This is a genomic window from Arthrobacter globiformis (genome assembly GCF_003261175.1).
GTDB lineage: Bacteria > Actinomycetota > Actinomycetes > Actinomycetales > Micrococcaceae > Arthrobacter > Arthrobacter globiformis_A.
The window spans coordinates 113469-168507 of record NZ_QLNP01000064.1; the positions used below are offsets into that span (position 1 = coordinate 113469).

Annotated in this window: 54 protein-coding genes (2 of these 54 only partly in view); 35 read left to right on the forward strand and 19 right to left on the reverse strand. The window is 66.6% G+C overall.

Annotated elements, in window-relative coordinates; genetic code table 11:
* From DBZ45_RS07475 to DBZ45_RS07500, 6 genes are all read left to right on the forward strand, one after another.
* Nucleotides 1–462, forward strand: partial view of a four-carbon acid sugar kinase family protein gene (locus DBZ45_RS07475; protein ID WP_111903285.1) — the 3' portion only. It extends 1014 nt beyond the left edge of the window; the window shows 462 of its 1476 coding nt (coding positions 1015–1476); the start codon falls outside the window, past its left edge; the stop codon is at nt 460–462.
* Nucleotides 463–484: 22 nt separating this feature from the next.
* On the forward strand, nt 485–1393 hold the full coding sequence (locus DBZ45_RS07480) for an NAD(P)-dependent oxidoreductase (RefSeq protein WP_111903286.1): 909 nt from the start codon (nt 485–487) through the stop codon (nt 1391–1393).
* The gene (locus DBZ45_RS07485) at nt 1393–2262 is read left to right on the forward strand and encodes a class II fructose-bisphosphate aldolase (protein ID WP_111903287.1); all 870 of its coding nucleotides are present in this window, start codon (nt 1393–1395) and stop codon (nt 2260–2262) included. Before DBZ45_RS07480 ends, DBZ45_RS07485 begins: the two co-directional genes overlap by 1 nt.
* A 144-nt stretch (nt 2263–2406) precedes the next feature.
* Nucleotides 2407–3720 (forward strand): acyltransferase family protein, encoded by a 1314-nt coding sequence (locus DBZ45_RS07490; RefSeq protein ID WP_111903288.1) that lies wholly within the window; start codon nt 2407–2409, stop codon nt 3718–3720.
* A complete protein-coding gene (locus tag DBZ45_RS07495) occupies nt 3717–4070 on the forward strand; it encodes a GNAT family N-acetyltransferase (RefSeq protein WP_111903289.1) in 354 nt (117 codons plus the stop codon). The genes DBZ45_RS07490 and DBZ45_RS07495 overlap by 4 nt, the downstream gene beginning before the upstream one ends.
* A gap of 180 nt (nt 4071–4250) precedes the next feature.
* Nucleotides 4251–4562, forward strand: coding sequence for a hypothetical protein (locus tag DBZ45_RS07500; protein WP_111903290.1), 312 nt, complete (start codon nt 4251–4253; stop codon nt 4560–4562).
* Between the two features lie 38 nt (nt 4563–4600).
* Here the strand turns inward: DBZ45_RS07500 and DBZ45_RS07505 are convergent, their stop codons facing one another.
* Nucleotides 4601–5083, reverse strand: coding sequence for a hypothetical protein (locus tag DBZ45_RS07505; protein WP_111903291.1), 483 nt, complete (start codon nt 5081–5083; stop codon nt 4601–4603).
* Nucleotides 5084–5372: 289 nt separating this feature from the next.
* Between DBZ45_RS07505 and DBZ45_RS07510 the strand changes: the two genes are divergently transcribed.
* The 5 genes from DBZ45_RS07510 to DBZ45_RS07530 all read left to right on the forward strand — a co-directional run bounded on the left by DBZ45_RS07510 (nt 5373) and on the right by DBZ45_RS07530 (nt 11682).
* Nucleotides 5373–7040: a pyridoxal phosphate-dependent decarboxylase family protein gene (locus tag DBZ45_RS07510; RefSeq protein WP_190243052.1), complete on the forward strand. Its 1668-nt coding sequence runs from the start codon at nt 5373–5375 to the stop codon at nt 7038–7040.
* Nucleotides 7037–8398, forward strand: a complete 1362-nt coding sequence (locus DBZ45_RS07515; RefSeq protein ID WP_111903292.1) for a lysine N(6)-hydroxylase/L-ornithine N(5)-oxygenase family protein — start codon at nt 7037–7039, stop codon at nt 8396–8398. The genes DBZ45_RS07510 and DBZ45_RS07515 overlap by 4 nt, the downstream gene beginning before the upstream one ends.
* Nucleotides 8395–8958 carry a GNAT family N-acetyltransferase gene (locus DBZ45_RS07520; protein ID WP_111903293.1) on the forward strand — a complete coding sequence of 188 codons (564 nt, stop codon included), beginning with the start codon at nt 8395–8397 and terminating at the stop codon, nt 8956–8958. Before DBZ45_RS07515 ends, DBZ45_RS07520 begins: the two co-directional genes overlap by 4 nt.
* Complete coding sequence (locus tag DBZ45_RS07525; RefSeq protein WP_111903294.1) at nt 8955–10802, forward strand: IucA/IucC family protein; 1848 nt, start codon at nt 8955–8957, stop codon at nt 10800–10802. The genes DBZ45_RS07520 and DBZ45_RS07525 overlap by 4 nt, the downstream gene beginning before the upstream one ends.
* A 76-nt stretch (nt 10803–10878) precedes the next feature.
* Nucleotides 10879–11682 (forward strand): SDR family NAD(P)-dependent oxidoreductase, encoded by an 804-nt coding sequence (locus tag DBZ45_RS07530; protein WP_111903295.1) that lies wholly within the window; start codon nt 10879–10881, stop codon nt 11680–11682.
* Here the strand turns inward: DBZ45_RS07530 and DBZ45_RS07535 are convergent.
* On the reverse strand, nt 11621–12706 hold the full coding sequence (locus tag DBZ45_RS07535) for an FUSC family protein (RefSeq protein WP_111903296.1): 1086 nt from the start codon (nt 12704–12706) through the stop codon (nt 11621–11623). The genes DBZ45_RS07530 and DBZ45_RS07535 overlap by 62 nt on opposite strands.
* Nucleotides 12707–12929: 223 nt before the next feature.
* A complete protein-coding gene (locus DBZ45_RS07540) occupies nt 12930–14558 on the reverse strand; it encodes an MFS transporter (RefSeq protein WP_111903297.1) in 1629 nt (542 codons plus the stop codon).
* A gap of 462 nt (nt 14559–15020) precedes the next feature.
* Here DBZ45_RS07540 and DBZ45_RS07545 point away from each other — a divergent pair, with 462 nt between their 5' ends.
* Both DBZ45_RS07545 and DBZ45_RS07550 read left to right on the forward strand, forming a co-directional pair.
* The gene (locus DBZ45_RS07545; protein WP_111903298.1) at nt 15021–15527 is read left to right on the forward strand and encodes a DUF2231 domain-containing protein; all 507 of its coding nucleotides are present in this window, start codon (nt 15021–15023) and stop codon (nt 15525–15527) included.
* A 239-nt stretch (nt 15528–15766) separates the two neighbouring features.
* Nucleotides 15767–16027, forward strand: coding sequence for a hypothetical protein (locus DBZ45_RS07550; RefSeq protein WP_111903299.1), 261 nt, complete (start codon nt 15767–15769; stop codon nt 16025–16027).
* Nucleotides 16028–16084: 57 nt separating this feature from the next.
* Here DBZ45_RS07550 and DBZ45_RS07555 read toward each other — a convergent pair whose 3' ends face one another.
* Nucleotides 16085–18694: an ATP-dependent DNA ligase gene (locus DBZ45_RS07555; RefSeq protein ID WP_111903300.1), complete on the reverse strand. Its 2610-nt coding sequence runs from the start codon at nt 18692–18694 to the stop codon at nt 16085–16087.
* A gap of 40 nt (nt 18695–18734) precedes the next feature.
* Between DBZ45_RS07555 and ku the strand changes: the two genes are divergently transcribed.
* Entirely contained in the window at nt 18735–19868 is a 1134-nt protein-coding gene (gene ku / locus DBZ45_RS07560; protein ID WP_111903301.1) for a non-homologous end joining protein Ku, read from the forward strand.
* Between the two features lie 138 nt (nt 19869–20006).
* Here the strand turns inward: ku and DBZ45_RS07565 are convergent, their stop codons facing one another.
* The 6 genes from DBZ45_RS07565 to DBZ45_RS07590 all read right to left on the reverse strand — a co-directional run bounded on the left by DBZ45_RS07565 (nt 20007) and on the right by DBZ45_RS07590 (nt 25425).
* Nucleotides 20007–20540 carry an SRPBCC family protein gene (locus DBZ45_RS07565; protein WP_223256971.1) on the reverse strand — a complete coding sequence of 178 codons (534 nt, stop codon included), beginning with the start codon at nt 20538–20540 and terminating at the stop codon, nt 20007–20009.
* A 202-nt stretch (nt 20541–20742) separates the two neighbouring features.
* Nucleotides 20743–21021: an HPr family phosphocarrier protein gene (locus tag DBZ45_RS07570; protein ID WP_102972873.1), complete on the reverse strand. Its 279-nt coding sequence runs from the start codon at nt 21019–21021 to the stop codon at nt 20743–20745.
* Between the two features lie 52 nt (nt 21022–21073).
* Entirely contained in the window at nt 21074–23107 is a 2034-nt protein-coding gene (locus DBZ45_RS07575; protein WP_111903302.1) for a PTS fructose transporter subunit IIABC, read from the reverse strand.
* 2 nt (nt 23108–23109) lie between these two features.
* On the reverse strand, nt 23110–24120 hold the full coding sequence (locus tag DBZ45_RS07580; protein WP_111903303.1) for a 1-phosphofructokinase family hexose kinase: 1011 nt from the start codon (nt 24118–24120) through the stop codon (nt 23110–23112).
* Complete coding sequence (locus DBZ45_RS07585; protein WP_111903304.1) at nt 24117–24923, reverse strand: DeoR/GlpR family DNA-binding transcription regulator; 807 nt, start codon at nt 24921–24923, stop codon at nt 24117–24119. Before DBZ45_RS07585 ends, DBZ45_RS07580 begins: the two co-directional genes overlap by 4 nt.
* A gap of 244 nt (nt 24924–25167) precedes the next feature.
* The gene (locus DBZ45_RS07590; RefSeq protein WP_111903305.1) at nt 25168–25425 is read right to left on the reverse strand and encodes a DUF6458 family protein; all 258 of its coding nucleotides are present in this window, start codon (nt 25423–25425) and stop codon (nt 25168–25170) included.
* Nucleotides 25426–25597: 172 nt separating this feature from the next.
* Here DBZ45_RS07590 and DBZ45_RS07595 point away from each other — a divergent pair, with 172 nt between their 5' ends.
* From DBZ45_RS07595 to DBZ45_RS07605, 3 genes are all read left to right on the forward strand, one after another.
* A complete protein-coding gene (locus DBZ45_RS07595) occupies nt 25598–26215 on the forward strand; it encodes an alpha/beta hydrolase (protein ID WP_111903306.1) in 618 nt (205 codons plus the stop codon).
* A gap of 624 nt (nt 26216–26839) precedes the next feature.
* On the forward strand, nt 26840–27586 hold the full coding sequence (locus tag DBZ45_RS07600; RefSeq protein WP_111903307.1) for an HAD family hydrolase: 747 nt from the start codon (nt 26840–26842) through the stop codon (nt 27584–27586).
* Nucleotides 27587–27672: 86 nt separating this feature from the next.
* Nucleotides 27673–30042, forward strand: a complete 2370-nt coding sequence (locus DBZ45_RS07605) for a glycoside hydrolase family 65 protein (RefSeq protein WP_111903308.1) — start codon at nt 27673–27675, stop codon at nt 30040–30042.
* A gap of 52 nt (nt 30043–30094) precedes the next feature.
* On the opposite strand, the gene DBZ45_RS07610 is transcribed toward DBZ45_RS07605, so the two are convergent.
* Nucleotides 30095–31426, reverse strand: coding sequence for an MFS transporter (locus DBZ45_RS07610; RefSeq protein ID WP_111903309.1), 1332 nt, complete (start codon nt 31424–31426; stop codon nt 30095–30097).
* 61 nt (nt 31427–31487) lie between these two features.
* On the opposite strand from DBZ45_RS07610, the gene DBZ45_RS07615 reads away from it, so the two are divergent.
* The 3 genes from DBZ45_RS07615 (at nt 31488) to DBZ45_RS07625 (ending at nt 33760) form a co-directional block, all read left to right on the forward strand.
* The gene (locus tag DBZ45_RS07615) at nt 31488–32078 is read left to right on the forward strand and encodes a hypothetical protein (RefSeq protein WP_111903310.1); all 591 of its coding nucleotides are present in this window, start codon (nt 31488–31490) and stop codon (nt 32076–32078) included.
* Nucleotides 32079–32190: 112 nt separating this feature from the next.
* Entirely contained in the window at nt 32191–33027 is an 837-nt protein-coding gene (locus DBZ45_RS07620; RefSeq protein ID WP_111903364.1) for a hypothetical protein, read from the forward strand.
* Nucleotides 33011–33760 carry a LamB/YcsF family protein gene (locus DBZ45_RS07625; protein ID WP_111903363.1) on the forward strand — a complete coding sequence of 250 codons (750 nt, stop codon included), beginning with the start codon at nt 33011–33013 and terminating at the stop codon, nt 33758–33760. The genes DBZ45_RS07620 and DBZ45_RS07625 overlap by 17 nt, the downstream gene beginning before the upstream one ends.
* A 51-nt stretch (nt 33761–33811) precedes the next feature.
* Here DBZ45_RS07625 and DBZ45_RS07630 read toward each other — a convergent pair whose 3' ends face one another.
* A complete protein-coding gene (locus DBZ45_RS07630; RefSeq protein ID WP_111903311.1) occupies nt 33812–35176 on the reverse strand; it encodes a DUF445 domain-containing protein in 1365 nt (454 codons plus the stop codon).
* Between the two features lie 50 nt (nt 35177–35226).
* Here DBZ45_RS07630 and DBZ45_RS07635 point away from each other — a divergent pair, with 50 nt between their 5' ends.
* The 4 genes from DBZ45_RS07635 (at nt 35227) to DBZ45_RS07650 (ending at nt 38044) form a co-directional block, all read left to right on the forward strand.
* A complete protein-coding gene (locus DBZ45_RS07635; protein ID WP_111903365.1) occupies nt 35227–36156 on the forward strand; it encodes a glycerophosphodiester phosphodiesterase in 930 nt (309 codons plus the stop codon).
* Between the two features lie 12 nt (nt 36157–36168).
* A complete protein-coding gene (locus DBZ45_RS07640) occupies nt 36169–36972 on the forward strand; it encodes an AzlC family ABC transporter permease (RefSeq protein ID WP_111903312.1) in 804 nt (267 codons plus the stop codon).
* On the forward strand, nt 36969–37280 hold the full coding sequence (locus tag DBZ45_RS07645) for an AzlD domain-containing protein (RefSeq protein WP_111903313.1): 312 nt from the start codon (nt 36969–36971) through the stop codon (nt 37278–37280). The genes DBZ45_RS07640 and DBZ45_RS07645 overlap by 4 nt, the downstream gene beginning before the upstream one ends.
* Before the next feature lie 95 nt (nt 37281–37375).
* Complete coding sequence (locus tag DBZ45_RS07650) at nt 37376–38044, forward strand: SIS domain-containing protein (RefSeq protein WP_190243054.1); 669 nt, start codon at nt 37376–37378, stop codon at nt 38042–38044.
* Between the two features lie 58 nt (nt 38045–38102).
* On the opposite strand, the gene DBZ45_RS07655 is transcribed toward DBZ45_RS07650, so the two are convergent.
* Entirely contained in the window at nt 38103–38300 is a 198-nt protein-coding gene (locus DBZ45_RS07655; RefSeq protein WP_223256972.1) for a hypothetical protein, read from the reverse strand.
* Between the two features lie 186 nt (nt 38301–38486).
* Entirely contained in the window at nt 38487–39107 is a 621-nt protein-coding gene (locus tag DBZ45_RS07660) for a TetR/AcrR family transcriptional regulator (protein ID WP_111903315.1), read from the reverse strand.
* Nucleotides 39108–39219: 112 nt separating this feature from the next.
* Here DBZ45_RS07660 and DBZ45_RS07665 point away from each other — a divergent pair, with 112 nt between their 5' ends.
* Complete coding sequence (locus tag DBZ45_RS07665) at nt 39220–39555, forward strand: thiamine-binding protein (protein ID WP_111903316.1); 336 nt, start codon at nt 39220–39222, stop codon at nt 39553–39555.
* A 62-nt stretch (nt 39556–39617) separates the two neighbouring features.
* Nucleotides 39618–40295, forward strand: a complete 678-nt coding sequence (locus DBZ45_RS07670; RefSeq protein WP_111903317.1) for an O-methyltransferase — start codon at nt 39618–39620, stop codon at nt 40293–40295.
* Nucleotides 40296–40423: 128 nt separating this feature from the next.
* Here DBZ45_RS07670 and DBZ45_RS07675 read toward each other — a convergent pair whose 3' ends face one another.
* Entirely contained in the window at nt 40424–42568 is a 2145-nt protein-coding gene (locus tag DBZ45_RS07675; RefSeq protein ID WP_111903318.1) for a VCBS repeat-containing protein, read from the reverse strand.
* Nucleotides 42569–42924: 356 nt separating this feature from the next.
* Between DBZ45_RS07675 and DBZ45_RS07680 the strand changes: the two genes are divergently transcribed.
* The 6 genes from DBZ45_RS07680 (at nt 42925) to DBZ45_RS07705 (ending at nt 49180) form a co-directional block, all read left to right on the forward strand.
* Nucleotides 42925–44529, forward strand: coding sequence for a multicopper oxidase family protein (locus DBZ45_RS07680; RefSeq protein ID WP_111903319.1), 1605 nt, complete (start codon nt 42925–42927; stop codon nt 44527–44529).
* Nucleotides 44517–45092 (forward strand): signal peptidase I, encoded by a 576-nt coding sequence (gene lepB, locus DBZ45_RS07685; protein WP_223256973.1) that lies wholly within the window; start codon nt 44517–44519, stop codon nt 45090–45092. Before DBZ45_RS07680 ends, lepB begins: the two co-directional genes overlap by 13 nt.
* 118 nt (nt 45093–45210) lie before the next feature.
* Nucleotides 45211–45690 (forward strand): Dps family protein, encoded by a 480-nt coding sequence (locus DBZ45_RS07690; protein WP_111903367.1) that lies wholly within the window; start codon nt 45211–45213, stop codon nt 45688–45690.
* Nucleotides 45691–45730: 40 nt separating this feature from the next.
* Nucleotides 45731–47029, forward strand: a complete 1299-nt coding sequence (locus DBZ45_RS07695) for an acyl-CoA dehydrogenase family protein (protein WP_111903321.1) — start codon at nt 45731–45733, stop codon at nt 47027–47029.
* Nucleotides 47023–48432: a bifunctional PIG-L family deacetylase/class I SAM-dependent methyltransferase gene (locus DBZ45_RS07700; RefSeq protein ID WP_111903322.1), complete on the forward strand. Its 1410-nt coding sequence runs from the start codon at nt 47023–47025 to the stop codon at nt 48430–48432. The genes DBZ45_RS07695 and DBZ45_RS07700 overlap by 7 nt, the downstream gene beginning before the upstream one ends.
* Nucleotides 48419–49180 (forward strand): glycosyltransferase, encoded by a 762-nt coding sequence (locus tag DBZ45_RS07705; protein ID WP_190243055.1) that lies wholly within the window; start codon nt 48419–48421, stop codon nt 49178–49180. Before DBZ45_RS07700 ends, DBZ45_RS07705 begins: the two co-directional genes overlap by 14 nt.
* A gap of 67 nt (nt 49181–49247) precedes the next feature.
* On the opposite strand, the gene DBZ45_RS07710 is transcribed toward DBZ45_RS07705, so the two are convergent.
* Nucleotides 49248–50444, reverse strand: coding sequence for a YihY/virulence factor BrkB family protein (locus tag DBZ45_RS07710; RefSeq protein WP_111903323.1), 1197 nt, complete (start codon nt 50442–50444; stop codon nt 49248–49250).
* Nucleotides 50445–50562: 118 nt separating this feature from the next.
* A complete protein-coding gene (locus tag DBZ45_RS07715) occupies nt 50563–50835 on the reverse strand; it encodes a hypothetical protein (RefSeq protein WP_111903324.1) in 273 nt (90 codons plus the stop codon).
* A 200-nt stretch (nt 50836–51035) separates the two neighbouring features.
* On the opposite strand from DBZ45_RS07715, the gene DBZ45_RS07720 reads away from it, so the two are divergent.
* Nucleotides 51036–51599, forward strand: a complete 564-nt coding sequence (locus DBZ45_RS07720; RefSeq protein WP_111903325.1) for a hypothetical protein — start codon at nt 51036–51038, stop codon at nt 51597–51599.
* A 96-nt stretch (nt 51600–51695) separates the two neighbouring features.
* Here the strand turns inward: DBZ45_RS07720 and DBZ45_RS07725 are convergent, their stop codons facing one another.
* Nucleotides 51696–52760 (reverse strand): NAD-dependent epimerase/dehydratase family protein, encoded by a 1065-nt coding sequence (locus DBZ45_RS07725; RefSeq protein WP_111903326.1) that lies wholly within the window; start codon nt 52758–52760, stop codon nt 51696–51698.
* A 184-nt stretch (nt 52761–52944) separates the two neighbouring features.
* Between DBZ45_RS07725 and DBZ45_RS07730 the strand changes: the two genes are divergently transcribed.
* Nucleotides 52945–53910, forward strand: a complete 966-nt coding sequence (locus DBZ45_RS07730) for a sigma-70 family RNA polymerase sigma factor (RefSeq protein ID WP_111903327.1) — start codon at nt 52945–52947, stop codon at nt 53908–53910.
* Here DBZ45_RS07730 and DBZ45_RS07735 read toward each other — a convergent pair.
* Nucleotides 53805–54770 (reverse strand): glycosyltransferase family 9 protein, encoded by a 966-nt coding sequence (locus tag DBZ45_RS07735; RefSeq protein ID WP_111903328.1) that lies wholly within the window; start codon nt 54768–54770, stop codon nt 53805–53807. The genes DBZ45_RS07730 and DBZ45_RS07735 overlap by 106 nt on opposite strands.
* A gap of 94 nt (nt 54771–54864) precedes the next feature.
* Between DBZ45_RS07735 and DBZ45_RS07740 the strand changes: the two genes are divergently transcribed.
* Nucleotides 54865–55039, forward strand: the 5' end (the start) of a protein-coding gene (locus DBZ45_RS07740; RefSeq protein ID WP_111903329.1) for a D-glycero-alpha-D-manno-heptose-1,7-bisphosphate 7-phosphatase. The gene runs 362 nt beyond the window's last position; 175 of the gene's 537 nt are visible here — the first part of the coding sequence; the start codon lies at nt 54865–54867; the stop codon falls past the right edge of the window.

Below are 55039 nucleotides of genomic sequence, written 5' to 3' on the forward strand. Positions count from 1 at the left end.
AGCAGCGCGCGCATTGTGGAGATCGACGTTGAAAAGCTCCTTAGCGAGGAGGCAGCCGCGTACCTCGACCAGACGGTGGACACGGTCGTGGAGGCCCTGCGCGGCGGTGACGTCATTGTCCACACCAGCCGCCTGCTCATCAAGACCGATGACCCGGCCGAAAGCCTGCGGATCGCGCGCACCGTGTCCGCCGCCGTCGTCGCCGTGGTGAACCGGACGCTGAAGACCTTCCCGCCGCGGTTTGTCATCGCCAAGGGCGGCATCACATCGTCGGATGTTGCCGCGCACGGGCTGGAGATCCGGCATGCGATCGTCCGCGGGCCTATGCTGCCCGGCATCGTGAGCCTGTGGGAGCCGGTTGACGGCCCTGCCAAGGGGATCCCGTACATCGTTTTTGCCGGCAACGTCGGCGATGACGAGTCACTCGCCCAGGTCACCAGCAAGCTCAGCAACACTTTCTAATCCCACTTTCCTGGAGAACACCATGACCTCGAATTACACAGTCACCGTCCTCGGACTGGGCGCCATGGGACTGCCCATGGCTACCCGCCTCGCCAGCCAGCTGACCGTCCACGGCTTCGACATCGCCGAACCGCGCCTGCGCCTCGCCGAGGAATCCGGCGTGAAGACCTTCGCTTCCGCCCGGGATGCGGCCCAGGATACCGACGCCCTGCTGCTCGCCGTGCGCAACAGCGAACAACTCGACGACGTCCTGTTCGGCGGGAACGGCGTGGCCTCGGTGCTGAAGCCGGGTGCCGTCGTCATCCTGACCAGCACCGTGGGCACGGAGGCCATCCCGTCCACCGTCGCCCGCCTGGCCGAGTTCGGCGTCGGGCTCGTGGACGCCCCGCTGTCCGGCGGCCCCAAGCGCGCCGGCGAGGGCGACCTGCTGATCGTCGTCGGAGCCGAACCCGCTGCGCGGGAATCGGCGCGGCCGGTCTTGGAGCTGCTCGCCTCCACCCTGACTGTGGTCGGCGACAAGCCCGGTGACGGGCAGGCGCTGAAGACCGTCAACCAGCTGCTGTGCGGCATCCACATCGCGGCGGCCGCGGAGGCCATGGCGCTGGCCGACGCGCTGGGCCTGGACCAGGCGAAGACCCTCGCCGCCCTTGAGGCCGGGGCCGCCGGCTCCTTCATGCTCTCCAACCGCGGCCCGCGCATCCTGGAGGCCTACACCGAGGAAGGCGCCGAGGTGCTAAGCCGCCTGGACATCTTCGTCAAGGACATGGGCATCGTGGGCAAGGCCACGCGCAGTGCTGGCCTGGCGACGCCCGTCGCCGCCGCCGCCGAGCAGCTGTACCTGTTGGGCCAGGCCCACGGGCTGGCCGCTGCCGATGACTCCGCCGTCATCAAGGTGGTTGCCCCCACCAAGCGCACCTCCGGGGAAGGCTGATGCGGGCACAGCTCGACGATCTGGTGGTCTCCGCCCTCAAACGGGGGTCGGCCGTGCCGGCGTTCACCTGCTACGACTTCACCACGGCCCTGGCCGTGGTGAGCGCCGCGGAGGAAGCAAGGCGCGGTGTCATCCTGCTGGTTGCACCCAAGACCGCCGCCACAGGCAACGGGCTAAGGCTGATCTCGGCGCTCCGGGGCCTGGCGGACGCCGCGTCCGTGCCGGTTGCCGTGCAGCTCGACCACGCCGCAGACCTCGATGTCATCACTGCCGCCGTCGCCGCGGGCGCGGACTCTGTCCTGGCCGACGGCTCAGCCCTGCCGTACGAAGAGAACATCGGGTTGGTGTGTGCAGTGCGGTCCGCGCTCGAGGCCCAGGGTCATGCCGGCGTGGTCCTGGAAGCTGAACTGGGCGGCCTGGCCGGTGACGAGGACAAGGCGTTCGGCGCGGAAGGCGACGGGGCGGGCAACGAGGTTGCCGGGCTCACCGACTCCGCCCAGGTGGAGGACTTCGTGGCACGGACAGGCGCGCAGCTGCTCGCCGTGGCCGTGGGCAACGTCCACGGAAAGTACAGGGGCGAGCCGCGCCTGCGCTGGGATGTCCTGCAGGACATCGCCGTGCGGACGCACATCCCGCTGGTGCTCCATGGTGCCTCGGGCATTCCGGCGGATGAACTGGCCAAAGCCCCGGCCATGAATGTGGGCAAGGTCAACTTCAACACTGAACTCCGCACCGGCGTCCTCGCCACGCTCGAGGAGCAGATTCCCGCGCACCGGGCCGACGGCGAGAACCTGCAGGGGCTACTCACCCGCTGGAACGCCGCCGCGAAGGACTTTGGCGCGAGCACACTGGCGATCCTTAGCCGCTGACGGGAGTTCTTGTCCGCGTATCGCGACTTCGGGAGCCCTTTGGCGGCCAATATGTGGACAAAAACTCCAGACCTCACATAAAGGGCAAGTTGGCGCACAATGGAAACTACAACGACGTAAGCGAGTTCCAGTGGTGGGGGCGCCATGAAGAATTCCACGGAACCTGCAGCGGGAACGGATAGTGCCCGGCCCGCCCGGGACCTGGCCATCGATTTCGCGCGCCTGGTCTGCCTCGCCCTGGTGGTGGTGGGGCACTGCATGATGACCAGCCCGGTGCTGCACCCCGACGGTACTGTCACCACGGAAAACACCCTGGCCGAGCAGGACTGGTTCGAGCCGGTCATCTGGGTCTTCATGGTGATGCCGCTGTTCTTCGTGGTCGGAGGCATCACCGGGGCACGGTCCTGGCTCCGCATGCAGGCGCGCGGCGGCAGCGGCTTTGAGTTTATCCAGTCCCGGCTGCTGCGACTGGTCCGTCCGGCGGCAGCGCTGCTGGCGGTCATGTTCGTCGGGCTCTGGGGCGCGCTGCTGGCCGGCGTGGATCCGCAGGTGGTGCAGCTGCTGGCCAGCGGGGCCGGCATGCCGCTGTGGTTCCTCGCGGCCTATCTGGCGGCCCAGCTGAACATTCCGCTTCTGGTGGGGCTGCACCGGCGTGCCCCGTGGCTGACGCTGCTGGGCCTGGTGGCCCTCGTGGTGACGGTTGACTGCTTCCGCGGGGCTTTCCCCACGCTCGCGAACATCAACATGGTGTTCGTGTGGTGCGCCGCGCAGCAACTCGGGTTCTTTATGGCGGACGGTTGGCTGGACCGGTGGAGCAGGTCGCAGCTGGCAGGGCTGATCGCGGCGAGCAACCTGCTGATGCTCGTTCTGGTGGTGCTCGGCCTGTACCGGGACAACATGCTGGTAAACCTGAATCCACCCAACCTTAGCCTGTTCCTGCTGGGTATCTCGCAGGCGGCGGTGCTGCAGCTGTCCCGGCCACTGCTGAACGCACTGGCCAACGTGCGCTGGATCCGTGCCGTGATGGTCGTCGTCGGCCGGCATGCGATGACGGTCTACCTTTGGCACCTGCCGCTGCTGGCCGCCATGACCGGACTGCTCCTGCTGACCAATTTCCCCCAACCCGCCTCGGGCAGCGCGGAATGGTGGTGGTCACGCCCGCTCGTTTTCATCGGAGTGGTCCTCCTCCTGCTGCCGGCGGTCCTCCTGTTCGGGCGGCTTGAGGATCGGCCGACGCCGGCCATGCACTCGCGCGGCCGGGCGCCGGGCGCTGTGGTGACCGCCGTCGTCGTCGTTTTTGTCCCGGTGGCAGACGCCGCCGTCAACGGCCTGACGCTGGGACTTCTGGGCGGCGGGGCCGCCTGCTTCGTCCTGGCCGTGCTGTTGCTGGGGCGCGTTCCCGCGCGCGGAATTCGACCATTGCCAGCACAGCCATTAAGTGCCAATGTCGAACCATGACCGAGAACACGACAGCCGCCGAGGACCAATTCACCCCGGACGTCACCACCTTCCGGAATGACGCGCTCCACCGCTACGAATTGCACGTGGGCGGGCAGCTGGCGGTGGAGGTCAGGTTCGAAGACAAGCCTGGGCACGTGGACTTCATCCACACCCAGACATCCGAGCAGTTCCAGGGCCACGGTCTGGCCAAGGTGCTGATCCACTTCGCCCTCGACGATGTTGTGGCGGCGGGGAAGCGGATCATCCCGCACTGCCCGTTCACGGCCCGCTACCTCCGCAAACACGAGGTGTACACGCAGTGCATCGACTGGCCGGAGGCGGCCGCGCCCAAGCTTCTGGGCACCTGAAGCACCCCACGCCGCAGGGTCCCCACAAGCCGTGAACCGCGGTACTTGTGACCGCGGGGACATTTCCGTACGATCGGGCGAGGGCTATGCAGTTGGCCTTCGGACTCTCTATTTTGGGGATCTCTTTGAACAACTGCGTGTGCCGGGGCGATGACTGACGACCCGATGAACGAAGAAGCTATGCCCGAAGACGTAGCCGCCGGTCCCGTGACGGACGAAGAGCTGCGCCGTCTTCTGGACGGATGCCTGAACGAGGCCGTGGACCCGGCTGCAATCCTCGCGGCGATGCCGGATGCCGAGTTGGGCCGTCTTGCCGATGGGCTGTACCGGCACTTGGACACTCCCAGCCCTGCTTTCGGTGCGCGGTTCTGGTATGTCCAGGTCAGCGAGGAGCTCCGTCTGCGACACCTTGGCTCGTACCAGTCGGCCGCCATTGTTCCGGGCGCCATCGCTGCGGCGGGCCCGGTGGCGAGCGAGGTCCCGGCCGGGTAGGTACGGGCGCTTAAGTGTCAGTTCGCGCTAGGTGGGGATTAGGGCGGCGGGGACTGCTTTGCCCCGTTCCGTTGCCAATTCTTCCGTTGCCATTGCGCCGCGTGCCAGAAAAGCAGGCCAAGGGCTCCGACGAGCCCGGCGAAAAGGATCTGCGGCGCGAACGTGATCCACATGTAGCTGACGGGCATGACCTGCGGCTCGGTGCCTGAATTCAGTGATTCCTGCGCGAGCGTGAAGACTCCGAAGGGCGACACCAGCAGGATCGCCACGAGAACCCACAACGCCGCGATGAATGGGTTCACGGTGAGGCGGCTCCGCTGCCCGAAGTCCGCCGCCTCGTAGGGTCCAGCGCCCGGTTGTACCGGCCCGAAGCCCGGCTTCGCAAATTCTTGCCTGCCCTCGCCCGCCATTGAAGGGCCCAGGCGGCCGTCCCCGGCAGGCCTCATGCGCCCGTATCCGGTGGGATTTCCCTGCGGATCGACTTCCCGAAAATTGATCGGATCATGCTCACTGCCGGACATGTCCCCCTGCTTCCTGCTGCAGTCGACGCCTAGTGCCAGAAACTCTACTCCGCCCGCCCCGCCCTGTCCCCGCAGTGGCGCCCGCCCTGTCCCGGGTTGGGCATTATGTGCCGTTCGGCCGCGCCGGGAAAGTCAATGACCCCGGATAACAAAGAAAATTACCCGGATCTGCGCGGCTCTTGGAATTACATCATGGAAGTTTGACTAAAAGGTTTACCTAAGTAAGGCTGTGCTTGCTTGGTGCTGTTGCTGGTGCCGGCTGCATATCCCACCGAAAAAAGGATGAACTATGACGCTGCTGCCCGACGTGGACGAGCCACGCACGGACTTCGAGGCCGAAACCGGAGTTGAGGCCCAAAACCCGTACGCCCAACACGCCGGCCCGGCTGCTTCCAGCCTGGACTTCGGGGCCGGCATCGAACTCGCCCTCGCCGCCAGCAACCAGCTGTTCAATGCCCGGAATGCCCCGCGCTACGTGGCCCAGGTGCTGCAGGGTGTCAACGCTGTGGCCACCAAACTCGAACGGACCTCGCAGCCGTTCACCGGCGTCGGCCCGGCCGAGATGAAGCGCCGCGTGGCGGCCGTGGACCTGGAGCGGCCGCTGCCGGATACCGCGGCAGCCCTCGAGGAGCTGCAGGACACCTACCTGCGGGACGCCGTGTACTTCCATGATGCGAAGTACGCCGCACACCTGAACTGCCCGGTCGTCATTCCCGCCCTGGTGGGCGAGGCCGTGCTCTCGGCCGTGAACTCGTCCATGGACACCTGGGACCAGAGCGCAGGCGCCACCATGATCGAGCGCCGCCTCATCGACTGGACGGCAGAGCGGCTCGGACTGGGACACGCGGCCGACGGCGTGTTCACGTCAGGCGGCAGCCAGTCCAACCTGCAGGCACTGCTTATTGCCCGCAACCACGCGGTGGCCAGGCTGCGGCAGGAGCGGGCGAACGAGGGGCTGCGCCTGCCGCTGCTGCTGGAGAAGCTGCGGATCTTCACCTCGGCGGACAGCCATTTCAGCATCCAAAAGTCGGCCTCCATGCTCGGGCTGGGGTTCGACGCCGTCGTGTCCGTCGCCTGCGCGGCGGACCACCGGATGGATCCGGCCGCTTTGGCCAGTGCGTTGGCTACGGCCCACGACGGCGGCCTGATTCCCATGGCGGTTGTGGGTACCGCGGGGACCACTGACTTCGGCGCCGTGGATCCGCTGACCGACCTCGCCGCCCTGGCCGGAGCCTACGGTGCCTGGTTCCACGTTGACGCCGCGTACGGCGGCGGGCTCATGGTCTCCAACCGCCACCGACATCTCCTGGACGGCATCCGGCTGGCGGACTCCGTCACGGTGGACTTCCACAAGACCTTCTTCCAGCCGGTCAGCTCCAGCGCGCTGCTGGTCCGCGAGGGTGCAATGCTGCGCCACGTCACCTACTACGCCGACTACCTGAACCCGGAAACCGCTGCCCGCGCCGAGATCCCCAACCAGGTGGACAAGAGCATCCAGACCACGCGCCGGTTCGACGCCCTCAAGTTGTGGCTCACGCTCCGGATCATGGGCGCCGCTGCCGTTGGCGCGCTGCTCGACGAGGCGATCGACCTGGCGGCCCGGGTGGGCTCGGTACTCGCTGCCGACAATGACTTCGAGCTGGCGGCCGAACCCCAGCTGAGCACGCTGGTTTTCCGGTACCGTCCTGTCCTGGCAGACGGAACAAGGCTGTCTGAGGACGCGGCCGACGAGCTGAATCCGGCCATCCGCGCGGCCGTGTTCGCGTCCGGCCAGGCTGTCGTGGCGGGCACTAAGGTTGCCGGACGGCACTACCTGAAGTTCACGCTGCTCAACGCCGAGGCAACTCTCGAGGACATCGGCGAGATCATCGGCCTGCTTCGAGGCTCCGGCGAAAGCCTGCTCGGAGCCGGTCTCCGGGGTGCCGGCTCCGCCGCGCGGACGGCGGCCCAGGCATGAGCACGGCATCATCCAGCACCCCTGCATGGAGCACCCCAGGCAAGGGCCGCGTTTACGACTTCGCCGGGATCGGCGCCGGGCCCTTCAACCTGGGGCTCGCCGCGCTAAGCGAACCGGTTGAAGGCCTGGACGGCGTATTCCTCGAGCGCCGCGAATCCTTCGACTGGCATCCCGGCATGATGCTGGAGCCTGCCCACCTGCAGGTGCCGTTCATGGCGGACCTCGTGACGCTGGCGGATCCCACCTCACCGTACTCGTTCCTGAACTTCCTCAAGCAGACCGGGCGGCTCTACCGCTTCTACATCCGCGAAAACTTCTACCCGTTGCGGGCCGAGTACAACCAGTACTGCCAGTGGGTTGCGGGCCAACTACGTTCGGTCCGGTTCGGCGCGGACGTCACCGAGGTGACTTACGACGACGGCGTGTACACGCTTGCGGTGGACGGCCCGGCCGGGCCGGAGGTGCTTCGTACGCGCCGGCTGGTGCTCGGCACCGGAACATCGCCCTACATCCCGGAATCATGCCGCGGGATCCTGGAGTTCGGGGGAACGGTCCTCCACAACGCGGACTACCTGGCGCGGAAGAGCGAACTCCAGCAGCGGCGCAGCATCACCATCGTCGGCAGCGGGCAGAGTGCGGCAGAGATCTACTACGAACTGCTTCAGGACATCGACGTGCATGGGTATCAGCTCAACTGGGTCACGCGCTCAGGCAGGTTCTTCCCGCTGGAGTACACCAAGCTCACCCTGGAGATGACCTCGCCGGAGTACGTCGACTATTTCCACGGGCTCCCGCAGGACCGGCGCGACGCCCTCATCCGGAGCCAGAAGAACCTCTACAAGGGCATCAACTCCGAGCTCATCGATTCGATCTACGACCTCCTGTACACCAAGAGCCTCTCCGGCATGGTGGACACCCGGCTGCTCACGCATTCGACCGTGACTGGTGCCGCCTGGAACGCCTCCACCGCGTCCCACACGCTGGAGCTGTCCCACGGGGAGCAGGGCTCGGACTACTCGCTGGAGACGGAGGCGGTGGTTCTGGCCACCGGATACGCGTACCATGAGCCGTCGTTCCTGGCCGGCGTGCAGGAGCGCATTGCCCGTGACGGCGCTGGAAGGTTCGCCGTGCAGCGCAACTACAGCACCGGCGTCGAACCCGGCGAAATCTTCGTGCAGAACGCGGAACTCCACACCCACGGTTTCGTCACGCCGGACCTCGGCATGGCCGCCTACCGGAACTCGTGCATCCTCCGGGAAATCCTGGGTAGTGAGGTCTATCCGGTGGAGCGCAGCATCGCTTTCCAGGAGTTCGGCGCGCCCTCTGCAGTATCTACGAGCATAGAGGTGACCGCATGAGTTTCACGTTCCGGTGCGTCGACGCCGTCGCCGACGCGCCACTCATCCACAGCTGGGTCACCCGCCCGTACGCCTCCTTCTGGGGGATGCTGAGCGCGACGCTTGAGGACGTCGTGGAGGAGTATTCCAAAGTCCAGTCCAGCGGCCATCACCACGCGCTGCTGGGGATCGACGACGGCGTCCCCGCCTTCCTGATGGAGGAGTACCTGCCGGAGTCGTCGCCGCTCTCGGCCGTCTACGCCGTCCAGCCCGGCGACATCGGCATGCACCTGCTGGTCGCACCGCCGCAGGGAACGCCCCGACCTGGGTTCACGGCCGGCGTCATGGAGTCCGTCCTGGACCGGCTCTTCCAAAAGCCCGGCGTGGAGCGCGTGGTGGTGGAGCCCGACGCCCGAAACACCAAGATCCACGTCCTCAACACGCGGCTGGGCTTCGAGCCCGCCGGCGAGGTGACCCTTCCGGACAAGCAGGCCCTCCTGAGTTTCTGCACGCGCGAGTCGTTCCACTCGGCCCGCACCGCCCGTTCCTCTACCCCGAATAACCAGGGAGCATCACTGTGACCACCCTTGAACTTGAAACTGCCCTGACCGCAGGCAACGCGGCACCCCACCTCACTCCCGAACGCTGGGCTGCTGCCAACAGGCACCTGGTCCGCAAGGCGCTCGCCGAGTTCTCGCACGAGCGGATCCTGGTTCCGGAAGCGGTGGGTCACCATGACAGGAACAGCGACGGCGGGTACCGGGTCCGCAGCGATGACGGCACCGTTGAATACCGCTTCTCCGCCCGGATCCTGCAGCTGGACCACTGGTCCGTCGACGCGGCTTCCATTACCTGCAGCCGCGACGGCCAGGACGCCCCGCTGGACGCGCTGTGCTTCATCACCGAACTTTCCGGCACCCTCGGCATCCGCCAGGAGATGCTCCCCGTCTACCTTGAGGAGATCAGCAGCACGCTCTCCAGCCATGCGTTCAAGCAATGGGTGGGCCAGCCGTCGTCGGCCGAACTGGCGGCCGGCGTGACCCGCGGAGCGGACGCAGCCACGGACTTCCAGGCGATTGAACGCAGCATGATCGAGGGGCATCCGTGCTTTGTGGCCAACAACGGCCGGCTGGGCTTCGGAATCGGTGACTACCGCGCCTTCGCCCCCGAGACCGGAGCCCCGGTGCAGCTGGTGTGGATCGCGGTGCACCGCAGCAAGGCTGTCTTCACCTCCAGCGCAGGCCTGGACTATGCCGCCCATCTCGAAGCCGAACTGGGGACTGGCGCACTGGCGTTCTTCGACGCCGAGCTCGGTGCCCATGGCCTCGACCCGGCGGAGTACTTCCTGATGCCGGTGCATCCATGGCAGTGGGAGAACAAGCTGACGGTCACGTTCGCGGCCGAGATCGCGCAACGGCACATCGTCCACCTCGGGATCGGGGCCGACAGCTACCAGGCGCAGCAGTCCATCCGCACGTTTTTCAACACCACGGCGCCGGACAAGACATACGTGAAGACAGCCATGTCGGTCTTGAACATGGGGTTCATGCGCGGGCTGTCGCCGCAGTACATGAAGGCAACGCCGGCGATCAATGACTGGCTCCAGGATCTGATCGCCGGTGACGAGGCGCTCCAGGGCAGGGGGCTCGCCATGATCCGCGAAGTGGCGGCCATTGGCTATCACAACGGCTATTACGAGGCAGCCGCCGTGAAGGGCTCACCGTACCGCAAGATGCTGTCCGCGCTGTGGCGGGAGAACCCGCTGCCGCTGCTCAGGGACGGGCAGCAGTTGGCCACCATGGCCTCGCTCCTGCACGTCGACGCCGCGGGCAAGCCCATGGTGTCGGCGCTGATTGAGCAATCGGGGCTGGAGCCTGGCGCGTGGCTGCGGCAGTACTTCGAGACGTACCTCGTGCCGCTGGTGCACTGCCTGTGCCGCTACGAGCTCGCGTTCATGCCGCACGGCGAGAACGTGATCCTGGTCCTCGAGAACGGCGTGCCCGTCCGCGCCGTCATGAAGGACATCGCCGAGGAGATTGTGGTGATGGGGGACAGGCTTGACCTGCCCGAAGCGGTGGCCAGGATCAAGGCGGACATACCCGACGGCGACAAGGTCCTGTCCATCTTCACGGATGTGTTCGACTGCATCTTCCGTTTCCTTGCCGCCCTTTTGGAGGAAGACGGCGTGCTCAGCGGCGAGGAGTTCTGGCGCACGGCGGCGGCAGCGGTTCGTGACTATCAGAGTGAGCACCCGGAACTGGCGGACCAGTTTGCCCGCCACGACCTGTTCGCCGCCGACTTCGAGCTGTCCTGCCTGAACCGGCTGCAGCTGCGCAACAACCAGCAGATGCTCGATCTGGCAGACCCGTCCGGCGGGCTGCAGAAGGCGGGCAGGCTCGCGAATCCCCTGGCCAACTTCGCCTGAGCTGCGCCACCGGGAGGGGCTGATCCCTGCGGCACCGCGGGGCTGTTTCTGCGTGCCGCGGGCTTAGGCTGTTGCCATGACGCCCAACACCGCCAGACCCACAGCCCTCGTCACCGGCGCCACCGCAGGACTGGGCGCAGAATTCGCCCGCCAGCTCGCCGAACAGGGGAACAACCTCGTGCTCGTGGCCCGCGACACGGCACGGCTGCAGGCCACAGCAGACGAGCTGCAGCGGCGGTACGGAACCACGGCTGAGGTGCTGACCGCGGACCTGACCGACGACGGCGGCGTGGCCGCCGTCGTCGGACGCCTTTCCGACCCCTCACGGCCGGTGGACATGCTGGTGAACAACGCCGGGATCGGGCTGCTGCACAACTTCGACGAGAACCCGATCGAGGATGAGAAGAAGCATCTGAGGCTGCACGTGCAGACTGCCATGGAGCTCAGCCACGCCGCCCTCCAGGGCATGCTGGCCCGCGGTTCCGGCCGGATCATCAACGTTGCCAGCGTGGCGGCTTTCCTGCCCCGCGGTTCCTACTCGGCGGCGAAGGCGTGGCTGCTCAGCTTCAGCCGCTGGGCGAACCTCGCCTACTCCCCCCGCGGCGTGAAGGTGACCGCCGTCTGCCCCGGCTTTGTCCACACCGAGTTCCATGACCGGATGGGGATGGACAAGTCCGTGGCCCCGGGCTGGACGTGGCTGCGGCCGGGCCGAGTGGTCCGCGAAGCACTGGCGGACAATGAGCGCGGGAAGGCTGTTTCCATCCCGACCAAGCGCTACAAGGTGCTGGCCGCCGCCGCCCGCGTGGTGCCGGACAGGTTTACGGCAGGGCCGCCGCGCCGGCCGCAGGAGCCGGGCGTCGGTTCCGGCGCGAGCGGATAAGCACCACCACGAGGATTCCGGTGCCGGCACCGACCACGGTTTCGACGGCGCGTTCGGTGATGAGCACTTGCGGGTCTGCCGGGGCCGCCAGCTGGGTCATTAGCAGGATGACCGGAGTGAACCAGACCATGGCCAGCCCGTAGTGCCGGGTCATGAACAGCTCTGTGCCGAACTGGAAGACGATCACCAGCAGCGCCAGCACCGCGGCCTCCGCTCCCGGGAAAAAATGCAGCGGAGCCCAAGGCCCCGGAAAAAGTACGACGGCGACCAGCACCAGCCCGAGGAACGTCCCCATCATCCTGTGGATGCCGCGGTGGACGCTGCTGGGCAGGTCCGCGCCGGCGAGCGGAACCGCGGCGGCGGCCATCGCCCAGTGCGGGTGGCCGCTTCCGGTCAGGAGGCCAATGGTGCCGGCGGCCCCGACGGCCAGCACATAGCGGGCCGCGTGTGTTGCCGCGTGGCGCCGGAAAGTTCCGTTGAGGCGGACTGCCGGACGGACCGCGCCGGGCTGCCAGGCCCTGCCGCGGACCCAGCCGCCGAATCCCACCAGCAAGGAGAACGCCGCGGCGCCGCCGGCGATAAGCAGGGCAACATACCAGGGCACGGGGGTGGGAACGGATGCGCAGGCGCCCAGGGCGAGGATCCCGAAGAAAGGGCCGTTGGGCCGGAGCCGCACCTTATCAGAATAGACAGACCCCACGCCCGCCAGCAGGGCTTCGATGCCAACGAGCCACCAGGAGTGCAGGCCGTTGACCGACAGGACCACGCCCACGGTCACGCCGGACAGCAGGACCATTGCCGCCTGGAGCTGATGGGTGAGCCGGAGCTGGTGCGGCTCGGAACGGCCGTACATGCCGGTGAGCGCGCCGAACACGGCATAGATGGTGAGCTCCGGCCGGCCGAGGAGCAGCAGGACGAGGGAGGGGACGGCCACGCTGATGGCCACACGCCATGCCGAGAGATGGTCATTGTTGGCGGGGCCAAAGCTGTGCAGTTGCCGCAGGTGGTGCACTACAGACTGCACCGGCCCGACCCCTTTCATCCTACGAAATTAGCATTACGGCAAAGATCTCACCGCGTGCTGCGTCACAAAGTGAGACAGGCAACAGGACGGCCTCGACTGGGCAACCCTGGCGGCGGGGGAGGCGTGGCAGCGCGAAGGCCCGCCGGGCGTGCCCCGTGGAAAGGGACATGCCGGACGGGCCTTCAGCCGCGCCAGCCTTCGCCTCCATCAGCCGATAGCGGCATCAGGTGCGGGCGGGCACCTTGTTCGGTTCGTCGTCGAGTTCCTTGTCCAGATCACTTTCCTTTTCCGGACCAGTGTTCGGTTCATCGACGGTCTCGAACGGCAGTTCGTCGAGGTCGATCAGCGGGTTCTCGTCCTGGGTGGCCACCAGTTCACGGGCCTCGGCCTGGGTGTCCACGCTGGGCATGGAGCCGGGCAGCGGGCGCTGGGCGGATTCCTTGAGGAAGTAGATGGCCGCGGCACCAACGGCCGAGGTGGCCATCAGGTAGTAGGCAGGCATCATGTCGTTGCCGGTGGCGCTGATGAGGGCGGCCACGATGAACGGCGTTGTACCGCCGAAGATTGCCACGGAGAAGTTGTAGGCAATGCCCATGGCGCCGTACCGGCTGGCCGTGGGGAACTGCGCGGGCAGCGCGGAGGCGAGGTTCGCAACGTAGAAGGTCACGGGGAAGGCGATCAGCGACAGGCCGGCCAGGGTTGACCAGACGCTGCCGATGCCGATCAGCATGAACGCCGGGGCAGCGAGGACCACGGTGCTGACGGCGCCGATCCAGAGAACCGGGCGGCGGCCGATGCGGTCCGAGAGCTTGCCGGTCAGCGGAATGCAAAGGCTCATGACCACGAGTACCGGGATGGTGAGCAGCGTGCCGTGGACAGGGTCGTAACCCTTGGACTCTGTGAGGTAGGTCGGCATGTAGGACGTCAGTGCGTAGCCGGCGGTGTTGGCCGCCGCCACGAGGATCATGGCCACGATAATGGAGCGCCAGTAGGCCTTGACGATGCCCACCGGGCCCTTTGCTGTGGCCTCATCACCGGCGGCAGCGTCCTTGGCGAGTTCCTCCTGCGCGTCCAGGGTGGCCTGGAACTGCGGGGACTCCTCAATCTTGCTTCGGAAGTACACGGCGATCAGGCCCAGGGGACCGGCGATCAGGAACGGCAGGCGCCAGCCCCAGTCCTCCATGGCGGCCTGGCCCAGCGTCAGCTGCAGCACGGACACCAGCGCGGCACCCAGGGCGAAGCCGAGGTAGCTGCCCATATCCAGGAAGCTGGCGAAGAAGCCGCGGCGTTTGTCCGGCGAGTACTCGCTCACAAACGTGGTGGCACCGGCGTACTCGCCGCCGGTGGAGAAACCCTGCACGAGTTTGAGCACCACCAGGAGGGCGGCTGCCCACATGCCGATCTGCGCGTAGCCGGGCAGCAGGCCGACGGCGAAGGTGCTTGCCGCCATCAGCATCAGCGTGGCCGCGAGGACCTTCTGGCGGCCGATCTTGTCGCCGAGCCAGCCGAACACGACGCCACCCAGCGGGCGGGCGATGAAGGTGGCAGCGAACGTGCCCAGGAGAAACAGCGTCTGCACGCTCTTGTCGGCCTCCGGCAGGAACACCGGACCCATGGTGGTGATGAGGTAGCCGAATACGCCGACGTCGTACCACTCCATGGTGTTGCCCACGATCGTGCCGCCGAGGGCCTTCTTGAGCATGGGCTGGTCGACGACGTTAACGTCGGATACCTTGAGCCGGCGCCGCGCGAGCAGCTTGGGTTTCTTCGCACTGTGGGGTGCGGCCTGGTCAGTTCCGCTGGCGTTCCTGGCGCCTGCTGAAGAGTCGGTCGTGCTTCGGTCTGTGGGCATTTGGGCAACTCCTGTGGAGGTCATTTGCTTGCGACTTATAGCTGCCCCGCTCCGGGCAGGCCTTCAATTTTACGTGATTTCCATGGATTTCGAGAGTTCGGTGCCGTATGATCACCCGGTTTAGGGGGCAAAACGGCGCTGAAGCCAGATTTGTTTTGGCCGATCTGGCCCCGCCATCCTGCGGATTTTCCGCGGCAGGGGCGATCGTTATCAAACCTTTTTCTGGAACAGGGCTCTTCCGCCCCGATTCCGCGCCGAATCCGTCCTTTCGGGCGCCCCGAGTCCGGTCCCGCCGGGCGGGGCGTGCACGGCGGCGGACGGGCGGTAATTGAACCGAACAGCGTCGCTACTCGTCTGATTGGTTAGGTCCAGGTTCAGGACCCGGGATGGTGGACCGGGAGGCCGGGACTGAGCGTTCATAACTTGCAGACGGTTTTACTTCTTCCAGACAGGGTGTTCGCCATGGACTACGAGATCAGCGGTTTGCCGATGCATGTGTTGCTCGTCCACGCCACGGTGGTCTTCGTTCCGCTGGCGGCCCTTTGCACGCTGCTCAGCCTTCTCTGGCCCGCCGCCCGACGGCGTTTGGGGATCGTCACGCCGCTGGTCGCCCTGCTGGCCCTGATCCTGGTGCCGGTTACGGCAGCGGCCGGCGCCTGGCTCTTGGACCGTGTTGATGTGACGCCGCGGATCAATGCCCACATGCAGCTCGCCGGGATGCTCCTGCCATGGGTGGTGGGCGTGTTCCTCGTGGCCCTGGCCCAGTGGCTGTGGTTCCGCTATGGCACCTCGCAGGCAGAAGTGATGAGGCGGCGAATGGGCACCGCCGGGTCCCGTATCGCGGGGATTGTCGCCGTCGTGGTCGCCCTGGTGCTCTGCGGTGGTGCCGTAGCCTCCGTGGCGATTGTCGGGGAAGCGGGATCCCGTGCGGTGTGGGAAGGATCCTTCCGGACCGGGGCCGACGACTAAGTACTCAGTCTCTTCCAGGACGACGTGATTCTGCCTAAGGTGGACCCATGGGAACACTGATCTTCGAGTAATGGACGTGCCATGGCGCGGCATTCGCCGCCGCAACTAACTCCGCCTTTCAGGTTTCTGGCTTCGCAATGCTTCTTCACTGGAGCAGGCTTCTTTGCCATCCGGTGACGGCGGATTCTCTGATCTAAATATGGGGAACAACTTCATTTCATCGCGGAAAGGAAGAACAAATGGCCGACTCCTACAACGGAAGCAGCATCAAGCCGGATGTCGCTGCGCATCTGGCCGAATCGATGGAAAGGCCGGCGCTGCCCACTCCCGAGACCCTGGCCGTGACTGCGGCCATGGGCGGGGCAAAGCAGTGGCCGGATGGCAGCGGCAAACGGCGCCACCCCAAGGAACACGGTGCAAGTCCCGGACGCGCGGGACAGGGCGCTGCCGTGACGGCGATCCACCGGACCGGCCGCCCGCAGATGCCGCACTCGTCCTGACCAGCTGAAAATACGGACAGCCTGGCTACGCCCAGTATCGGGTGTCGCCAGGCTGTTTCATGCTTCCCTCACCACCTCCGCCGGTTCCTTGTCCAGCCGCCAGCCGCGCCATACCGGGTGGCGAAGCTTGCCGCTCCCTGTCCACTCGCCGAAGGCCACCTCACCCACCAGGGCGGGGTCCACCCAGCGCGCGTCTGCCGCATCCGCTGACGGAACATCATCGAACGGCGACGTCTTCTGCGCCAGTCCCTCCATCTTTTTCCGCAGCTCCTCCAGTTCACGCATGCTGAAGCCGCTTCCCACGCGGCCCACATACCGCAGCGTCTTGCCCTCCGGAATGCCCACCAGCAGGGACCCCACGGTGTTGGACCGGTCGCCCTTACCAGGACGCCAACCCCCCACCACCACTTCCTGCGTCTGTTCGATCTTGAGCTTGATCCACGTGTGGGTCCGTTGCCCGCTTACGTAGCGGCTGTCCGCGCGCTTGGCCATCACGCCTTCCAGGCCCAGCTCGCGGGCGCTTTCCAGGATGTGCTCCACCTTCTCGTCGAGGGTCTCCGACAGTTCCACCGGGCACCCGCCAGGTTCGAAGAAGTCCGCGAGACGTTCCCGCCGCTTCCTCAGGGGCAGCCTGCGCAGGTCGTCGCCGTCGTCGGCGAGCAGGTCAAAGAGCATCATCCGCACCGGGATGGTGGCACGGGCCCGTTTCACGTCGCCCGGCCTCGTCAGCTTCATCCTTCCCTGCAGGAGCCCGAAGTCGGGCCGCCCGGAAGGCCCGACGGCGAAGATCTCACCGTCCGCGATGAAGTCCTGCGGGGGCCAGCAGCTCCTGTCCGTGAATTCGGGATAGCTGGCCGACATGTCGTTGCCGTTCCGGCTCAGGAGCCTGATTTGATCGCCGTCCGCCACCACGAGCGCACGGATCCCGTCCCACTTCAGTTCGAAGAGCCATTCGCTGCCATGCAGATCCGCCAGCGTGCCGGCCGAGGCGAGCATGGGGGCCGGGTCCTCCCGGAGGGTGTCCTTTCGGGGTGCTGCCGGCCTCGAAGCGGCCGTGCGGGCCGGGCTCTCTGGTTCTTTGGCAGCAGCCGGCTCCTTGGAGCTCGCGGCTCCTTTGGTGCCGCCCAGCTTTTTCCGCGTTCCCGGGACCCGGTCCATCAGATGGATGAGCCACTGCGACTCCTCGCCGTGGCCTTTCCCGGTATGGATCAGGGCGAACCTCCTGGTGCCGCCAAGGCCGCCGCCCTCACGGCCCGTCAGTGTGGCAATGACTTCTTTGCCGTTGACCCATTTTTCGAGCTCATAGACACCTTTGTCCCAGATGCTGACGCTGCCGGCCCCGTACTCGCCTTTGGGGATGTCGCCCTCAAAATCGGCATAGTCCATGGGGTGGTCTTCGGTCTGCACCGCCAGGTGGTTCTTGTCCCCTGACTCCGGCACGCCCTTCGGCAGCGCCCAGGAGACAAGCACACCCTCGTGCTCCAGCCGGAAGTCGTAATGGAGCCGGCTGGCATGGTGCTCCTGGATGACGAAGATCTCCTTGCCCGCCTGCGCCGCAACGCCGTTAGCCTTTGCCGCGTGGTGCTCTTCCGCGGTGAACGGCTCCGGTGTTTTGCCCTGGTCGCGCAGGGAGCGGTACTTATTCAGCCGGGAATCCGCGTGCCCACCGCCGCGCAGTCCTGCGGTTCCCGTGGGTGCGTGGTCCAGGTGGGCTGCGTTTGCGCTGCCGGCGCCGTCAGGGCGGCCGGTGCCGGCTTGGCCTGCGACAAGGTGCCCGGTGGCCGAACTGACCGGGGCGAAGGGATCCTTGCCGGCCGCCACCCGGCGCATGACCTCCTGATAGTCCAGGTGTTTCAGCGACGGCGAACTCAACTCCCGCCAGGTACGCGGAGCCGCCACAGTGGGGTGCAGGCGGCCGCGGAGCGAATACGGAACGATGGTGGTCTTCGCAGCGTTGTTCTGGCTCCAATCCACCAGGACCTTTCCCGTCCTGAGGGACTTCTTCATGTCACTGACCGCGAGGTCCGGATGGTCGGCCTCCAGGGCACGGGCCAATTCACGGGCGAAGGCGGAGACCTCATCGGACGTCTGTGTACCGTCCAGGACGGCGTACAGATGGATCCCCTTGCTGCCGCTGGTGACCGGAAGGGGATCAAGCCCCACGTCCTGCAGGATGGTCCGCGCCAGCTTGGCCACCTCTACGCATTCGGGCAGTCCCGCCCCTTCCCCGGGATCGAGGTCCAGGACCAGCCGGTCAGGAGGCAGGGCACTGCCGTGGGAGTCCACCGTCCACTGCGGCACGTGGATTTCCAGCGAGGCGATCTGCGCCAGCCAGGTGAGCGTGGCCGGATCGTTGACCAGCGGATAGTAGTTGGTGTTGGTCTTGTGCGTGATGGCGGCGCGGGGCACCCAGCCCGGCGCTGAGTCGTCCAGGTTCTTCTGGAAAAACATCTCGCCGGGCTGGGCCTCGGTTCCTACCCCGTGCACCCACCTCTTGCGGGTTGCCGGGCGGTTCCTGGCAGCCGGGATCAGCACCGGGGCCACAGCGGCGTAATAGGCGATGACGTCCGCCTTGGTGGTGCCGGTGGCGGGGTACATCACCTTGTCGAGGTTTGTCAGGGTCAGTTCGCGGCCGCCGACCCGCACGCGTTCCTTACCGCCGGCCATGGGGCTTCACCTCAGGGCCTGCGTGCGGTTGACTTGTCCCATGAGAGCCATCTGGAAAGGCGCCATCGCGTTCGGGCTGGTCAACGTCCCGGTGAAGGTCTACAGCGCCACCGAAGACCACGACATCAGCCTCCATCAGGTGCACAACGCCGACGGCGGCCGGATCCGCTACCAGCGCCGCTGTGAGGTATGCAGCGAGGTGGTTGACTACTCCGACATCGAGAAGGCGTACGAGGACGACGGCCGGACAGTGATCCTCACCAAAGAGGAGCTCAAGGCCATTCCCGCGGAGAACAGCCACGAGATCGAAGTGGTGCAGTTTGTGCCCTCGGACCAGCTTGACCCGATTATGTTCGAGAAGAGCTACTATCTGGAGCCGGACTCCAAGTCGCCCAAGGCCTACATGCTGCTGCGCCGGGCACTGGAGGATACCGAGCGCGTAGCCGTGGTGCAGTTCGCACTGCGGGACAAGACCCGGCTGGGTGCCTTGCGCATCCGCGACGACGTCCTGATGCTCCAGGCCCTGCTGTGGGCGGACGAAGTCCGCGAAGCAGCGTTTCCGGCCCTGGACACGTCCATCCGCATCTCCGCGCAGGAACGTGAGATGTCCGCCGCGCTGGTGGAGTCCATGGCCTCCGACTTCGAGCCCGAGCAGTTCACCGACGACTACCAGGCACAGCTTCGCCAGCTCATCGAGGCGAAGCTGGAAAAGGGCGATGCGCTGGACACGGAAGAGACGTTCGGTGCCGAGGCCGAGGGCGGCAACGGCGAAGTCATCGACCTGATGGAAGCCCTGAAGCGCAGCCTCGACAAGAAGCGCGGGGGAGGGGCGGCCGCACAAGAGTCGAGTGAGGACGAGTCGGCGGAAGACGAGCCGGCCAAACCGGCCAAGCGCAGCAGCCGGAGCAGCGCCGCCAAAAAGGACACCGAGGATTCCAACGCCGGAACAGCCAAGAGCGGTCCTGCCAAGAAGGCGACTGCAACCGCCCGGAACAAGACCGCCGGCGCTGCCAAGACGAGTGCTGCTTCCAAACCCGGCACCGCGTCCAAAACCGGTACTGCGTCGAAGACGGGCACTGCCTCCAAGACAAGCGCGGCTTCGAAAACCGGCGCTGCTGCCAAGTCCACCACGAAGACCGCGTCCACGGCGAAGACCGCGCGGAAGGGCGCCTGAAAGAGCGGGCCCCCCGCCGCGCGGCTGCACGTGCACCCGCCTAGGAATTGGGATTCTTCTTCTCTGGCATGGCTACCTCCATGAGGGATCGATCGGTCGCAAGGAACGATCGCAGGATCTGGTCAGTGCGGGATCAGGTCAGTGGGCTCCCGGACTGTCCACTTCGCCCCGGGCCACAGCGGCACGCCAGGCGCCCGTCTCGATCCCGCGGGTTTCGATGAACTCCTTGAACCGCTCCAGGTCGGAGGACACCTGCTGCTCATCAACGTGGGCTGCGGCTCCGGCCCTCTCAAGCAGGCTCTCCGGCTCCCATTCGAGTTCCACGTTCACTCGGCAGAGGTCCTCACCCAGGCTCTCGAAGGTCACCCGGCCGGCGTTGCGCGGCTTGTCCTTGCTGACCCAGGCAATGCACCGGTCCGGCGTCTGTTCCAGGATCTGCGCGTCGTATTCGCGCTTGACGCCGGCCACGCTGGTGCGGAAATGGAGGGAGGTTTCGTCGATCTGCTCGACGGACTCGACCCCCTTCATGAAGCGGGGGAACGACTCGAACTGCGTCCACTGGTTGTAGGCGGTGCTGACTGGTACCTCGACGTCCACGCTTTCCTGCAAGGTTTCCACGCTGTCTTCCTCCTTCAGCCCGGCAGTTTCGCCGGTCATTCCATGGCTGGCCACAGTTCCAAGCTAGTAGGGCGCAGAATCAAAAACAAGAAACTACTAAGTTTGCTTACTTGTATGGAATGGCGTGCTGATCAGGCGCGATGTCCCCTCGGTCGCTCACAGCAGCAAAATCCATCCGGAAACGGCTAAGGCCGGCCTCCGCCGGCCGCCCTCTGAGGGGACTGCGACGGAAACCGGCCGTAAAGCGCGCGGTGCCCTATTCGGCGTCGTGGTCCGTTTCCAGGATCTGGACCAGGCGCTCGAGGGCTGCGTCGGCGCCGTCACCCTCGGCCCGGAGCACCACAACATCGCCGTGCGATGCGCCAAGGCTCATGAGGGAAAGGATGCTGGCGGCGTCCATAGCCTCGTCGGCGGGCTCCCCTTCGCGGGCGATGGTGATGTCGAGGTCAAACTCGCCCGCGGCCTCGGCGAAGATGGCGGCGGGGCGGGCGTGCAGGCCTACGCGGCTGGCGACGGTTGCGTTACGTTCGGACATTTCTGCTCCTTGCAATTGCAGTGCGGGTTGGAATGCTGAAGGACAGCTGGGGTCAGACAGTTACAGGGACGGACTCCACCGTATCAACGGCCTTGCGGGCAGCCCAGCGTTTGAGGGCGACCACGATGACCGCCGTGATTACGGTTCCGGCCAGGATGGACACGATGAACATCAGCACGTTGCCGATGGCGAAGAACACGAAGATGCCGCCGTGGGGTGCCTGGGACGTGACGCCGAAGGCCATGGTGAGGGCACCTGTGACAGCCCCGCCGACCATGCTGGCGGGAATGACGCGGAGGGGGTCTGCAGCTGCGAACGGAATGGCACCCTCAGAGATGAAGGAGGCGCCCAGCAGCCAGGCCGCCTTGCCGTTTTCGCGCTCGGCCAGGCTGAAGACCTTCTTGTCCAGCACGGTGGCCAAGGCCATCGCCAGCGGCGGCACCATGCCTGCGGCCATCACGGTGGCCATGATCTGCCAGGGGGCCTGGTTGGTGGCGCTGCCGGCGCTCAGGCCAGCGACCGCGAAGGCGTAGGCCACTTTGTTAACCGGGCCGCCGAGGTCAAAGCACATCATGAGGCCGAGGATGATTCCGAGGACAACGGCGGAGGCGCCGGTCATGCCTGAGAGCCAGGCGTTGAGTCCGGCGGTGAGGCCAGCGATCGGGCCGCCCAGCACCATGAACATGAGGCCGGAAGCGACAATGGATGCCAGAAGGGGAATGATGACGACGGGCATCAGGCCACGCAGCCAGCGCGGCACTGCCCATGTTCCGATCAGGTGGGCGATGTAACCGGCGAGGAGGCCGCCGACGATGCCGCCGAGGAAGCCCGCACCCATGAATCCGGCCACGGCACCGGAAACGAAGCCCGGCGCGATGCCCGGGCGGTCAGCTATCGCGTAGGCGATGTAACCCGCAAGTGCCGGTACCAGGAAGCCCATGGACAGGGCTCCGATCTTGAACATCACGGCGCCCAGGTAGATGGCGAGGCCGCCTTCGGGCAGGTTGCCGAAGTTGTTCTCAACAACAACCTTGTCAGCGACTCCGGTGATGTCGTACCCGCCGAGCAGGAAGCCCAGCGCGATCAGCAGGCCGCCGCCGGCCACGAACGGGATCATGTAGCTGACGCCGGTGAGCAGAGCCCTCTTCAGCTTCTGGCCGATGTGCTCGCCCTTTTCGGCGGCTTCCTTTTCGGCCTGCTCCTCGGCGCCAAAATGCGGAACGCGGCGGGCGTGCGGGTTGTCCGCAGCGTCCAGTGCTTCCTGGACCATCTTGGCGGGCTCGTCGATGCCGCGCTTGACCGGTGCATTGATGACCGGCTTGCCGGCGAAGCGCTCCTTGCCGCGAACGTCCACGTCGACGGCGAAGATCACGGCGTCGGCGGCGGCGATGACCGCGGGGTCCAGGGGCTTGGCACCCGAGGAGCCCTGCGTTTCGACCTGCAGGTCCACGCCCACTTCCTTGGCTGCTGCCACGAGGGAGTCAGCGGCCATGTAGGTGTGCGCGATGCCGGTGGGGCAGGCGGTTACGGCGACGAGGCGCCGCGGTCCGCCGGATACGGCGCCGCCGGCAACAGCGCCGGCTGCCGCGGAAGTGGAAGCCGTAGCCGTTTCCGGTGCGGCAGCCGCAGCAGGCTTGTCTGCCAGCGCGTTGTCCACGAGCTCCACGATTTCTTCCCGGGAGGTGGCCGCGCGCAGCGAGCCGGTGAAGTCCTTCTTGATCAGCGAGCGGGCGAGCTTGGACAGCAGCTTAAGGTGCTCCTGGTCGGCGCCGGCCGGTGCAGCGATGAAGAAGATGAGGTCGGCGGGGCCGTCCTTGGCGCCGAAGTCGACGGGCTCGGACAGGCGTGCCATGGCGAGGGTGGGTTCGGTTACGGCGGCCGAGCGGCAGTGCGGGATGGCGATGCCGCCGGGCACGCCGGTGGCCGTCTTCTGCTCGCGGGCGAAGGCATCGGTGAAGAGGCCTTCAACTTCGCTCGCACGTCCGTTGGCGGCAACACGGCCGGCCAGGTGCCGGATCACGTCCTCGGGCGAATTGCCCAGGTTCTGGTCAAGCTCGACCAGGTCCGCGGTGATGAGCTGAGTCACTGTCAATCCTTCCGGAGGGCCGTGATGGTTACGGCGTCGGGGGTTGTTTGGTGGACTGCCGGAACGGTGGAGCCCGGCAGGGAAGCGGCGGCGGCGCCATGCGCCACAGCCTGGCGGAGGCAGTCAGCCGGGGCGGCACCCAGGCTGGCGGCCAGCAGGTAGCCGGCCAGCGACGAGTCACCCGCGCCGACCGTACTGACTGCGGTGACCGGCGGGTGCGTGGCCAGCCACGCGCCGTCGGCCGTCACGAGGACAGCGCCCTTGGAACCGAGCGTTGCCAACACGGCCCCCACACCGGAACGCACGACGGCGGCAGCTGCCGCAGCGGCAGCGTACGGATCCGCTTCGAGTTCCTCAGCCGTGCTTGCCGAGGAAAAACCTGCTGCTGCGGCCAGTTCCGCCAGCTCCTCGGCGTTGGGTTTGAGCAGGTCCGGTTTTCCGGAAACTGTGGCTGTGGCTGTTGCCGGTGCGTCGCCGGCGACCGCCGCTGCCAGGGGAGCGCCGGAGGAGTCGAGCGCAATTTTCGGAACGCCCGCTCCGGCGTCGGCGTTGCGCAGCCGGCGGGTGACCGTGGAGTAGAAATCAGCGGGGACACCGGGCGGAAGCGAACCCGCCAGAACAACCCAGCTGGCTCCGCGCGAACGTTCCAGGAGCAGGCTGATCAACGCCTCCTGGGCGTCCTCGCCGAGGACCGGGCCGGGCTCGTTGATCTTGGTGGTCACACCGCCCGGCTCCGTAAGGGCCACGTTGGTGCGCAGCGCTTCATGGATGGCGAGCGACGCGAAGGGCACGCCCTCTTCCCGCAGGCCAGCCAGCACGGGATCGGATTCCGCCCCGGGCAACACTGCAAGTGTTTCGAGGCCGGAGGTCACGAGGGCGCGGGAAACATTGACTCCCTTGCCGCCGGACTCCTGGCGGACGGAAACTGCGCGCTGGACTTCGCCCCGCTCGAGCGGGCCGGGCAGCGCCACCGTCCGGTCCAGGCTGGGGTTGGCTGTGAGAGTGACAATCATGCGACTACCACCTCCACGCCGGCCTCGGCGAGGGCCGCAGCTAGTTCGGAGCCGGGTTTGCGGTCAGTGATCACGGTATCCAGATCTTTCAACGAGGCGAACTGGACGAGCGTTTCCGCTTCCAGCTTGGACGAATCGGCCAGGACCACAATGCGGCGTGCCGAATGGACGAAGGCAGCCTTGACTGCGGCTTCTTCAGAATCTGGGGTGCTAAGGCCAAAGCTGGCGTGGATGCCGTTGGTCCCCACAAAAGCGATGTCCGGCCGCAGCTTGCCGGCCGCTTCCACAGTGCCTTGGCCTACCGCGGCCTGCGTAAGTCCGCGGACCCGGCCGCCCAGAAGCTGCAGGGCGATGCCGGGCGTGCTGGCAAGCTTGGCGGCGATGGGAACGGCGTGGGTGATGACAAGGAGCTCCTGGGCGGGATCGTCATGCTTGGCAGGACTTGACGCGCCGCGGCGGGCGAGGAGGTCAGCGAGGACTTCGGTGGTCGAACCGGCGTCCAGAAGAATGCTGCTGGAGGGCCCCTTCGGGAGGAAACCGAGCGCGGCCTCGGCGATACGCAGCTTCTGCGCCTGCCGCTGAATGGTCCGCTCGAGGATGCTCTCCTCCGTGGTGCTGAAGCGGTCTGCGGAGACGGCGCCGCCGTGGACGCGGCGCACCGTGCCGGCGGATTCCAGGGCAGCCAGGTCCCGGCGGACGGTTTCGGTGGTGATGCGGAAGCGCTCGGCCAGGTCGGTCACGCTGGCGCGGCCGCTGGCTGCCACAAGCCCGGCGATCTGCTGCTGACGCTCCTCGGCAAACACATACCCTCCATTGCGTACTGACTGCCCTGCGTCTCCCGCAGTGCGTCTTTCCTGCATCTGTTGATTGCTTGGACCCGTTCCACCGTGACCGTTGTCACAGATCTGCAAGTACTTGACTTTATCTTCGTTCATGTTGGTTTGTCAACGAAAAACCACAGAAAACCAAAAGCGCCGGACCGGACCCGAAGGTCCGGTCCGGCGCTGCCCGGTGCGTTCACTACGGCCCGTTCGTTTCGGCGCCGCGCTAAAGGCCGCCGTCGCGGCTTTCGTTCCGGGTGATTCTCTCGCCCGTGTTGGGATCCACGACCGAGCGTGTCTCGCTGACGCGGCGGCTCCTGCCCGGGGAAGCAATGACCAGCGAGGCGATGAGACCAATGACGCCGACGGCCATCAGGATGTAGCCGATCAGCGTCAAATCCACGTTGGGGATAAGGCCCGGCGTGATGGCCCAGGCGAGGATGGCGCCGAGGGCAATAAGGAAGATGGAGGAACCTATTCTCATGACTTGCTCCTTTGCGTTCGCGGACTTCTTGCAACCTTGGTTCGTGCGGTTGACGGGCCTCATTTGCTAAGCATGCTGTCAAGCGTCAGGCTACATCCCGATACCTCCGGTTTCAATCAAATCCGCAGGTCAGCGGGGGGCAGGCTTTCCGGGGAGTCGCTAGGCTGATCGGATGGAGACGGTTGTATGGTCCAAGCCGGAAGAGGAGCGTGCCCGCACCCCGCTGCTGGTAATGATGCACGGCTACGGCACCGACGAATCCAGGATGGTCAATCTCTTTGATTATCTGCCCGAGGAATTCACGTGCGCCGCGCTGCGGGCACCCATGCCAATCGCGAACGGCTACGGCTGGTTCCTGCTGGACTATTTCCTGACCAACGACTTTGCCGACGTTATCGCGGCCGCCAATTCCGTGTTCTCCTGGATCGACTCAGCCAGGCCGCTCCACACCAGCGTGAGCCTGCTGGGCTATTCCCAGGGTATGGCCATGGCGAGCACGCTCCTGCGCCTGCGGCCGCAGGATTTCCCAGCGGTGGTGGGGCTTTCCGGGTTCGTCCTGGACAATGACTTGCTGGCGCTCAGCGAGTCCCTTGATGAGCGGCCCCCGTTCTTCTGGGGGAGGGATAAGGCGGACCTTGTAATCAACGGAGACGCAACGGCCTTCACAGAGGAATGGCTGAACACGCACACCCGGCTCACGGCGCGCACTTATCCCGGCATGGGCCACGCCATGTCCAAAGCCGAGATGGTGGACGTCAGTGCGTTCCTGCGGCATTACGTCCTGCGCTGAGTCCGGGCTCCGGCTAGGGAGGCGCCCCACGGAATCAGCAGCGGAAATAAAAACAGTTGCAGGTTAAACCTGCAAGCGCTTACACTCTTGTTCGGCCGGGATCCGGCCCATCAGTCGTCCGCCCGGCGGTGGGCGGCTGGCAGTGCACGACCAAAGAGTGTTCGAAAGGGCAGGACCGCGCCATGCATCCTTGCGCAACCCATCCCGCAGGGATGTTCCGCTGGTTTGCCCTGAACCGCCCGCGCCCTCATCATGGACGTAGGCAAAAAAACGTGCACCCGCGCATGGAAGCGCTCGGCCTGGCCCGCAACGCCGCGGTGCATGCGGCGGAACCGTGCGAATTCACGCGCCGGACATAGTCCGGCCGGTACCTAATCCGGCCGCGCAAAGCAATGGGACGTCGCCGTTTGCGGCAAGGGCAACGCAGCCCGGTCCGCGCGAAACGCCGGCCATTGTCCTTCAAACTGCAGAATCACCCCCACCGGAACTTTCCGGGCCGGCGGCGCCCTGGAAGGGTTCCGAGCGGCAGGTCCTGCAGGCACATCCCTTTTGGTCACTGGCGACCACGTTCCTGGTAATCCCCAACATATTGCTGTCCGACCCCGAAAGGACACGGAACTAAGCATGACCGAAACCCTGAATACCAGCGCTGGCAGCCGGCCGAACAGCTGGACCGGCGCCGCCGCCATCCTCTTCGACTTGGACGGCGTGCTCACGCCCACGGCCGTGGTCCACGAGCGCGCCTGGCGGGAGCTGTTCGACGGGTACCTCGAAACCGTCCCCGAAAAGGACCCGTACCGGGAGAGCGACTACTTCGACCACATCGACGGCAAGCCAAGGTTCGACGGCGTCCGGGACTTCCTGACGTCCCGCGGCATCACCCTGCCCGAGGGCCCCGCCGATGACGATCCGGACAACATCACGGTCCAGGGCCTCGGCAACCGGAAGAACCGGATCTTTAACGACATTGTCAGCGCCGGGGTGGAGCCCTATGCGGGATCGGTGCGTTTCCTGGAAGCTGCACTCGACCGCGGACTGAAGGTCGCCGTCGTCTCTTCCTCAAGGAACGCCCCTTCGGTGCTGCGTTCGGCCGGGCTGGCGGACCGGTTCCCGGTGGTCGTGGACGGCGTCGTGGCCGCTGAGGAAGGGCTGCCCGGCAAGCCGGACCCCGCAACCTACGAGTATGCCGCCCGGCTCCTGGAGCTGCCCAGCGAGCAGTGCGTCGTCGTCGAGGACGCCGTATCCGGCGTGCAGGCGGGCAGCGCCGGCAGTTTCCATTCGGTAATCGGCGTGGACCGCGGTGCCGGGCGGCAGACGCTGCTCGACGCCGGAGCCACACTTGTGGTCAGCGACCTCGAGGAACTTCTCTAGCCCCGCAGCCCCAGGGCCGCAACCGGGGTACGGCCAGCCCCGGCAGAACTTCCAGCACCATTTCGACCGTCTAAGGAACGCCACTCATGGCACTCATCAACGCTGACCGCGTCCGCTTCCCCAATGATCCCTGGAAGCTCGTGGAAACGAGCCACGTACCCGGCGACGCCGGGACGCTCGAAACGCTTTTTGCGCTCGGCAACGGCCACCTCGGCGTCCGGGGTGCCCACTGGGCCGCCGCGGATGCCGCGCTGCCCGGCAGCTTCATCAACGGGTTCCACGAGATCTGGGACATCAAGCACGCCGAGAATGCCTTTGGTTTCGCGCGCACGGGCCAGCGCATCCTCTACATTCCGGATGCCAACAACTTCACCGTGGTCATCGACGGTGAAATGCTCAGCCTTTCCGAATCCACTGTCCTGGACTACCGCAGGTCCGTGGACTTCGCCACCGGCATCTACGAGTGCTCCATCGTGTGGCAGTGCCGTTCCGGCGCCACGGTGACTACAGTGGAGCGCCGGGCCGTGGGCTTCGAAGCGCGAGGCAGCCTGGGCATCTCCCTGGAGGTTTCGGCCGACCGGGCAGTCTCAGCGGACGTCACCTCGTCCGTCATCAACCGGCAGGACCAGCCCGTGGAGGACCACTCCACCCATGACCCGCGCCGCGCGGGCCGGCACGCAGGCCGGGTCCTGCTGCCACTCAGGATGGAGGGCGGGGACGGTTCGCTGCGCCTGTCGTGGGAGGCCGCGGAGTCAAAGCAGCGCGTGGGGATCGCCGTCGACCACTGGACGTCCGCCGGCCACCAGCCGTTCGACACCCTCGTGGACCAGGATGACAGCAGCGTCCGTTATGTGTTGGCGATTGCCGCCGAGGAGCCCTTCCGGCTCGAAAAGAGCGTTAGCTACGCCGTGGCCCGAGGTACCCGGACGGGCCTGCCCGGTGCCGCCGACGCGGAAGCGGGGGAGGACCCGGCGGACGCGGCTGAAGCAGGGCTGAAGCCCGTCGGAGACGTCTTCGCCGAAAGCGAGGCGCATTACCGCAGCTACTGGGCCGACGCCGACATCCAGGTGGGCGGGCAGCCGGAACTCCAGCAGGCCATCCGCTGGAACCTCTTCCAGCTTGCGCAGGCCACCGCAAGGGCCGGCGTGGCCGGCATCCCGGCCAAGGGGGTCACCGGCTCCGGCTACGACGGGCACTACTTCTGGGACCAGGAGGTTTACCTCCTGCCGTACCTGACGTATTCAAACCCCGACGGCGCGCGCCAGGTTCTGGAGTTCCGTCACGAAATGCTCCCGGACGCCAAGATCCGCGCCAAGGAGCTGAGCGTGGACGGCGCGCTTTTCCCCTGGCGCACCATCAACGGCCTGGAAGCGAGCGCATACTACGCTGCCGGCACTGCGCAGTTCCACATCGCCGCAGCCGTTGCCTTCGCCACCAACAGGTACGTCTGGGCCAGCGGTGATTCCGAGTTCCGCGCCGGAATGGGCGCCGACCTGCTGATCGAAACCGCCCGCATGTGGGTTTCGCTGGGCTTCTTCGGCAAGGACGGCGCGTTCCACATCCACGGAGTGACGGGGCCGGACGAGTACACCGCGGTGGTGAACGACAACCTCTACACGAACGTCATGGCCCGGTTTAACCTGCGGGCCGCCGCAGCGCTGGACCACCCGGCAGTGGACGACGCCGAACGGGAGCTGTGGGAGGCGGCTGCGGAGCGGATCCAGTTGCCCTTCGATGAGCACTTCCAGGTGTACTCGCAGGACAACGACTTCATGACCCTTGAGCCGTGGGACTGGACGACGCCGCGCTCCAAGTACCCGCTGCTGCTGAACTTCCATCCGCTGGTCATCTACCGCCACCAGGTGCTGAAGCAGGCGGACACGGTCCTTGCCATGTTCCTGCAGTGGCAGGAGTTCACCGCCGAGGAAAAGCGCCGGGCCTTCGATTTCTACGATCCCATCACCACGGGGGACTCCACGCTCTCGGCGTGCGTCCAGGGGATCATGGCCGCCGAGGTGGGTTACCGCAAGGCTGCCCTGGAGCACTTCACGAATGCCGCGTTCATCGACCTGGACAATACCCACGGGAATACGATCGACGGCGTCCACATCGCCTCCACCGGCGGAGTGTGGAGCTCACTCGTGTGCGGCTTCGCAGGGCTCCGGGACCAGGGGCCCATGCCGTTCTTTGATCCGCGGCTGCCCGGGGAATGGGACACCCTGCGCTTCCAGCTGAGGCTGCAGGGCCGCCCGCTCCTGGTGGAACTCGATCAGGACGCCATCACTCTGGCGGTCCTCGAGGGCGAAGCGCTGGACGTCGACGTTCGCGGGGTCCGGTTCGCGGTGGCTTCCCAGCCAGTGCGTGTGCCCCTGGATCCTGTGCACGTCCCCGAGCCCTCGGTGTTCCCGAGCGGGCCACCGACGGCGAGCCTCCCGGTGGTGCGCGCACGCGAGTGACGGCCCAGGCCTGGTGAAGGGGCAGGCCGAGTGACCGTCAGGTGCGTCGGCGCTAGGTAGTGGCGTCCGCGTCCGCGGGCAGGGGGTCCTGGCGGTCCAGCGGGTGGGCGATTTCGTCCGCGGACATCCGTGCCACCAGCAGGGCCACCACCGCCATCACCGGGCAGACGCCTCCCGCGACCAGGAAGATCAGCCAGATCGGAAGCACGGAGGCGGCCGGACCGGCGAGCGCCATCGACACCGGCATCAGTGCCAGGGACACAAAGAAGTCCAGGCTGGAAACCCGTCCCAGCAGGTGCGGGGGGACGCGGCGCTGCAGCAGGGTTCCCCAGATGACCATGCCCACGCTGCCGGTGGCCCCGAAAATAAAAACCGCCAGGGCGAGTAGCCAGAAGTTGTCCATGAGCCCCACCGCGGCCAGTGGCAGCGTGCCAGCTCCCCAGCACACCATCATGACAGTCAGGTACCGCCTCGGCAGCCGGACGGATGCCGTGACCAGTGAGGCCGCGGCGCTGCCCACTCCCATGACGGCCAGCAGGAAACCGAACATGCGGCTGTCGCCGCCCAACTGGTCCCGGATCACGAAGGGCAGGAGCACTTCAATGGGCCCGATCAGGAACAGCACCGAAATGCAGGCCCAGAGCAGGGTCCAGAGGAGCCACGGCGTCCGGACCGTGTAGCTGACACCCTCGCGGAGCTCGGAGAAGAAAGAGGTCTTGGCTGGTGTCCTGGCAGCGCCGTCCCCGGGAGGCCCTGTGTCCGCGCGCTCCGAACCGTTCCCGGGGGCCTGCAGGGCGTGCTGGCCGAGGAAGTTCAGGATGACGAACGCCAGCAGGTGGCACACGGCCACGCCGGTCACGGCGTGCGACGGCGACAGTGCGGCCACGACGACGCCTGCCACAGCAGGACCCGCCGCCTGCTGAAGCGTGGGACGCAGCGTTCCTTCCATGCCGTTGGCCGCCAGCAGGTCCTCCGGGGGCAGGATCCGCGGCAGAATCGCGGAGTAGGCCGGGAAGAAAAACGCCGCCCCCACGCCAAGGATGAAGGCGCCGGCCACCAGGTGCCAGAGCTGAAGCCAGCCTGCCATGGCTAGCCCGCTGACGGCTGCGATCACGGCAAGGTTGGTTCCCTCGACGGCGATGATCAGCAGCCGCTGCGGAACCCGGTCCGCTGCTATCCCGCCGGCAAGAACGAACGCCACGAGCCCCACGCCGCCGGCAGCGGCCACGAGGGACAGTTCAAGCGGACCGCCGCCGATGTGGATGACCTGGTAGACCATGGCCACGGCCCACATGCCCGAGCCAAAGATGGATACGGCCAAGGCGCCGATCAGCACGCGGTATTCGCGGTGGGAAAAGGGTCGGAGCGCGCGGGGGAGGGGCACACGGCAATCTTAGGCCGAGCCTCTGCCGGGTGGAACGTGCCCCGCGGGATAGGCTCTAGCCATGGGGAACACACCGGCCAGGCCGGGGCGGCGCAATGTGGCGCTGATCGGCGCAAACTTTGGCCTTGCCCTGCATCCGGTGGACCGGACCGGCATTCATATTCCCGGCGAGCCCGCCAGCTGCTTTGCTTCGTTCTGGGTGGCTGACTGGTCCCGGTGGGGAAGCGGAACAGTCCTCATGGTGGCCACGCTCCAGGGCTGGCGCAGCTACGGCTCCAACGAATTCTTCGCCTCATCCCTCGCCGCCGAACTGACGCGCTTCTTTCCGGAGGCAGCGCGCTTTCCGCTTGCCGGCGTCAGCCACACCCAGGACGAGTTCGACGTCGAACTGGATCTTGAACGCGGGTTCCGGGCGACCGGGCGGCGGGCCGCCCTCGAAATCTCCGGAGTGCTGGACCGGCGCCAGTTCTCCGCACCCGACTTCCAGCTGGGGCCCGCCAGCGCCTCGATGAGCAACATCTACCATCCGTGCAGCACGGGAAAACTCTCCGAGTTCGGTGTCGAATGGCCCGGCGCCCCGACTGTCTACCCCGGCCCGCGCGGGCCCTCCTCCTCCGCGTACATGGCGGTGGCCGAGTCCTGGGCCATGTGACGGCCCGGTTCAGCGGGCAGGGTGATCAGCATGCTTGGTATGTTGGTGTGTGGCCTAGTGTTAAGGCTAGACGGCGGCACCCGCTGCCGGTTGTTCAGAGGTAGAGGTGATGATGGCCACGCGACGTAACCCCGCGATGAAAATCGCGCAGGAAACAGCCCACAACGCCGTGTTCGACGCTCACGGCAATCCCAAGCCCGGGGTGCACAACGTGCTGCTGCGGGCCGTGGAGATCCAGGGCCCGCTGGTGGTCGCGTATATCCGCCGGCTCCAGCGCCGCAATCCGAGGGCATCTGCCGCCCAGCTCGCGGACATCCTTGAGCGCGACTATCTCCGGGCCGTGACCGGCGGGGGAGCGCTGGTGGGAGCCACCGCCGTCGTTCCCGGAGTCGGTACTGTGGCGTCGCTGGGCCTCTCCGCCGCCGCCACCGTTGGCTTCCTTGAGGCGACAGCCCTCTACGCCACCTCGCTGGCCGAACTTCACGGGATCCGGATGATCGACCCGGAGAAGGCCAGCACCCTGGTGATGGCCGTGATGCTCGGCGAGGAGGGGACCGCTCTGCTTGGTTCGCTCAGCGGCCAGGCCATGGGCCGGGGCAAGGGTGCCAGCCAGGCCTGGGGAAACGTGCTGGCGGGCAGGATGTCGCAGTCCGGGGCCGGTTTCATCCGCGAGCGGATCCAGAAGGCCTTCCTGCGGAACCTGCTCAGGAGGCAGGGAACGGCCCTGTTCGGACGCGCGCTGCCGTTCGGCATCGGAGCGGTGGTGGGGGGCGCGGGAAACCTCATGATGGGCCGCACGGTCGTGGCGAACGCAAAAGAGGCCTTTGGGCCGATGCCGGACACGGTGCCGGGGGATCTCAAGCCTGCGGAACCGGCAGGCCCCTCGTTGGAATCCGGCAAAACGGAAGCTGGCACAACGGAAGGTGGTCCCGGTGGATTTGAACGCTGACCTCGGGGAGTCCTTCGGCTCCTGGACCATGGGTGATGACGCGGCCATGTTCGAGCTCATCACCAGCGCCAACGTGGCCTGCGGCTTTCATGCCGGGGACCCCGTGACGATGCTGGACAGCTGCCGCGCCGCCTATGAACTGGACGTCACCGTCGGCGCCCACGTCGGGTACCGGGACCTCGCCGGCTTTGGACGCCGCTCCCTGGACATGTCCTTCGACGAGCTGTTCGGCGACGTCCTGTACCAGCTCGGTGCACTGGACGGGGTTGCGCACGCGGTGGGCGCCACGGTGGACTACGTCAAACCGCACGGCGCCCTTTACAACCGGGCCTTCCACGACGCCGACCAGGCTGCCGCGCTGGTGGCAGCCATCCAGGCCTACGATCCCGGCCTGCCCATATTGGGGCTTCCGGGGTCCGAGCTGCTGAAGCAGGCCCAAGACGCGGGGCATCCTGTTTTCCGGGAGGCGTTTGTGGACCGCGCCTACCTGCCGGACGGCACACTGGTGCCGCGCTCACAGGACGGTGCCGTGCTGCACGACGTCGGGCCGATCGTTGAGCGGGCAGTCCGCCTGGCGCTCAAGGGCGAGGTAGTGGCGGTGGACGGGACCGTGGTCCGGGTCGACCCCGACTCGCTGTGCATCCATGGAGACACCCCCGGCGCCGTGGAAATGGCGGCCGCCGTCCGGGCAGGTCTTGAGGAAAACGGGGTTGAACTGGCGCCGTTCGCCTGAGGGCGCGCCCTTGATCTGCCGCGCTTCCCGGCGTGCTTCGGGCGCAGCCCGTCAGCCGAACGTCAGGTGGGCCACCGTGAAGATGGCGAGCCCTGCGAGCGAGCCCACCACCGTGCCGTTGATCCGGATGAACTGCAGGTCCTTGCCCACTTGGAGTTCGATCTTCTGCGACGTTTCCTCGGCGTCCCAGCGGGCCACCGTATCCGTGATCACCCCGGCAATGTCCGACCGATAGGTGCGGACCAGATAGCCGGCCGCATCGCCGATCCAGGCGTTGACCTTGCCTGCCAGCTCTTCGTCGCTGACCAGCCGGGTGCCGAAATCGCGGACGGCCGCCTTGAATTTCACCGTCAGTTCGCTGTCCGGATCGTCGACGGCGGAGAGCAGCGCGCCCTTGATGGTCGCCCAGGTCCGGGACGCCAGTTCCCGGACCTCCGGGTCGCCAAGCACCTGCGCCTTGATGCCCTCTGCTCGGGCGATCATGGCCGGATCGTGCTGCAGATCCTGGGCCAGGTCGGTCAGGTACTTGTCGATGGACAGCCGGACCTGGTGCTGCTGGTCGTCCTGGACCGCGCGGGTGAACTTCAGCAACTCGATGTAGACCTTGTCCCCCACGAGGCCATCCACGAAGCTGGGCACCCACTGTGGGGAGCGCTCCGTGACGAGCCGGCTGACCATCTGGTGGTTGGCTGCCACCCAGTCCGCTGCCCGGTCCACGAGGAGGTCCACCAGCTTGTGGTGGTGCCCGTCGGCGAAGATCCGCTCAGCCATGCGTCCCACGGGCGGTCCCCACGGGGGAGTCAGGAGGTGCTTGCGGACCATTCCCTCGATAACTGCCTGGACGTCGTCGTCGTTCAGTACTTTGAACGTTCCCCGGATGACAGCGGCGCCCTCCTTGGCAACGCGCTCGGCGCCGCCCGGCCCTGACAGCCAGCTGCCCACCTTGCCGGAGATGTTGATGCTGGCCAGCTTGTCCTGGACCACCTGTTCGGAGAGGAAGTTGGTCTCCACGAACTCGCCCAGGGACGCACCGATTTGGTCCTTGCGGCGCGGAATGATGGCGGTATGCGGGATTTTCAGTCCCATGGGATAGCGGAACAGGGCCGTGACTGCGAACCAGTCGGCCAAGGCGCCCACCATGCCGCCTTCCGCCGCGGCCCGGACGTACTGCAACCACGGGTACTGCTTTTGCAGCGCGAACGCGACGACGAACACCACTGCCATGGCAATCAGGAGGCACAACGCCACCAGTTTCATCTTCCGGAGTGCCGCCGCCTTTTCGGCGTCGCCCGCTGTGAGCTGCCGTACGACGGCGGAACGCGGGCCCGGGGCGCGCCCGTCCTCTCCCGGACGGTCACGGGTGGCCTCGCCCGGGGGAGACGCCAGCTGGGTGGTTGGCTCAGAGTTCACCTGCATGTGCCAAGCCTAGCCCCGCTTCGGCGGCCGTGGTCGGCTAACGTGTGACCATGACAGCCGACGAGTCAGCCCCAACCCGTCCCCTGGTCTACGCCCACCGGGGTTCCAGCGCGGATTTCGCCGAGCACACCAGGGCGGCGTATCTCCGGGCGCTCGCCGACGGCGCGGACGGTGTGGAGTGCGATGTGCACCTCACCCGCGACCAGCACGTTGTCCTGCTGCATGATTCGAATCTGGACCGCACCTCGGACGGCACCGGTCCTGTGGCCGAACGGACCGTGGACCAGCTGCGGCTGCTGGATTTTTCGGCCTGGAAGGGTGTGCGGATCCCTGAGGCCTACGGGCCCAGGTCGGAACAGTTCCTCACCCTGCCGGATCTGCTGGACCTGCTCCGGGCCGCCGGGCGGGACGTCGGCCTGGCCATCGAGCTGAAGCATCCCAGCCCCTACCAGCTGAAGCTGGAGGACAGGGTGCTGCAGGTGCTGCGGGCAGAGGGATGGGACGTGGGGACATCCATGCTGGACAACATCCGCGTCACCTTCATGAGCTTCAGTCCCGACTCGGTCAGGCACCTGCGCAAGGCCGTCCCCGCGGAGTTCATCTGCCAGCTTGTGGACGACGTGAACGTCACCGGGATCCGTGAGGAACTTGGCCTGGGGCCCTTCACGGGCAGCGCCGTCGCCAACGTGATGAAGGCCGCTCAGCTGGAGGGGGAACGGATCCTCGACGGCGGCGAAGCGGGGATGGCCGGGCCGGGCATTGACTACGTGCGCCGGCATCCCGAGACCGTCCGGCGCTGGCGGGATGCGGGCCGCCGTTTCCGGGTCTGGACGGTGGACGCCGAGGCTGACGTGGCGCTGTGCCGGGGGCTGGGCATCCAGGAAATCACCACCAACCGGCCGGCGCAGGTGCTGGCCCAGCTCCAGCAGCCAGCCCTGGCAGCAAGCTCCGGCGCGACTCAATCACAGCCACCGCTGTGATTGAGTGGTGGCATGCCCATCATCTGGCCCCCAAAACTCCTGCGTTCTCCTGCTGTCCGTGTTGGCCTGTCCATCAGCATTGCCACTGGCCTGTACGGAGTGTCCTTCGGTGCGCTCTCCGTGACCTCGGGCCTGGACTTCTGGCAGACCATGGCACTGAGTTTCCTGCTTTTTAGCGGCGGCTCCCAGTTTGCGTTCATCGGAGTGGTCGCCGGCGGCGGCTCGGGGCTGGCGGCTATGGGAGCAGCAACCCTGCTGGGAATGCGCAACGGCATCTACGGCATGCAGCTAAACGTGCTGCTCCGGCCCCGGGGGTGGCACCGGTATGCGGCCGCCCAGCTGACCATCGACGAGTCCACGGCCACAAGCACCGGGCAGACGGATCCTGCCGAGCAGCAAAGGGGCTTCTGGGCCGCGGGCATCGGGATCTTCGTACTTTGGAACCTCTTCACCGCGGTGGGTGCCCTGGCCGGAAGCGCGCTGGGCGATCCGAAGCAGTGGGGGCTCGACGGTGCAGCCGTCGCGGCATTCCTCGGCCTGCTGTGGCCGAGACTGAAGGGCCGGGAGCCGGTGGCGATCGCCGTCGTCTGTGCCTTGGCAACCGTGCTCGCTGTCCCGTTCGTCCCGGCGGGCGTCCCCATCCTGATTGCCGCGGTGGTGGCCGCCGTTATCGGCTGGCTCAGCCACGGCCGCAAGGACGAAGGGCTTGAACCGGACATTGACCCCTACACGGAGCGCCATCCCGGCCATCACACTGGCAAGGGCACCAACGCCGGCGACGGCATCAATGGCACCAACGCCGGAGGTGCCAAATGAGTCTGTGGGTGTGGTTGCTGCTGGCCTGCCTCTTCGCCTACGCATGGAAGCTGGTGGGCTACCTTCTGCCGGCCAGCCTGCTGCAGGATCCCAAAATCTCCCGGATCGCAGGAACGATGACCATCGGGTTGCTGGCGTCCCTGACGATCGTCAACACCCTGGCTACCGGCCAGGCCTTGGTGCTCGATGCCCGCCTGGGCGCCCTGGCCGCCGCCGCTGCTGCCCTGTTCCTCCAGGCGCCCTTCCTGGTTGTTGTGCTGGCGGGGGCCGGAGCCGCTGCATTGCTCCGGCTGGCCGGCTGGAACTGACTCGTCGGGCGAGCGACTCCCTGCAGGCAGCCGAACGGTTCTGAGTGATGTGCATCGCAGCCGTTGTATGCTCTAAAGGTAGAGGAGTTGTGAATATGAAGGCCGTCAGCAGACTGTCCCGCACTCGTGCCACGGACGCGCCGTTCGAAATGAAAGCGCCGGTGGACGTCGTCCTCGAGCACCTGCGGCAGGTGGGGCCCGCAGTGGCCTGCCTGCGGAACGAGTCCTCGCGTCTGGCCGGCTGGGGCGAGGAACTTGCCCGCCGCCTGGTCTCCGGGAATCGTCTGGTCACGGCCGGAAGTGCCGGTTCGGCGGCCGAGGTGCAGCAATTTACCGCGGAACTGTTGGGGCGCCATGCCAGTGAACGCCAGCCGTTTTCAGTGATCGCCCTGCGCCCGGCTGCGGCAGCAGCAGGGGCCGCATCTGTCAGTACCGTCGAGATCGCACAAGGGCACGCGGAAGAGGTCGCCAACCAGGTGCGGGCACACATCCGTTCCGACGACGTTCTCCTGGCGGTCTCGGCCAGCGGGCACCGGCATGCACTGCTGGAGGCGACAGCGGCGGCGCGGGCAGCCGGAGCCACCGTTTGGGCTGTCACGGGCGCGGCCCCGAACCCGCTGGCCCAGGCCGCCGATGAAGCAATTTGCATCAACGCCCCCAAGCCCCAGGTGCGGGAAGCGCAACTGATCGCGCTGCAGGCGATGAGCGAATGCCTGGCGGCCGCCCTGCACGCGTTGTCGGTCCGGCCTGAGCCGCGCCGGTGACCCCTAAGTCCGGGTGAGGCCCCTCTAGCAGGGGTGGGCTCAGGTAACCGGATTGGGCTTAGGCGACTCCGCGGGCGTCCGGGGCAGCAGGCACGGATCGCCTGGCGAGCTCTTCGGTGGCGAGGTCATACCAGTCCTGCGCGCCGTACACAGGAGTCGGCGTATCGAGGTTGCGGTAGAGCGCATCAACGAGGATGCCGAGTTCCTCGGTGGTGGCAGCGATCAAAGTTGTTTCCGGATCCGTTGAGTGCCTCATGAAATGCGAGAGCTGTGAGCGGTTCATGATGACACGGCCGGACTGAGTTGAACACATGCAAGGAATGACATGGCGTGCTCCGTATATGGAAATGCCCGAGGCTGACTTCCTAACCCACCGGTGTGCATAGCTTACTGTGCTGGCAGGGTGTACGGAATATGCCGGTCCCTCGCCCGGCGCCTGCGGCTACTCGAACTGTGACGGCGGGAGCGGCACCTGCGGGGGCAGCGGCCTGGGGGGCCGTTCCGCGCGGATGGCGTCCTCGACAAGGGCGGCTGGCCGGCGCCAGGCGTCGGATCCGGGTTCCATGGTGTCGACCACTCCGATCAGCATTGCCAGCAGCCGCACCATGTCTGTCAGTGAAATGTCCACCCGCAGCGTGCCCTGGTCCTGGCCGCGGTCCAGGAGCACGCCAACGGACTCAATCAGGCTTCCGGTAATGCCGGTGAGTAGATCCCGCCGCCCGGCGACGGCGCCGAGCAGGTTGGCGTTGTCACTGGCCGCGGTCATCACGGCGTCGATGACGCGGAACAGGCCCTCGGTCGCATCGGCGCCCGCAAGGGCGACGTCGATAACCGGGTCCACGTTGAGCCTCAGCTGGCGGTTGAGGGCCGCCAAAACCAGCTGCTCCTTGTCGGAGAAATTCCGGAACAGCGTCGCCGGACCCACTCCCGCGGTGGCGGCGATGGTCTGCAGCGGAACATCGGGGCCGTACTGCCGGAAACACTCGCGGGCGGCATTAATGATCTTGTCCACATTGCGTGCAGCGTCAGCACGAAGGGGCTTGCGCTCTACTGCGAGGTTCATGAAATCAAGGTTAGCAACGCAGTGTCAGCCTGACTCCGTTACCCGTTGGTAGCGCCGAATATGACACAGCACACGCTCCGGGCGGCAGATTCCGCCATGACAGACTGGAATCATGTTGCTTGCATTTTCAGTCGCCCCTTCCGGAATTCCTTCTGATCCCGCCTACGCCGCGGCGGGTGCCGCGGACGCCTCAGTGCACGACGCCGTGGCTGCCGCCGTCAAGGTTGTTCGGGAATCCGGACTGCCCAACAAGACGGACTCCATGTTCACCACTGTGGAGGGTGAGTGGGATGAGGTGTTCGACGTGGTCAGGCGCGCTACCGAGGCTGTGGGGAAATTCGGCAGCAGGGTGTCCCTGGTAATCAAGGCCGACATCCGGCCCGGCTACTCCGGTGAGCTCACCGCGAAGGTCGAGCGCCTGGAGGGGGCCCTGATCCAGGCCAACTGACGGCCAGGACGATTCGCCGCGGCAGCCTAGCCCGGCCGCGCGCTTGCTGGAAGACTGTGCCCATGTTTGAGCACAAGCCGCGGCCGGAGTGGGCGGCCGTAGAAGAGTACCTGTCAGACGTCGTCGTCCACCCCGACGATGCCGTCCAGCGCGCGGTCAGGTCCGCCGAAGAGGCCGGGATGCCGCCGATCGAGGTGACGCCGAACGCCGGAAAGCTGTTGAAGCTGCTGGTGATGGCGTCCGGTGCCCGCCGGGTGCTGGAGATCGGCACCCTGGCTGGCTTCAGCACCATCTGGATGGCCCAAGGCATGCCCGACGACGGCCGGCTGGTGACGTGCGAATACCTCCCCAAGCACGCCGAAGTGGCCCGCGCCAACGTGGACGCGGCCGGCGTGGGTCACAAGGTGGAGATCCGGAGAGGCGCGGCGCTGGACACTCTCGCGGCCCTCAAAGACGAAGGAGCCGAGCCGTTCGACTTCGTCTTCATCGATGCGGACAAGGAAAACAACCCGCAGTACCTGGAGTGGGCAGTGCGGCTGGGCAGGGCCGGAACCACCATCGTGATGGACAACGTCGTGTGGGAGGGGGTGGCGCTGGACCCGTCCCTGGACGAAGTCAACGCCCCCGGCATCATCGGCGCGCTGAAGATGATGGGGGAGGACAGCCGGCTGGACGCCACTGTCATCCAGACCGTGGGGTCCAAGGGCTGGGACGGCTTCGCGCTGGCAATAATCCGCTAACTGCGCCGTGCGCTAGCAACACGGGCGCAGCAACTAGCAACATGGGACGCTAGCAGATTACCCGCACAACGAAGCACCGCCCGCGTACTGGGTGTACGCGGGCGGTGCTTCGTTGCGCTGTGCTTCGACTAGGAAATAGAGGTCATGACGTTCCAGCTGGCGCCGATCTGCAAGCGTCCCAGGACGCCTCCGGCTCCATTGCCAGCGTAGAACCAGAGCTTGCCACTGGAGTCCTTTGCAGTCAGATCTGCCCTTCCGTCACCATTTAGGTCTCCGGAGCCGACGACGGAGGAATAGATGTTCCAGCCGGTGCCGATCTGGGTCCGGCCCAGGACGCCTCCGGTGCCGTTGCCGCGGTAGAGCCAGAACTTGCCACTGGAATCGCGGGCCACCAGATCTGCCCTTCCGTCGCTGTTGAGGTCACCCGGGCCAACGATGGAGGTCATGACGTTCCATCCGCTTCCGATCTGGGTCCGGCCCAGGAAACCGTTCGATCCGTTGCCTTTGTAGAGCCACAGCCGGCCGCTGGAATCACGTGCCGTAAGGTCGACTTTTCCGTCCCGGTTGAGATCGCCGGCGCCGACGATGGAGGTCATGCTGTTCCAGCCAGCGCCGATCTGGAGCCGTGCCTGAACGCCCCCTGCGCCGTTGCCCCGGTAGAGGAAGAGCCTTCCGCTGGAATCGCGGGCCACCAGGTCGGACTTGGCGTCGTTGTTGAAGTCTCCGACGCTGACGATGGAGGTCATGCTGTTCCAGCCGACTCCGATCTGTGTGCGTGCAAGGAATCCGCTTCCACCGTTGCCGGGGTAGAGCCACAGCCTTCCGCCTGAATCCCGTGACACCACATCCGCCTTGCCGTCACTGTTGAAGTCGCGGAGATCGCCGGTGCCGCCCTGTCCCACACGGACCATCCTGCTGGCAGGCAGGCTTACGTTGCCTGCGGCGTCGGTAGCCCGGACATTGAAAACATGGGCGCCATTGGCCTGCGCGTCCCAGGTCTTCGGTGAGGCGCAAGTGGGATCCCACGAGGGGTTGCTGGGCAAGAGCTGGCACTCGAAGCGGGCGCCTGTTTCTCCGGAGAAGCTCAGCGACGGCGTGTTGTCCAGGCTGGGCGTGGACGGGAACGGGGCCGTTACCGCAACCGCCGGAGCCGTGGTGTCCACAGTGAAGTTGAGGGTCCCGGAATTCAGTCCACCGGCGACCGCGCGGACGGAGTGAGGGCCCTGGGCCAGTGGGGCCAGCTTCAGGGAGTAGGTGGAGCCGGTGAGGGTGGTGGCCCGCGGGGCGCCGTTATCGACGATCAGCTGAACGGGGCCCGCGGTTCCTGCGGGCAGCGTGCCCGTGATGGTGGGTGCGGTCACGTTAGTGATGTTGTCGGAGTTGGAGCGGCCGCTGTCGCTGGCTGCCGCCAGGTCCGGCGTATTGGGACCTCCGACGGAGTCGGTTGCGATGAGGCCCTGGACGAAGAAGTTGCTCTGGGTGATGGTGTTGATGCCCGGTCCGCCGGCGTTAGGGCCGGTGACCGTCACGGAATTGTTGCCCGAGGGGGCTCCGGTGACAGGCCGGGCGGTGTTGATGTCGCCGAGCGTGCCGGCCGGGGCGCCAACCTGCGTGAGGAAGGTTGCCGTGGTCCCCCGTCCGAAGTCGCCGAGGAAGGCGGCTCCGACGCCCGCCCAGTCGCAAGCAACGGTGTCAGTGGGTGCGCACGCGCCAGCGTCGGTCGTCGCGTTGATGCCTCCGGCAGCGTCAGCGGTGAACGTCGAAACGCCGTAGGGGTGGGTGACGGTGTACTGCGCGTTGGGCTGCAGGCCATCGAAACGGAACCGCAGGCGGGCAAAGCCCATCTGCTCGCCAGGCACCACCGGACCGTTGACATGTGCCGCTTCCAAGGCCGCCTCGTAGCTGCCGATCGTTCCTACATCCGCGGACGCGGAGAACCAGAAAGCTTCCTCGGGAAAGTTGCCCGGGTAGGAGGCCGGCTGGTTCGGGTCCGGAGGTTCAGAGAGGCAGCCCTTGCCGGCCTCGTAGCAGAGCTGCAGCCGGACCGTGCCGTCCGAATACCAGGTCGGGAAGCCATTTGTGGCGTCAACCGGACCCATCCCGGCGGTTTCCGCGTTCGCTGGCATAGCGCCGAGGGGTGACAGGGCGGCGGCGAGCAGGGCGCCGGCAACAGCCGGGGCAAAGCGGCCGAGAGTGGTGGTGGACTTGCGGTGGGCTGGCCGGGAGCCGTTGGCTCCATCAGGCATCTTGGGCCGTACAGATTGCGAGAACATTGAGACTCCTTGTGGACACTCGATTTGTGGCCCCCAGTACCTTCAAGGCCAGGCCGGAAAGTCGATTCCCAACCACGACAACAGTGGATGCTGCACCTTGGATAAAAGTCGGATATAGCCGGTGGGATGCCGGGGTCTGCGCGAACCAAAGCTCTCGTACAGCCATGGCTCCGGCCGGGATGGTGCGGACTTCCGCTGGAGTAACCGAATTAGACCATCGATTTGAGGGGGCCCAATTGGGGGTGCCCCCTTAGAACCCCCACCCTTCCCAGCCCGGTCCGGCTTTTTCCAACCAGGCCGGGACATCCTTGAAGCATCCCAACCGGTCTCGAACCCAATCGGAAGGAGGCTCGGTAATGACCGTGTCCAGACGAAATGTTTTGCTGCTGGGTGGCCTCGGTGCCGTCGGAGCGGGTGTGTTTTCACTCCCGCGAGGCGAGGTGGAGGCCAAGTCTGTTAGCCGGCTGAGCAGCACAGAGATGCCCAAGCCGTTCCAGGCGACTTTCGTAAAACCTCCGGAGCTGGCGCCGGACAGGACCGGGGTGGACCCCGCTGACGGCAAGCCTGTCAATTACTACACCGTGACCGAGAAGGCCGAAATGGCGTCCATTCTGCCGCGGCTCAAGACGCCAATCCTGGGCTACAACGGGATTTTCCCAGGCCCCACGATCAGCCTGGACCAAGGCACCAAGGCAGTGGTGCGGGTCCGGAACAAGCTCCCCGCAACCCACCCGAACGATGGCCACGTACTCGCCACGTCCACGCACCTGCACGGGTCAGCCTCGCTGCCACAGTTCGACGGGTACGCCAGCGACGTCACGCATCCCGGATTCTTCAAGGACTACCACTACCCGAACTTCCAGCCCGCCCGCACGCTCTGGTACCACGATCACGGCGTGCACTTCACGGCGCAGAACGCGTACTCCGGCCTGGCCGGGCAGTACCACATGCACGACCCGATGGAGCGGCAGCTGCTGCCGCAGGGCGACTTCGACGTGCCGCTCATCATTTCCGACGCGATGTTCGCGGCCAACGGCGCCTTGGGGTATGACGACAACACCCACTCTGGCCTGTGGGGGGACGTCATCCTGGTCAACGGCAAGCCGTGGCCGGTCATGAAGGTCCAGAAGCGCATCTACCGCTTCCGGGTGCTGAACTGCAGCATTTCCCGCTCAGTACGGCTGACGCTGAGCACCGGCGATCCCCTGATTATCGTGGGCACGGACGGCGGCCTGGTCCCCACACCGCAGAAGGTGGCCAATTATCGCCATGCCGGGGCAGAGCGGTACGAGGTACTCATCGATTTCCGCAAGTACAAGGCCGGCCAGCGGATCGAGCTGCGCAACCTGTCCAACCCGAACAACGTTGACTACGACTTCACGAGCAAGGTGATGGCCTTCGACGTCACTGACGAAGCGGTCAACACCAGCGACCCGACCTGGAACGCGGTGCCGGCGCAGCTGGCACCGGCGAACGAGGTCATGGCGATGACCGAGAAGCAGGCCACCAAGGTCCGGAAGTTCCGGGTCAAGCGGAACGACGTCACCAACATGTGGACCATCGACGACGACAGCTGGCAGGACGTCATAGCCAGCGGCTACAAGAAGGTCGCTGCGGACGTTGACCTGGACGCCGTCGAGGTGTGGGAAATCGAGAACAGGTCCGGCGGCTGGTTCCACCCGGTTCACATCCACCTCGTGGATTTCAAGATCCTCAGCCGCAACGGCCGGGCGCCGCTACCCCAGGAGCTCGGGCCCAAGGACGTCGTTTACGTGGGCGAGGGCGAGACGGTCCGTCTGCTCATGAAGTTCGGTCCGCACCGGGGCCGCTACATGGTGCACTGCCATAACCTGCCGCATGAGGACCACGACATGATGGTGCAGTTCCGGGTAGGGCTGAAGGAAGATGACAACGATCCCAACGATCCCATGACAGCGGCGCTGCCCCAATGGGACGGCTAGCGGCGCACAGGGCCGACCCGAAGCCCCGGGCGGCCGCCGAAAGCGTAGCCGTCACCGAGAGTCCTGCCGGATCCCCCCGGCAGGGCTTCCGGGGGAGGACAATCACGACGGCGGTGCTGCTCGCCGCCGTCCTTCTGGCCGCGCGCCTGTGGCTGGTGGAGCCCGTGACGGTCAGTTCGGAAAGCATGGAGCCGGCACTGCCCAAGGGCAGCACGGTGCTGATGTTCAAACCCGGCCCGGCGCTCGGTTCGCCCAAGGCCGGAGACCTGGTGGTGTTCACTAGTCCGGAGGACGGGAGCCCTGCTGTCAAACGGGCCATAGCCTTCGGCGGCCAGACCGTTGCCATCGAGGATTCGGTGCTGGTGGTGGACGGGGTTCCGCAGGCCGAGCCGGGCATCGACCACAGCCGTATCGACGGCACCTACTTTGGTCCGGTCACGGTGCCGGCCGGGCACGTCTTCGTCCTGGGTGACAACCGGGCGGGCTCCGTCGATTCGCGGGCCTACGGAAGCGTGGCGTTGGAAGCGCTGCAGGCAACGGTGCTCTGGCCCTCCGGCCGCTAGGGCACACGCCGGTGGCCGCGGAGACCCCTGCCCAAAAGTAAGTATGCTGGGAATCATCCCGGCCGGCTGCCCAGCCGGCCAGGATGATCATGCATCGGCAACGGCAGCGGAGGAAGACATGAAAGCATCCGAGACTCTGGCCAGCAATCTTCAGAAGGTGCTCACTGACCTGATCGAGCTGCACGTTCAGGGCAAGCAGGCACACTGGAACCTGGTGGGCACCAACTTCCGCGATCTGCATCTGCAGCTGGACGAGATCGTGGACAGCGCCCGGCTGCTTGCTGACCAGACGGCCGAGCGCATGCGTTCGCTGCATGCACTTCCGGACGGCCGGAGCGCCACTGTCTCGTCGGGCACCAGGCTGGAGCAGTTTCCGGCCGGCCTGACCGTCACTAAGGACACCGCCAAGCTCATTACCGCGAGGCTGGAACAAACGGTCAAGACCATCCGCGATGTCCACGATGACGTTGATGAAGAAGATCCCACGAGCGCGGACCTCCTGCACGTGGCCATCACCCGGCTTGAGCAACTGGCCTGGATGGTGAACGCGGAGGTGATGCCGGCCTCTGCGTCGGTGACCGCACCGGAACAGGATTAGCAGCGATGACCCGGTACCCCCGACTGTCCGCGGACGCTGCATGAACTCTGCGCACCGCCAGTGGCAGCCTGTCCGCTTTAGCCCGGCGCCGTCCCGGGAGGACGCCGTCGGACCTGCACCCGAAGCCGAACCTGTACTGGACCTTGAGCGACTGCTGGACAGAGTTGCTTCGGCTGTGAGGGACGTCCCTGCCCTGCTGGCCATCGCCCAGCAGGCCGGCCATTCCGCGCCGAAGCCCGGTGACGGCCGGACAGTCCGGCTCTGGGAACTGCTGGCTTCCGTGGCCGCGGTGGACGTGGCCGCCGCGCGGATTCTGGAGCCGCACCTGGACGCCGGCGCCATCCTGTCCCAGGCGGGAACGCCGGGATCCTTCACCGGATCATGGGGTGTCTACGCAGCCGAGGGTCCGGGCACACGGCTGACCGCCGTGCCGGCTTCGGCCACAGCTGACGGGCGACCCCCCGCCGGAACAGAACCCTCCGGTTCAGAACCCGCCGGGTCAGCACATCCCGCGCCAGAGCACACCGGGACATCCGGCAGCGTACAGCTGATCGGCTCCAAGCCCTGGTGCTCACTGGCCCAGTTCGTCGACCACGCCGTGGTGACAGCGCACACCGCCACCGGCGGCCGGGCCGCCTTTGCCGTTGATCTCAGGGCCGCCGGCGTCACGTGCGATGTGCCGGAATGGACCAGCCGCGGACTGCGCGAAATCCCCAGCGGAACTGTCCACTTTGACGGGGTTCCGGCCGTGCCGCTCGGCGGTGACGGCTGGTACTTCCAGCGCCCCGGTTTTGCGTGGGGCGGTATGGGCGTCGCCGCGTGCTGGCTGGGCGGCGCAGTGGCGCTCGGCCGGCACTTCGAGGCCGCGCTCCAGCGGGGAGCGAGGTCCCAGCGCGAGCCCGACCAGGTGGCACTCGCGGCCCTGGGTGAAGTGGACCGAATCCTGACCTCCACCGTCCAGTACCTCGCCCGGACTGCTGAGGCAGTGGATGCCGCCGAGGCCGGCGCCGAAGCGCACCCGGAATCCGGCGCCGTCCGGGCGGACCCGGATGCCGGCGTGGAAGCAGCCGACGGCGGCACTGTTGGTGGGCGGGGCGAGGGCACAACCGGTGCCGTTGGCGGGTGGAGCGAGGCGCTCCGTGTCCGGGGAACTGTTGCCGCCGCCGTCGAACGCGTCCAGCTCCTGGTGAGCCAGAACCTGGGGCCCGGGCCCCTTGCCTTCGATGAACGGTACGGCAAATGCATGGCGGACCTGTCCCTGTACGTGCGGCAGCACCACGCAATGCGTGACGACGCCCAGCTGGGCGCACTCACCCTCCAAGGGGAACATGCATGGTGACGTTCTCGCACGCGGATGCGGGCACCGATGAAGCGGCCTGGGAAGGCAGCGGGCTGGACACGATCGGCGAGCTCCCGCTGGATTCCGCCGAGTTGGCTCGGATGGAATTCGTCGTCCTCGTTGCGCATCCGGATGACGAGTCCCTCGGCGCCGGAGGGCTGCTGGCCTGGCTTACGGCCGCCGGTGCGCATGTTGAGGTGCTGCTGTGTTCGGCGGGGGAGGCGTCCCACCCGGGTTCGCCCACCACCACGCCGGAGCAGCTGGCTGCGGTCCGTCGTGAGGAGTTCGCGGCTGCCATGGGCGCGTTCGGGCTGGCGGACCACTGGGAGTTCCTGAACCTCCCGGACAGCGGGCTGGCTCAACACCGGCATGTCATCGCCGAACGCCTGGCGGACGTTGTTGGGCGCCGCGCTGGTGGAAGGCCCGATGCGGACGGCGGACTGGTCATTGTTGCCCCGTACCGCGGCGACGGGCACATCGACCACGACACCTTGGGGGCCCTCGCGGCGGAGGCCGCCGAAGCCGGAGGCCACGGGCTGCTGGAGTACCCCATCTGGTATTGGCTGTGGGCCACGCCTGAGGACACCGCCTGGCGGAACTGGGTGAGGCTGCTGCTGAGCCCTGCCGAGCAGCGGGCCAAGCGTGAGGCCCTGAACACCCACGCCTCCCAGCTGCAGCCGCTCTCTGACCGGCCGGGCGACGAGGTCCTGCTGTCCGAGCAGTTTCTTGCGCACTTTTCCCGGCCCTTCGAGGTTTTCGCCTGGCGGCCGCCGGTCACCGGCAGGCGGAGCGCCCGGGACGCCGAGGCCGTCTTTGACGCCCTGCACCGAAGCGCCGAGGACCCGTGGAGGTACGAGGACAGCTGGTATGAGCAGCGTAAGCGCGGCCTGACGCTCGCCGCACTGCCTGAACAGAAGTACGACGCCGGCCTGGAAGTCGGCTGCTCGATCGGCACCCTGAGTGAGGAGCTGGCCAATCGGTGCGGGCGGCTCCTGGCAGTGGATGCCAGCGGCACCGCCGTGGGGCGGGCCGCCAAGCGGCTCGCCCGGTATCCGGAAGCTGAAGCCCGGCAGCTGACCCTCCCGGAGCAGTGGCCGGAGGGCAGCTTCGACCTGATCGTGGTCTCGGAGATGGGTTACTACCTCGCGGCCGCGGAATTGGGGGAGCTGTTCACCAGGATCTCCGCTTCCCTGGCTCCGGGCGGAACGCTGCTGCTCTGCCATTGGCGGCATCCGGTTTCTGGCTGGGAGCTCGACGGCGACGCCGTCCACTCGCAGGCCCGGAGGCAGCTGCGGTGGCCGTCTGCCGGCGTATACCGGGAGCGGGACTTTGTGCTCGAAACTTTCATCGCGCCGGAGTCCGCCGGTGACCCGTGGCCGGAGACCGCACATGACGCCGGATAGTTCCCGGCCGGTCATCAGCCGGGTGGAGGTGGTGATGCCGATCCATGACGAGGAGCGCCATCTTGGCCCCGCGCTTGCCGCGCTCCGGGCCGCGGCCGAAACGCTGCTGCAACAGCGCCCGTGGGCAGCTGTGGGAATCACTGTGGTCCTGGACCACTGCACCGACCGTTCACCGGAGATCGCCGCACGCTTCGCCGAGTCAGCCGCCGGATTAAACACCGGCGTGCGGGTATTGCATCGGCGGTTCCGCAACGCGGGTGCCAGCAGGGCGGCAGGGGCGGCCGCGGCGTTGCTGGACGCGGACAATTCTGAAAGCACCTGGCTGGCAAACACCGACGCCGATTCCCGCGTTCCGGCCGACTGGCTCGTGCGCCAGTTGGGGTTTGCGGACGCCGGCTGGGACGTGGTGCTGGGTTCCGTGGAGCCGGACTCCGCGGGGATGGATCCGGAGCTCCTGCGCAGCTGGCGCCTGCGGCACCCCTTGGAGGAAAGGCACGGCAATATCTATGGCGCCAACCTCGGCGTGCGCGCCTCGGCGTACCGCCAGGCTGGGGGGTTTCCGCCGCTGCGCTCCTCCGAGGACAGCTCCCTGGTGGACCAGCTGCGGCGGAAGGGCTTCGCCGTCATGGCCACGGACACCACACGCGTACTGACGTCCGGACGGACGGTCGCCCGGGCGCCGCACGGTTTTGGTGCCTACCTCCGTGCCCTGCGCGTGGAGACGGCTGCCGCGCTCCGGAGCAGCTAAAAGCTGGCCCGCGGACCCCGGGCAGCAACCTGTGGCGGCAGCTGCCCGGGGTTCACCTCAGGGTCGTTCAGTGGCTGCTGCCATTGCCCCGGCTGGCGGTGGCTCCGCCGCCGCCGTTCCGGCGGTCGCCGTCCTGGCCGCCGTGCCGGCCGCCGCCGTCTTTGCCGGTGCCGTGCTGGTCGCTGTCGTCTTTGCCGTTGCCCTGGTCGCTGTACTTCTCGCGCAGTTCGCGTCCCAGGCGGATGTCTTCCTCTTCCTTCTCCTGGAGCTTGTCGCTCTTCTTCGTATCGCGGGGCGGGAGCTGGAGCGTGTCCTCGGCCTCAATGCCGGCCTGTAGCTGCCTGCCACGCTCCATCTCGGCGTCGAACTCGGCACCAAAAAGCAGGGACATGTTAAGGATCCACAGCCACAGCAGCATGACGATCACGCCGCCGATGGCGCCGTACGTCTTGTTGTAGTTGCTGAAGTTGCCCACGTAGAAGCCAAAACCCACCGAGGCCAGCACGAAGATCAACAGGGCGATGAGGGAACCAATGCTCATCCAGCGGAACTTTGGCTGTCGGACGTTGGGAGTGAAGTAGTAGAGGATGGCGATGACCACGATCACCAGCGCGACGATGACCGGCCACTTCGCGATGTTCCACACGGTCAGGAACACTCCGCCTAGCCCCATGGCATTGCCGACGGCCTCAGCCACCGGGCCGCTGATAACCAGCATGGCGGCGAGCAGCGCAACGATGATCAGGGAGACCACTGTGACGCCGAGCATGGTGCCGCGAAGCTTCACGAATCCCCGGCCCTCATCGATCTCATAAATCCGGTTCATCGCCCGGCCGAACGCGGTCACATACCCCGACGCGGACCAGATGGCTGTCGCGAGACCGATGACCAGGGTAAAGCCGGCTGCCGGCGAGGTGGTCAGCTCCTGGATAGGTCCGCGGATCATCTCCACCGCCTGCCCGGGCGCGACGCCCTGGACGATTTCCAGGAGTGCCGACGTCGTCTTTTCCGCCTGTCCAAAGATGCCGAGCAGCGAAACGAGGGCGAGCAGGGCGGGAAAGAGCGAGAAGATCGCGTAGTAGGTAAGTCCGGCCGCGAGGTCGGGGCATTGGTCCCCAGTAAATTCACGCAGGGTCTTGCGGGCAATGTACTTCCATGACGGCTTGTCCACATCGGTGGGGCTGTCGGGCTTTCGTGTGTCATCCGGGGCAGGCGCGCTGCCCGCCTTTGCTGTGCTGGTTTCCGGGGCTTCTTTCGTAGCCATTGGGCATCCTTTCGTTCGCGGGTGGGGCCATGTTCCGGAAGTCACGGAACGTTTCCCTGCCCGCTGTCAGGGGTTTGGGCTCGTGGGTTGTGCAACTGGTCGCCTTGGGCGCCAGCCGCTACTGTCCGGGCGCTCTGGGTGGGTTGCGGCGGTCCAGGGTCAACGGGTCGGTGCCCAGCGGATCGTCGGCCGGCTGCTTTCCGTCCAGCGGATCGTCCGCCATCCGCGTGTCTGACTGCGGGGTCTCGGCCAGCTGGCCAGAGGCCAGCGGGTTGGGATCCTGGCCCGGGCTGCTGCTGCGCGGGCCGCCGCCGGCCGGTTCGGGACCTGCGCTTTCCGCGTCACTGAGCCGGCGTGCCCCTGCGCCCTGCGGTCCTTGGTTCTCGGTCATGGTTGGTACCTCTCCAGCATCTCGGGTTGAGTACAACCGGCAATCACTCGCCATAAAATAGTAAGCATGATTACTATTAGATAGTAAGTACCCTGATGGCCGCTAGTTCAACCGGCCGCCCGCTCCGGCGTTATGCCGGACGCAGGTGACCGGGCCCTGCCGGATAGTCACGTACTGGAAAAGAGAGAGGTGGATCCACTGTGAACCCAAGTGCCTGGATTTGGATCGTCGTTGTAATCGTCGTCATCGCACTCGTTGTGGTGCTTCTGATGTCCAGCCGCAAGCGCAGGGAGGCGTTCCGGCAGAAGCGCGATGAGCAGAACCGCCAGCACGCAGCGGAGATCCGCAGGAAGGCGGAGAACGCTGACCTTGAGGCGCGCGAAAACGAGGCGCGGGCCATGCACGCCAAGGCTGACGCCGAGAAAGCGCAGGTAGAGGCGGCCCGGCTTCGCCAGGAGGCCGAGCAGAAGCAGTCTGCAGCCCAGGACCTCCGGACGGATGCAGAGAAGCACCAGTACAAGGCGAACGCCCTTGACCCGGACGTGGACGAGGACGGCAACCGGCGCGACGATGCACGGGCGGATGCCGGAACTGGCGACGCGCGGGCAGACGACAGGAGGGCCGACGGCGCGCGGGACACTGTTGATCGGGACACTGGCAGTCGCGCTGATGACATGCGTGACGCCGACGCACGCAATGCTGATGCCCACCCGGATGCTGACGCCACCACGGACGCTACGCGGCGGAACACCCCGCGCGAGTAGCCGCCGTCGTCCGTTTTCCGTAAGCGGACGTTCTATCCCGCCGTCGGCCAGCCCGCCGTCGGCTGTTGATGCCCACCGTGACTGGCAGCTGGGCAGCTAGCGCCGGCGCATGGGCGCAAAGAGGCTGCGCCGCGGTTTGAGCGGCGGAGAGGCCGGCACGCCGGCCCCTTTGCCCATGCCGTCAATCACCTCTTGAATGGCCTTAAGTGACGGTGTGTGCGGCTCCCAGCCGAGCTCGTTCCGGATCCGCCCGGTGTCCATGACCGGTGCACCCACAGCCATCTCCACCCATCCCGAGTCGGTCTGTTGCAGCCGCAGCCGCCAGGTGCCGCCGACAAAGGCGTGCAGCGCGCGGGCCGGGATGGGAAGAATTCTTCGGGCCGAAAAAAGCCGAGCCAGGTTTTGCGGCGTGACCACCGGTTCGGCGGCCACATTGAAGGCCCCGCTGGCCCTGCGCTCAAGCACGCGCCAGTACGCGTCTGCGACGTCGTCGGCGTGCACCGCCTGGAAGATCAGTTGGTCGGGAATAGGCAATATTGGCAAGGCCGGCCAGCGCGGGACGAACCTCGGGTGCACCCACCCCAGGAAGTACCTGCCGATTTCGCTTCCGGCTTCAGCCTGGAAGATGAGCCCGGGGCGCAGCCTGGCCACGGCAATCGAGGGGTTGTCCGCCGCGAACCCGTCCAGCAGCTTTTCCTGCTCCGCCTTGTGCCTGCTGTAGTGTGAGCCGTCCATGCCCCCCGGCGGCCAGGATTCGTCCACGCGGCGGTCTTTGGGCGACTTGCTGTACGCGCCCACCGAGGAGGCGCACACCACGTGAAGCACGCCAGCTTCCCGGGCGGCTGCCAGCATGTTGGCGGTACCGGTGACATTGGTGCGGTGCAACAGGGGGAGGTCCCGGTTCGGCTGGATCTGCCAGGCCAGATGCACCACGGCGTCTGCGCCGGCAAAGGCCTGGGCGAGGTCCTGGACCGCACCGTCGCCGCCCACGTCGAGGGTGTGCCACTCCACGCCCGCGTAAGGCGGCCGTGAAGTGTCCGGTGCGCGGCGGCTGATGCCCACCAGTTCCAGCCCGCCGGGGTGTTCCTGCCGGGCCTTCTGAAGCCTGCGCAGTAGCGCTGTCCCTGCATTGCCGCTGGCACCCGTGATCGCGATACGCATGAAATCCGCTCCGTCCATTGCCGTGGAATGTGGCGGCCAGGCGGCCTGGTAACGGTGCCGTGGCCCTGGTGCTTCTTTCGAGCCTAACGCCCCGGGCCATTGTGTAATAAGCACGCTTATGATTTCCTTCTTCTAAGTCTTGCCGCAGGCTTTCTCGACCTCCCAATCGAAGGAACCCACGACAATGCCAGAAACCCCGCCCTCCTTGCCCGCGTCCTTCCCCGCCCACACAGCACTCCGGCCAGCGACCCCGGTGGCGCCCCAGACGGGGCGGCTGCATGATGCTTTCCAGAACCAGCTGGTGCTCAATTACCTGGATCTGGCCGAATCCCTCGCCTCGCGCTTTGCAGCCCGCGGACGGGAGCGCTCAGACCTGGTCCAGGTGGCCTATCTGGGGCTCATCAAGGCCGCCCGCGGCTTCGATGAGGAGAAGGGCGAAAGCTTTCCTGCCTACGCGGCGCCCACCATCAGCGGCGAACTCAAGCGCTTCTTGCGGGACAGGTGTTGGACCGTCCGGCCGCCACGCCGCATCCAGGACGTCCGGACGCAGCTCCTCCACACTGCCCCTGACCTGGCCCAGTCCCTGGGCCGTGTTCCCTCGGCCCAGGAACTGGCCAGCGAACTGGGCGTCTCACCGGCTGACGTCCGCGAAGCGCAGGCAGCCGGCAGCAGCATGCATCCCGACTCGCTGGACAGCCCGGATCCCTGGGGCGGGCCGACCATGGGTGAGGGGCTGGTCTCTCCGGACCAGCCGATAGAGCACCTCGAAGAACTTGTGTGCCTCCACGAGGCAATCCAGGAGCTGGACCCTGACGATCGGGAGATGCTGTACCGGCGCTACTTCCGCGAGGAGACCCAGGTAGAACTCGGCAAGCGGTTCGGCATCTCGCAGATGCAGGTGTCCCGGCGGCTGTCCCGGATCCTGGTCTGGCTGCAGCGCCGGCTGCTCGATGAGGAGGACCGGAGCGGGGAAGGCCGGAGCGGGGACCGGGACGGCGGCAGCGCCCGCAGCGCCAGGGCGGGCGGCGACCGGGCCAGCGCGGATCAGGTCAGCCGGAGCTGCCCCACAGCCGCCATGACATCTTCCACCGAAACTGCCAGCAGGGCCGGATCAGGGGTGGCCGCAAAGGTGTCGCCGCGGCGCACCTGAGCGTCAGTCAGCACGATGTGCGGTCCCGGCGGCGGTCCCCAAACCTCGGCCGGGGCCGGACCGAAAAGAACCACCGACGGCCGCGAATACGCTGAGGCGAGGTGCGCGGCGCCGGTGTCTGCGGACACCACAAGCCGGGACTCGGCGATGGCGGCCATGAATTCGGCCAGCCGCAGCCGCCCCGCCAGGACCTGGCTTTCCGGGAGCCCGGCGAGCCGTGCAACATCCAGCGCGCGCGGCCGTTCGGCCGAGCTGCCGGTGAACACTACCCGGTGGCCATCCGCTGAGAGGGCGCGGGCCACCTCGGCAAAGCGGTCCTCGGGCCACAGCCGGCTGCCGTAGGCGGCCCCCACGTGCAGCACTGTGGCCCCGGGGCAGGGGCTGGGGACGGCCGGCGGAAGGAGCCGGAAATCGTCCGGTTCTGCCTCGATGCCGTGCCACTGCAGAAGCCTGGTCCAGCGCTCCCGCTCATGGATCTCCTCCAGCCAGGCCGGACCCGGCCGCTCCGGGGTCCGATGGCCGACGACGGTCCTGGGCCGGACGGCGGCGAGCCGGGCCTCACTTTCCGGTCCGCTGCCATGCAGGTTCACGGCGATGTCGACCTTGCCTGCCTCGATGGGAATCGGAACATCGAGGCCGTGCGTGGGAAGCAGATCGTACCCGCCCACCAGCTCCAGCGCATCTTCCAGCCAGTCTTGGGCCGCATAGAGCAGGCGGTGTTCCGGATAGGCGCGCCGCAGTGCGCGGAGCGCCGGCACAGCAACCAGCAGGTCGCCGAGCTTCAGTGCCCGCAGAACCAGCAGGACCGGTTGTTCGTGCTTGCCGTTCGTTGCTTCCACTGCCGTCCTTTTCCTCCCCATGTTGGCTCTGCGGGGCCGCCTGTCGAGGAGTCTAGCCGAGAAGAAGTGAGCGGCCGGTTGTTTAGGTCTCTGCCGGTCGGGGAACGGAGGGGGTATGGCAACTAACGCTTTGACGCTCAAGGCTGTGCTGTTCGACCGGGACGGGACGCTCGTGGTCGACGTGCCCTACAACGGTGATCCGCAGAGGGTCGAGCCGTACCCCGGTGCGCGGAGGGTCCTCGACGGACTGCGCAGCCGCGGCGTGGCCACCGGCGTCCTGAGCAACCAGT

Excerpts from the sequence above, each read along its gene's own strand:
- DBZ45_RS07515 (WP_111903292.1), top strand. The coding sequence starts at position 7,037 with ATGAGCACGGCATCATCCAGCACCCCTGCATGGAGCACCCCAGGCAAG.
- DBZ45_RS07595 (WP_111903306.1), top strand. The coding sequence starts at position 25,598 with ATGGAGACGGTTGTATGGTCCAAGCCGGAAGAGGAGCGTGCCCGCACC.
- DBZ45_RS07490 (WP_111903288.1), top strand. The coding sequence starts at position 2,407 with ATGAAGAATTCCACGGAACCTGCAGCGGGAACGGATAGTGCCCGGCCC.
- ku (WP_111903301.1), top strand. The coding sequence starts at position 18,735 with ATGAGAGCCATCTGGAAAGGCGCCATCGCGTTCGGGCTGGTCAACGTC.
- DBZ45_RS07730 (WP_111903327.1), top strand. The coding sequence starts at position 52,945 with ATGCCAGAAACCCCGCCCTCCTTGCCCGCGTCCTTCCCCGCCCACACA.
- DBZ45_RS07690 (WP_111903367.1), top strand. The coding sequence starts at position 45,211 with ATGAAAGCATCCGAGACTCTGGCCAGCAATCTTCAGAAGGTGCTCACT.
- DBZ45_RS07695 (WP_111903321.1), top strand. The coding sequence starts at position 45,731 with ATGAACTCTGCGCACCGCCAGTGGCAGCCTGTCCGCTTTAGCCCGGCG.
- DBZ45_RS07620 (WP_111903364.1), top strand. The coding sequence starts at position 32,191 with ATGGCCACGCGACGTAACCCCGCGATGAAAATCGCGCAGGAAACAGCC.
- DBZ45_RS07735 (WP_111903328.1), bottom strand. The coding sequence starts at position 54,770 with ATGGGGAGGAAAAGGACGGCAGTGGAAGCAACGAACGGCAAGCACGAA.
- DBZ45_RS07495 (WP_111903289.1), top strand. The coding sequence starts at position 3,717 with ATGACCGAGAACACGACAGCCGCCGAGGACCAATTCACCCCGGACGTC.
- DBZ45_RS07615 (WP_111903310.1), top strand. The coding sequence starts at position 31,488 with ATGGGGAACACACCGGCCAGGCCGGGGCGGCGCAATGTGGCGCTGATC.
- DBZ45_RS07630 (WP_111903311.1), bottom strand. The coding sequence starts at position 35,176 with ATGCAGGTGAACTCTGAGCCAACCACCCAGCTGGCGTCTCCCCCGGGC.
- DBZ45_RS07520 (WP_111903293.1), top strand. The coding sequence starts at position 8,395 with ATGAGTTTCACGTTCCGGTGCGTCGACGCCGTCGCCGACGCGCCACTC.
- DBZ45_RS07680 (WP_111903319.1), top strand. The coding sequence starts at position 42,925 with ATGACCGTGTCCAGACGAAATGTTTTGCTGCTGGGTGGCCTCGGTGCC.
- DBZ45_RS07635 (WP_111903365.1), top strand. The coding sequence starts at position 35,227 with ATGACAGCCGACGAGTCAGCCCCAACCCGTCCCCTGGTCTACGCCCAC.
- DBZ45_RS07640 (WP_111903312.1), top strand. The coding sequence starts at position 36,169 with ATGCCCATCATCTGGCCCCCAAAACTCCTGCGTTCTCCTGCTGTCCGT.
- DBZ45_RS07580 (WP_111903303.1), bottom strand. The coding sequence starts at position 24,120 with ATGATTGTCACTCTCACAGCCAACCCCAGCCTGGACCGGACGGTGGCG.
- DBZ45_RS07480 (WP_111903286.1), top strand. The coding sequence starts at position 485 with ATGACCTCGAATTACACAGTCACCGTCCTCGGACTGGGCGCCATGGGA.
- DBZ45_RS07655 (WP_223256972.1), bottom strand. The coding sequence starts at position 38,300 with ATGAGGCACTCAACGGATCCGGAAACAACTTTGATCGCTGCCACCACC.
- DBZ45_RS07710 (WP_111903323.1), bottom strand. The coding sequence starts at position 50,444 with ATGGCTACGAAAGAAGCCCCGGAAACCAGCACAGCAAAGGCGGGCAGC.
- DBZ45_RS07675 (WP_111903318.1), bottom strand. The coding sequence starts at position 42,568 with ATGTTCTCGCAATCTGTACGGCCCAAGATGCCTGATGGAGCCAACGGC.
- DBZ45_RS07600 (WP_111903307.1), top strand. The coding sequence starts at position 26,840 with ATGACCGAAACCCTGAATACCAGCGCTGGCAGCCGGCCGAACAGCTGG.
- DBZ45_RS07550 (WP_111903299.1), top strand. The coding sequence starts at position 15,767 with ATGGCCGACTCCTACAACGGAAGCAGCATCAAGCCGGATGTCGCTGCG.
- DBZ45_RS07545 (WP_111903298.1), top strand. The coding sequence starts at position 15,021 with ATGGACTACGAGATCAGCGGTTTGCCGATGCATGTGTTGCTCGTCCAC.
- DBZ45_RS07670 (WP_111903317.1), top strand. The coding sequence starts at position 39,618 with ATGTTTGAGCACAAGCCGCGGCCGGAGTGGGCGGCCGTAGAAGAGTAC.
- lepB (WP_223256973.1), top strand. The coding sequence starts at position 44,517 with ATGGGACGGCTAGCGGCGCACAGGGCCGACCCGAAGCCCCGGGCGGCC.
- DBZ45_RS07485 (WP_111903287.1), top strand. The coding sequence starts at position 1,393 with ATGCGGGCACAGCTCGACGATCTGGTGGTCTCCGCCCTCAAACGGGGG.
- DBZ45_RS07590 (WP_111903305.1), bottom strand. The coding sequence starts at position 25,425 with ATGAGAATAGGTTCCTCCATCTTCCTTATTGCCCTCGGCGCCATCCTC.
- DBZ45_RS07510 (WP_190243052.1), top strand. The coding sequence starts at position 5,373 with ATGACGCTGCTGCCCGACGTGGACGAGCCACGCACGGACTTCGAGGCC.
- DBZ45_RS07650 (WP_190243054.1), top strand. The coding sequence starts at position 37,376 with ATGAAGGCCGTCAGCAGACTGTCCCGCACTCGTGCCACGGACGCGCCG.
- DBZ45_RS07570 (WP_102972873.1), bottom strand. The coding sequence starts at position 21,021 with ATGTCCGAACGTAACGCAACCGTCGCCAGCCGCGTAGGCCTGCACGCC.
- DBZ45_RS07715 (WP_111903324.1), bottom strand. The coding sequence starts at position 50,835 with ATGACCGAGAACCAAGGACCGCAGGGCGCAGGGGCACGCCGGCTCAGT.
- DBZ45_RS07605 (WP_111903308.1), top strand. The coding sequence starts at position 27,673 with ATGGCACTCATCAACGCTGACCGCGTCCGCTTCCCCAATGATCCCTGG.
- DBZ45_RS07705 (WP_190243055.1), top strand. The coding sequence starts at position 48,419 with ATGACGCCGGATAGTTCCCGGCCGGTCATCAGCCGGGTGGAGGTGGTG.
- DBZ45_RS07665 (WP_111903316.1), top strand. The coding sequence starts at position 39,220 with ATGTTGCTTGCATTTTCAGTCGCCCCTTCCGGAATTCCTTCTGATCCC.
- DBZ45_RS07725 (WP_111903326.1), bottom strand. The coding sequence starts at position 52,760 with ATGCGTATCGCGATCACGGGTGCCAGCGGCAATGCAGGGACAGCGCTA.
- DBZ45_RS07540 (WP_111903297.1), bottom strand. The coding sequence starts at position 14,558 with ATGCCCACAGACCGAAGCACGACCGACTCTTCAGCAGGCGCCAGGAAC.
- DBZ45_RS07505 (WP_111903291.1), bottom strand. The coding sequence starts at position 5,083 with ATGTCCGGCAGTGAGCATGATCCGATCAATTTTCGGGAAGTCGATCCG.
- DBZ45_RS07500 (WP_111903290.1), top strand. The coding sequence starts at position 4,251 with ATGCCCGAAGACGTAGCCGCCGGTCCCGTGACGGACGAAGAGCTGCGC.
- DBZ45_RS07660 (WP_111903315.1), bottom strand. The coding sequence starts at position 39,107 with ATGAACCTCGCAGTAGAGCGCAAGCCCCTTCGTGCTGACGCTGCACGC.
- DBZ45_RS07645 (WP_111903313.1), top strand. The coding sequence starts at position 36,969 with ATGAGTCTGTGGGTGTGGTTGCTGCTGGCCTGCCTCTTCGCCTACGCA.
- DBZ45_RS07700 (WP_111903322.1), top strand. The coding sequence starts at position 47,023 with ATGGTGACGTTCTCGCACGCGGATGCGGGCACCGATGAAGCGGCCTGG.
- DBZ45_RS07530 (WP_111903295.1), top strand. The coding sequence starts at position 10,879 with ATGACGCCCAACACCGCCAGACCCACAGCCCTCGTCACCGGCGCCACC.
- DBZ45_RS07555 (WP_111903300.1), bottom strand. The coding sequence starts at position 18,694 with ATGGCCGGCGGTAAGGAACGCGTGCGGGTCGGCGGCCGCGAACTGACC.